This is a genomic window from Ruegeria sp. BHSB064 (assembly GCF_059613205.1).
Genome location: NZ_JBXWSB010000003.1, coordinates 1 through 57,368, shown reverse-complemented (window position 1 = coordinate 57,368; position 57,368 = coordinate 1). Strand labels below are relative to the sequence as shown.

General features: G+C 57.7%; 55 protein-coding genes (1 of these 55 running past the window's edge). 29 read left to right on the top strand and 26 right to left on the bottom strand.

The annotated features are described in order from the left end of the window. Positions 1-1,711: the 3' portion of an efflux RND transporter permease subunit gene (locus AC2FNU_RS01340; protein ID WP_496784360.1), read on the top strand. 1,427 nt of this gene lie to the left of the window's left edge; 1,711 of the gene's 3,138 nt are visible here — the last part of the coding sequence; its start codon lies off the left edge, out of view; it ends in the stop codon at positions 1,709-1,711. 39 nt (positions 1,712-1,750) lie between these two features. Here AC2FNU_RS01340 and AC2FNU_RS01335 read toward each other — a convergent pair whose 3' ends face one another. Next, positions 1,751-2,296 carry a DUF2087 domain-containing protein gene (locus AC2FNU_RS01335; protein WP_496784359.1) on the bottom strand — a complete coding sequence of 182 codons (546 nt, stop codon included), beginning with the start codon at positions 2,294-2,296 and terminating at the stop codon, positions 1,751-1,753. 197 nt (positions 2,297-2,493) lie between these two features. After that, the gene (glpD, locus tag AC2FNU_RS01330; RefSeq protein WP_496784358.1) at positions 2,494-4,071 is read right to left on the bottom strand and encodes a glycerol-3-phosphate dehydrogenase; all 1,578 of its coding nucleotides are present in this window, start codon (positions 4,069-4,071) and stop codon (positions 2,494-2,496) included. Positions 4,072-4,250: 179 nt separating this feature from the next. Between glpD and AC2FNU_RS01325 the strand changes: the two genes are divergently transcribed. The 4 genes from AC2FNU_RS01325 to AC2FNU_RS01310 all read left to right on the top strand — a co-directional run bounded on the left by AC2FNU_RS01325 (position 4,251) and on the right by AC2FNU_RS01310 (position 8,311). Further along, complete coding sequence (locus AC2FNU_RS01325) at positions 4,251-5,012, top strand: DeoR/GlpR family DNA-binding transcription regulator (RefSeq protein WP_496784357.1); 762 nt, start codon at positions 4,251-4,253, stop codon at positions 5,010-5,012. A gap of 207 nt (positions 5,013-5,219) precedes the next feature. Next, positions 5,220-5,582 carry a DUF3302 domain-containing protein gene (locus tag AC2FNU_RS01320; protein WP_496784356.1) on the top strand — a complete coding sequence of 121 codons (363 nt, stop codon included), beginning with the start codon at positions 5,220-5,222 and terminating at the stop codon, positions 5,580-5,582. A gap of 21 nt (positions 5,583-5,603) precedes the next feature. After that, positions 5,604-6,749 carry an HlyD family secretion protein gene (locus AC2FNU_RS01315; protein WP_496784355.1) on the top strand — a complete coding sequence of 382 codons (1,146 nt, stop codon included), beginning with the start codon at positions 5,604-5,606 and terminating at the stop codon, positions 6,747-6,749. 11 nt (positions 6,750-6,760) lie between these two features. After that, on the top strand, positions 6,761-8,311 hold the full coding sequence (locus tag AC2FNU_RS01310; RefSeq protein WP_496784354.1) for an efflux transporter outer membrane subunit: 1,551 nt from the start codon (positions 6,761-6,763) through the stop codon (positions 8,309-8,311). A 2-nt stretch (positions 8,312-8,313) separates the two neighbouring features. On the opposite strand, the gene mprF is transcribed toward AC2FNU_RS01310, so the two are convergent. Beyond that, positions 8,314-10,923 carry a bifunctional lysylphosphatidylglycerol flippase/synthetase MprF gene (mprF, locus tag AC2FNU_RS01305; RefSeq protein WP_496784353.1) on the bottom strand — a complete coding sequence of 870 codons (2,610 nt, stop codon included), beginning with the start codon at positions 10,921-10,923 and terminating at the stop codon, positions 8,314-8,316. 100 nt (positions 10,924-11,023) lie between these two features. Further along, complete coding sequence (locus tag AC2FNU_RS01300; RefSeq protein ID WP_171089554.1) at positions 11,024-11,452, bottom strand: Lrp/AsnC family transcriptional regulator; 429 nt, start codon at positions 11,450-11,452, stop codon at positions 11,024-11,026. Between the two features lie 86 nt (positions 11,453-11,538). Between AC2FNU_RS01300 and rocF the strand changes: the two genes are divergently transcribed. From rocF to ocd, 3 genes are read left to right on the top strand one after another with little or no spacing between them, the layout of a single operon-like run. Next, entirely contained in the window at positions 11,539-12,459 is a 921-nt protein-coding gene (gene rocF / locus AC2FNU_RS01295) for an arginase (RefSeq protein ID WP_496784352.1), read from the top strand. Further along, positions 12,459-13,379, top strand: a complete 921-nt coding sequence (ctlX, locus tag AC2FNU_RS01290) for a citrulline utilization hydrolase CtlX (protein WP_496784351.1) — start codon at positions 12,459-12,461, stop codon at positions 13,377-13,379. The genes rocF and ctlX overlap by 1 nt, the downstream gene beginning before the upstream one ends. 11 nt (positions 13,380-13,390) lie before the next feature. After that, on the top strand, positions 13,391-14,431 hold the full coding sequence (ocd, locus tag AC2FNU_RS01285; RefSeq protein WP_496784350.1) for an ornithine cyclodeaminase: 1,041 nt from the start codon (positions 13,391-13,393) through the stop codon (positions 14,429-14,431). 137 nt (positions 14,432-14,568) lie between these two features. On the opposite strand, the gene AC2FNU_RS01280 is transcribed toward ocd, so the two are convergent. The 3 genes from AC2FNU_RS01280 to dctP form a co-directional block, all read right to left on the bottom strand. Next, the gene (locus tag AC2FNU_RS01280) at positions 14,569-15,972 is read right to left on the bottom strand and encodes a TRAP transporter large permease (protein WP_496784349.1); all 1,404 of its coding nucleotides are present in this window, start codon (positions 15,970-15,972) and stop codon (positions 14,569-14,571) included. Between the two features lie 3 nt (positions 15,973-15,975). Continuing rightward, complete coding sequence (locus AC2FNU_RS01275; protein ID WP_496784348.1) at positions 15,976-16,605, bottom strand: TRAP transporter small permease; 630 nt, start codon at positions 16,603-16,605, stop codon at positions 15,976-15,978. A gap of 63 nt (positions 16,606-16,668) precedes the next feature. Beyond that, positions 16,669-17,685, bottom strand: a complete 1,017-nt coding sequence (gene dctP, locus AC2FNU_RS01270; protein ID WP_496784347.1) for a TRAP transporter substrate-binding protein DctP — start codon at positions 17,683-17,685, stop codon at positions 16,669-16,671. A gap of 406 nt (positions 17,686-18,091) precedes the next feature. Between dctP and acs the strand changes: the two genes are divergently transcribed. From acs to AC2FNU_RS01230, 8 genes are all read left to right on the top strand, one after another. Beyond that, a complete protein-coding gene (gene acs, locus AC2FNU_RS01265) occupies positions 18,092-20,056 on the top strand; it encodes an acetate--CoA ligase (RefSeq protein WP_496784346.1) in 1,965 nt (654 codons plus the stop codon). A gap of 7 nt (positions 20,057-20,063) precedes the next feature. Continuing rightward, entirely contained in the window at positions 20,064-20,747 is a 684-nt protein-coding gene (locus tag AC2FNU_RS01260) for an adenylate kinase (protein WP_496784345.1), read from the top strand. Between the two features lie 179 nt (positions 20,748-20,926). Further along, positions 20,927-21,211 (top strand): DUF4212 domain-containing protein, encoded by a 285-nt coding sequence (locus AC2FNU_RS01255; RefSeq protein WP_171174533.1) that lies wholly within the window; start codon positions 20,927-20,929, stop codon positions 21,209-21,211. Positions 21,212-21,226: 15 nt separating this feature from the next. Continuing rightward, positions 21,227-23,011 (top strand): sodium:solute symporter family protein, encoded by a 1,785-nt coding sequence (locus AC2FNU_RS01250; protein WP_171089537.1) that lies wholly within the window; start codon positions 21,227-21,229, stop codon positions 23,009-23,011. A 108-nt stretch (positions 23,012-23,119) separates the two neighbouring features. Further along, positions 23,120-24,943 (top strand): putative nucleotidyltransferase substrate binding domain-containing protein, encoded by a 1,824-nt coding sequence (locus tag AC2FNU_RS01245; RefSeq protein ID WP_496784344.1) that lies wholly within the window; start codon positions 23,120-23,122, stop codon positions 24,941-24,943. 24 nt (positions 24,944-24,967) lie between these two features. Next, positions 24,968-25,486: a hypothetical protein gene (locus AC2FNU_RS01240; protein ID WP_496784343.1), complete on the top strand. Its 519-nt coding sequence runs from the start codon at positions 24,968-24,970 to the stop codon at positions 25,484-25,486. A gap of 2 nt (positions 25,487-25,488) precedes the next feature. Beyond that, positions 25,489-26,901, top strand: coding sequence for a 3'-5' exonuclease (locus AC2FNU_RS01235; protein WP_496784342.1), 1,413 nt, complete (start codon positions 25,489-25,491; stop codon positions 26,899-26,901). Between the two features lie 88 nt (positions 26,902-26,989). Further along, a complete protein-coding gene (locus tag AC2FNU_RS01230) occupies positions 26,990-27,490 on the top strand; it encodes a flavin reductase family protein (RefSeq protein ID WP_496784341.1) in 501 nt (166 codons plus the stop codon). Here AC2FNU_RS01230 and AC2FNU_RS01225 read toward each other — a convergent pair. Genes AC2FNU_RS01225 through AC2FNU_RS01210 form a run of 4 tightly spaced genes read right to left on the bottom strand, consistent with a single transcriptional unit; the run spans position 27,487 to position 29,853 of the window. After that, entirely contained in the window at positions 27,487-27,966 is a 480-nt protein-coding gene (locus tag AC2FNU_RS01225) for a DUF6505 family protein (RefSeq protein ID WP_496784340.1), read from the bottom strand. The two genes, AC2FNU_RS01230 and AC2FNU_RS01225, sit on opposite strands and share 4 nt — an antisense overlap. Beyond that, positions 27,966-28,661, bottom strand: coding sequence for a biotin/lipoate--protein ligase family protein (locus AC2FNU_RS01220; RefSeq protein ID WP_496784339.1), 696 nt, complete (start codon positions 28,659-28,661; stop codon positions 27,966-27,968). The genes AC2FNU_RS01225 and AC2FNU_RS01220 overlap by 1 nt, the downstream gene beginning before the upstream one ends. Further along, positions 28,658-29,719, bottom strand: coding sequence for an Mrp/NBP35 family ATP-binding protein (locus AC2FNU_RS01215; protein WP_171089523.1), 1,062 nt, complete (start codon positions 29,717-29,719; stop codon positions 28,658-28,660). The genes AC2FNU_RS01220 and AC2FNU_RS01215 overlap by 4 nt, the downstream gene beginning before the upstream one ends. Further along, positions 29,716-29,853 carry a hypothetical protein gene (locus tag AC2FNU_RS01210; protein ID WP_171182819.1) on the bottom strand — a complete coding sequence of 46 codons (138 nt, stop codon included), beginning with the start codon at positions 29,851-29,853 and terminating at the stop codon, positions 29,716-29,718. The genes AC2FNU_RS01215 and AC2FNU_RS01210 overlap by 4 nt, the downstream gene beginning before the upstream one ends. Between AC2FNU_RS01210 and AC2FNU_RS01205 the strand changes: the two genes are divergently transcribed. Continuing rightward, positions 29,852-30,580 carry a hypothetical protein gene (locus AC2FNU_RS01205; protein ID WP_496784338.1) on the top strand — a complete coding sequence of 243 codons (729 nt, stop codon included), beginning with the start codon at positions 29,852-29,854 and terminating at the stop codon, positions 30,578-30,580. The two genes, AC2FNU_RS01210 and AC2FNU_RS01205, sit on opposite strands and share 2 nt — an antisense overlap. On the opposite strand, the gene AC2FNU_RS01200 is transcribed toward AC2FNU_RS01205, so the two are convergent. Then, positions 30,574-32,526: a 4Fe-4S binding protein gene (locus AC2FNU_RS01200; protein WP_496784337.1), complete on the bottom strand. Its 1,953-nt coding sequence runs from the start codon at positions 32,524-32,526 to the stop codon at positions 30,574-30,576. The two genes, AC2FNU_RS01205 and AC2FNU_RS01200, sit on opposite strands and share 7 nt — an antisense overlap. A gap of 263 nt (positions 32,527-32,789) precedes the next feature. Here AC2FNU_RS01200 and AC2FNU_RS01195 point away from each other — a divergent pair, with 263 nt between their 5' ends. The 10 genes from AC2FNU_RS01195 to AC2FNU_RS01150 all read left to right on the top strand — a co-directional run bounded on the left by AC2FNU_RS01195 (position 32,790) and on the right by AC2FNU_RS01150 (position 41,971). Continuing rightward, complete coding sequence (locus tag AC2FNU_RS01195; protein ID WP_496784336.1) at positions 32,790-33,344, top strand: DUF3305 domain-containing protein; 555 nt, start codon at positions 32,790-32,792, stop codon at positions 33,342-33,344. Further along, entirely contained in the window at positions 33,341-33,937 is a 597-nt protein-coding gene (locus AC2FNU_RS01190) for a DUF3306 domain-containing protein (RefSeq protein WP_496784335.1), read from the top strand. Before AC2FNU_RS01195 ends, AC2FNU_RS01190 begins: the two co-directional genes overlap by 4 nt. Before the next feature lie 3 nt (positions 33,938-33,940). Beyond that, entirely contained in the window at positions 33,941-34,552 is a 612-nt protein-coding gene (locus tag AC2FNU_RS01185) for a TorD/DmsD family molecular chaperone (RefSeq protein ID WP_496784334.1), read from the top strand. A gap of 58 nt (positions 34,553-34,610) precedes the next feature. Next, a complete protein-coding gene (locus AC2FNU_RS01180) occupies positions 34,611-34,799 on the top strand; it encodes a ubiquinol-cytochrome c reductase iron-sulfur subunit N-terminal domain-containing protein (protein ID WP_496784333.1) in 189 nt (62 codons plus the stop codon). A gap of 104 nt (positions 34,800-34,903) precedes the next feature. After that, positions 34,904-37,798 carry a formate dehydrogenase subunit alpha gene (locus tag AC2FNU_RS01175; protein WP_496784332.1) on the top strand — a complete coding sequence of 965 codons (2,895 nt, stop codon included), beginning with the start codon at positions 34,904-34,906 and terminating at the stop codon, positions 37,796-37,798. A 17-nt stretch (positions 37,799-37,815) separates the two neighbouring features. Further along, positions 37,816-38,412 carry a formate dehydrogenase FDH3 subunit beta gene (gene fdh3B / locus AC2FNU_RS01170; RefSeq protein ID WP_039530246.1) on the top strand — a complete coding sequence of 199 codons (597 nt, stop codon included), beginning with the start codon at positions 37,816-37,818 and terminating at the stop codon, positions 38,410-38,412. A gap of 75 nt (positions 38,413-38,487) precedes the next feature. Next, positions 38,488-39,696: a formate dehydrogenase subunit gamma gene (locus AC2FNU_RS01165; RefSeq protein ID WP_496784331.1), complete on the top strand. Its 1,209-nt coding sequence runs from the start codon at positions 38,488-38,490 to the stop codon at positions 39,694-39,696. After that, the gene (locus AC2FNU_RS01160) at positions 39,697-40,959 is read left to right on the top strand and encodes a c-type cytochrome (protein WP_496784330.1); all 1,263 of its coding nucleotides are present in this window, start codon (positions 39,697-39,699) and stop codon (positions 40,957-40,959) included. Between the two features lie 13 nt (positions 40,960-40,972). Then, positions 40,973-41,098, top strand: coding sequence for a hypothetical protein (locus AC2FNU_RS01155; RefSeq protein ID WP_256367925.1), 126 nt, complete (start codon positions 40,973-40,975; stop codon positions 41,096-41,098). Next, complete coding sequence (locus tag AC2FNU_RS01150) at positions 41,099-41,971, top strand: substrate-binding domain-containing protein (RefSeq protein WP_496784329.1); 873 nt, start codon at positions 41,099-41,101, stop codon at positions 41,969-41,971. It abuts the gene before it with no gap. A 64-nt stretch (positions 41,972-42,035) separates the two neighbouring features. Here AC2FNU_RS01150 and AC2FNU_RS01145 read toward each other — a convergent pair whose 3' ends face one another. The 10 genes from AC2FNU_RS01145 to AC2FNU_RS01100 form a co-directional block, all read right to left on the bottom strand. Beyond that, positions 42,036-42,851 carry an ABC transporter substrate-binding protein gene (locus AC2FNU_RS01145; protein WP_496784328.1) on the bottom strand — a complete coding sequence of 272 codons (816 nt, stop codon included), beginning with the start codon at positions 42,849-42,851 and terminating at the stop codon, positions 42,036-42,038. A 21-nt stretch (positions 42,852-42,872) separates the two neighbouring features. Then, a complete protein-coding gene (locus AC2FNU_RS01140) occupies positions 42,873-43,607 on the bottom strand; it encodes an ATP-binding cassette domain-containing protein (RefSeq protein ID WP_496784327.1) in 735 nt (244 codons plus the stop codon). Continuing rightward, positions 43,600-44,313 carry an ABC transporter permease gene (locus AC2FNU_RS01135; RefSeq protein WP_171182801.1) on the bottom strand — a complete coding sequence of 238 codons (714 nt, stop codon included), beginning with the start codon at positions 44,311-44,313 and terminating at the stop codon, positions 43,600-43,602. Before AC2FNU_RS01135 ends, AC2FNU_RS01140 begins: the two co-directional genes overlap by 8 nt. Positions 44,314-44,470: 157 nt before the next feature. Then, positions 44,471-45,460 (bottom strand): ABC transporter substrate-binding protein, encoded by a 990-nt coding sequence (locus tag AC2FNU_RS01130; protein WP_496784326.1) that lies wholly within the window; start codon positions 45,458-45,460, stop codon positions 44,471-44,473. 54 nt (positions 45,461-45,514) lie between these two features. After that, complete coding sequence (locus AC2FNU_RS01125; protein ID WP_496784325.1) at positions 45,515-46,360, bottom strand: ABC transporter permease; 846 nt, start codon at positions 46,358-46,360, stop codon at positions 45,515-45,517. Beyond that, positions 46,357-47,289: an ABC transporter permease gene (locus AC2FNU_RS01120; RefSeq protein ID WP_496784324.1), complete on the bottom strand. Its 933-nt coding sequence runs from the start codon at positions 47,287-47,289 to the stop codon at positions 46,357-46,359. The genes AC2FNU_RS01125 and AC2FNU_RS01120 overlap by 4 nt, the downstream gene beginning before the upstream one ends. Continuing rightward, positions 47,286-47,729 carry a GNAT family N-acetyltransferase gene (locus AC2FNU_RS01115; RefSeq protein WP_496784323.1) on the bottom strand — a complete coding sequence of 148 codons (444 nt, stop codon included), beginning with the start codon at positions 47,727-47,729 and terminating at the stop codon, positions 47,286-47,288. The genes AC2FNU_RS01120 and AC2FNU_RS01115 overlap by 4 nt, the downstream gene beginning before the upstream one ends. Beyond that, a complete protein-coding gene (locus AC2FNU_RS01110) occupies positions 47,719-48,516 on the bottom strand; it encodes an ABC transporter ATP-binding protein (protein ID WP_496784322.1) in 798 nt (265 codons plus the stop codon). Before AC2FNU_RS01110 ends, AC2FNU_RS01115 begins: the two co-directional genes overlap by 11 nt. Positions 48,517-48,571: 55 nt before the next feature. Further along, the gene (gene hydA, locus AC2FNU_RS01105; RefSeq protein WP_496784321.1) at positions 48,572-50,026 is read right to left on the bottom strand and encodes a dihydropyrimidinase; all 1,455 of its coding nucleotides are present in this window, start codon (positions 50,024-50,026) and stop codon (positions 48,572-48,574) included. 92 nt (positions 50,027-50,118) lie between these two features. Further along, on the bottom strand, positions 50,119-51,369 hold the full coding sequence (locus AC2FNU_RS01100; protein ID WP_496784385.1) for a Zn-dependent hydrolase: 1,251 nt from the start codon (positions 51,367-51,369) through the stop codon (positions 50,119-50,121). A gap of 171 nt (positions 51,370-51,540) precedes the next feature. Here AC2FNU_RS01100 and AC2FNU_RS01095 point away from each other — a divergent pair, with 171 nt between their 5' ends. Continuing rightward, complete coding sequence (locus AC2FNU_RS01095; RefSeq protein ID WP_496784320.1) at positions 51,541-52,149, top strand: TetR family transcriptional regulator C-terminal domain-containing protein; 609 nt, start codon at positions 51,541-51,543, stop codon at positions 52,147-52,149. A 45-nt stretch (positions 52,150-52,194) separates the two neighbouring features. Here the strand turns inward: AC2FNU_RS01095 and preA are convergent, their stop codons facing one another. The 4 genes from preA to AC2FNU_RS01075 form a co-directional block, all read right to left on the bottom strand. Continuing rightward, the gene (gene preA / locus AC2FNU_RS01090) at positions 52,195-53,499 is read right to left on the bottom strand and encodes an NAD-dependent dihydropyrimidine dehydrogenase subunit PreA (RefSeq protein WP_496784319.1); all 1,305 of its coding nucleotides are present in this window, start codon (positions 53,497-53,499) and stop codon (positions 52,195-52,197) included. Positions 53,500-53,517: 18 nt separating this feature from the next. Beyond that, a complete protein-coding gene (locus AC2FNU_RS01085) occupies positions 53,518-54,354 on the bottom strand; it encodes a methyltransferase domain-containing protein (RefSeq protein ID WP_496784318.1) in 837 nt (278 codons plus the stop codon). A gap of 46 nt (positions 54,355-54,400) precedes the next feature. Continuing rightward, entirely contained in the window at positions 54,401-55,735 is a 1,335-nt protein-coding gene (locus AC2FNU_RS01080) for an NAD(P)-dependent oxidoreductase (protein WP_496784317.1), read from the bottom strand. Positions 55,736-55,891: 156 nt separating this feature from the next. Beyond that, positions 55,892-56,524, bottom strand: a complete 633-nt coding sequence (locus tag AC2FNU_RS01075) for a cupin domain-containing protein (protein ID WP_496784316.1) — start codon at positions 56,522-56,524, stop codon at positions 55,892-55,894. A 143-nt stretch (positions 56,525-56,667) separates the two neighbouring features. On the opposite strand from AC2FNU_RS01075, the gene AC2FNU_RS01070 reads away from it, so the two are divergent. After that, a partial coding sequence (locus AC2FNU_RS01070) for a GT-B fold glycosyltransferase domain-containing protein (protein WP_496784315.1) occupies positions 56,668-57,368 on the top strand: 701 nt, incomplete at its 3' end.

Genomic DNA, 57,368 nt, shown 5'->3' with positions numbered 1-57,368 from the left:
TTCGACCGCAGTTGTGATTTCGTCCATCAACGCGCTGACGCTATCGCCTGCCCTGTGCGGTCTGGTTCTGCGGGAACGTTCAGGCCCGCCCAAAGGGCTGCTGGCGGTGTTCGAAGGGTTTATCGGTACGATGCGAAACGGCTATGTCGCAATTGTGCGTAAGCTGCTGGTGTTTCCTGCCATCGCGCTGGCCATCGTCGTCGGTCTGGGTCTGGGCACCGGCACGATCATGTCGAACACATCGGCCGGGTTCATCCCGCTTGAAGACAACGGCTATCTCTTTGTTGACGTTCAACTGCCCGACGCCGCCACTCTGGAACGGACGGAAACCGTGACGGCGCGTCTGGACGATCAGATACGTGAAATCCCCGGAGTCGCCAGCACAGTTCTGGTCAACGGGTTCTCGCTTCTGAACGGCACAACCACCAACGGTGCCGCGATCTTTGTGAACCTCGATAACTGGGCGGAACGTCAGGAAGAAGACCTGAGCGCCGATGCGATTTTGGCCAAAGTTCTAGCCATCGCCAACGCCGAGTCCGCGGCCTCGATCGTGGCCTTCAATCCCCCGCCCATTCAAGGTTTGGGCATGTCGGCTGGTGTTGAAATGGAAGTGCAGCAGACAGGCGGCGGCTCGCCACAGGATCTGGCCTCGGCCGTGGGATCATTCGTATACGCTGCGAACCAGCGACCCGAGATTGCGCAGGCCTACACCACGTTCCGCGCCAACGTACCGCAACTTTTTGTCGATCTTGATCGAGAAAAAGCCAAGACGCTAGACGTTTCAGTGGCCGAGGTTTTCCAGACGATGCAGGCACAGCTGGGGTCCTACTATGTCAACGACTTCAACCTGTTTGGTCGCGTCTATCGTGTGATGATTCAGGCAGATGGTTCTTATCGGGACAATGTCGAAGACATTGCAAACCTGTATGTCCGGTCGCAAAAAGGCGATATGGTTCCGCTGGGTACGCTGATTGATGTGGAAAACGTGCTTGGTCCGGTTCTGCTGAAACGCCACAACCTGTTCCGCTCGGCCACGGTAACGGCAGTGCCCGCGCCGGGTCTGTCCAGCGGTGACGCCATCACGGTGATGACGGAAGAATCTGCAACCGCCCTTCCCCCCGGCTATGCGTTCGAATGGACCGGCACGGCGCAGCAACAGCTGGCCTCGGGCAGTTTGGTGATCATCATCCTTGGGCTTGCGATCCTGTTTGGATACCTGTTCCTGGTCGGGCAATACGAAAGCTGGTCGATGCCTGTTTCGATCCTTCTTTCCGTTGTTGTGGCCCTGTTCGGGGCCGTGGCAGCCGTGGCGATCGTTGGCAGTGACATCAACCTCTACACGCAGATCGGGATGATCATGCTTGTGGGGCTAGCATCGAAAAACGGCATTCTGATCGTCGAGTTTGCGATGGAGCAACGCGCCAAAGGTTTGTCGATCAAAGATGCCGCGGCAGAGGCTGCTTTCCAGCGGTTCCGCGCTGTGATGATGACAGCCTTGTCCTTCCTGTTGGGTGTTGTTCCCCTTTTGGCTGCAAACGGCGCGGGTGCCGCCAGCCAGAAGGCGATTGGTGTTGCCGTGTTTGGCGGCATGCTGGCTGCAACCGTGATCGGTGTCATCGTGGTGCCAGTGCTCTACGCGTTGATGCAAAGCACGCGAGAATGGTTGAAAGGCAGCAAGAACGATCCCGGCCCGTCCGAAACCGCCGCATGATCCCTAAAAAAGCCCCGCAGCAACAGCGGGGCTTTTTTCTTAATGCGATCTTTCGCGCCGACGTCTGGCGATGTCGTGAATCACCTGTTTTGCGTCGACGGGTGGTTCTTGTTCGACCCTGCGATACTCCGACCCGTCCTTGCGCCGCGTGAGCAACCCGCAGGAAATCATCGTGCGGCGCAAAGTTGCAGGATCGTCAAAACAATGTTCGGCATTGAGGCACGCGTTGACCTCGGCCTCATGCAAGGTCCTGCCTGACGGGACTGCGGCCCAGAGCGCCCAAAGCGAAAGGGTTTGCACAGAACGCTTCGATGGCCACTGCGTCAACCTGCCCTCTGTGTCGAACAGATGAAGTGTGCGTTCAACCAAGCGGGCATTCGGCGCTGGTGGATCGGACCGGTTCTGCAGTCTGCGGCTGGCGGCACTGTCGGCCCGCATATGTTGCACGTTCTGAAACCCGGCTGCGCGCGCGACCATGTTCATCAACGTCAGGTGCGAGGGGCTCGCGTCTCCCAGCTGGTTGGACAAGGTCCGAACGAAGGGGGTCAGATCATCAATATGTAAGGGGACTGGCGTTTTGCTCATGACACATCCACATTGGGCGTTCTGCGCATTCGTTGGCCGCTGACCTGACGAAGCAACGCCCTGCGTGTTGCAATGTCAATCATGTCTCTCAGGCAGGTTTAGCACTCTGAACCAGAGCAGCGGCGCCTCGGTGTCTGCCGACCGTGACCATGGGCTAACACAACAGGAGTCCACCGCCAAGGGTCTTGCGACCCCTGTCACGCGACGTTGCGCTCGGCCATCCAGGCATCGATCCGCGCGATCTGATCCTTGTTCAGACGAAGACCCAGCTTGTTGCGCCGCCAGACAATGTCATCAGCGGTTCGGGCATATTCCTTGTCGATCAGCCAAGCGACCTCTTGCGCCGTCAGGGTAGCGCCAAAGTCTTCGCCCAGATCAGCGGCCTGTTTTGAGCCGCCCAGAACATCACGCGCCTCAGTGCCATATGCGCGGATCAAGCGTGCGGCCCAGGCGTCGGCGAGGAACGGATATTCTGCAAGAAGGTCGCTTTTCAGGGTGCCGACGGCATTTACTGGAAAGTCGCCTCCGGGCAAAGCGACACCTGCTGTCCAGGGACCGGGCAGGTCCGGAAAGAACTCGGCCACCTTCTCCAGCGCGCTTTCAGCAAGCCTGCGGTAGGTGGTGATCTTGCCGCCAAACACGTTCAAAACGGGTGCCCCACCCTGCGCATCGACTTTCAGGGTATAGTCGCGCGTCGCCGCAGTGGCGCTGCTGGCCCCATCGTCATACAGCGGACGCACACCGGAATAGGTCCATACAACATCATCGCGGGTCACGGCGCGTTTGAAGTATTTCGACGCGAAGGCGCAGAGATACTCCTGCTCAGCCTCGGTACAAACTGGCTTGGTTGACGGGTCCGAATGATCCTGATCGGTCGTGCCGATCAAAGTGAAGTCCTGTTCATAGGGAATGGCAAAGATGATGCGGCCATCTTCGCCCTGAAAGAAGTAACACTTGTCGTGATCGTACAATTTCGGAGTCACGATATGGCTGCCACGTACCAACCGAACACCCTCGCGCGAGTTCACGCGGATCTTGGTCTGGATGATGTCGCCAACCCACGGACCGCCCGCGTTGATCAGCATTTTCGCCTTTATCACACGGGTCTGGTCGCTGTCGCGATCCCGCACGGTCACTTCCCACAGATCGCCCACCCGCTCGGCGGATATCACCTCGGTCCGCACCATGATCTGTGCACCACGCGCCTCAGCATCCCGCGCGTTCAGAACCACCAGCCGGGAATCCTCGATCCAACAATCTGAATACTCATAGGCTGTCTCGAACTTATCCTGCAGAGGCTCCCCTTCCGACGTCGAGCGCAAGTTCAGAGACGTGGTTCCGGGCAGAATTTTGCGCCCGCCCAGATTGTCGTACAGGAACAAACCCAACCGGATCAGCCATGCCGGACGCCGCCCCCGCATCCACGGCATCACTGTGCTGAGCAAGCGCGATGTTGGCGTCTCGGAGTCAAACCGCATATCCTTGTGATACGGCAAGACAAAGCGCATCGGCCAGCTGATATGCGGCATGGCCCGCAGCAGAGTTTCACGCTCGATCAACGCTTCGCGCACCAGACGGATTTCAAAGTATTCCAGATACCGCAACCCGCCGTGAAATAGCTTGGTCGAGGCCGAAGACGTCGCCGATGCCAGATCATTCATTTCCGCCAGCGCCACCGAAAGGCCCCGCCCAGCGGCATCTCGGGCAATGCCGCAGCCATTGATGCCACCGCCAATGATGAAAAGGTCGTTGATCTGGTCTTCTGTCGACTGCATGTCCAATGATTCCCCGCCAGGCATGATCAGGCGCATTAGCCAGAATGTTCTTCGTATGGTCAATGTTTATGTTCGTTTATTTTCTTTTTGCAACGCTGGTATGAAAACTTCGCAGCGCTTCTTGCCAAATTCACCTAAAAGAACAAAAACGAAAGGGCGCATTACCTTGGACCCACCCCATGTCTCTTTCCTTTCGCCAATCCGACATTCTGGATATCGCCAGCTCTGAGGGGCGCGTCACGGTTGAGGGGCTGGCCGAACGTTTTGGCGTTACCGTACAAACGATCCGGCGCGATCTGACGGAACTTGCGGATGCAGGCAAGCTTGACCGGGTCCATGGCGGCGCGGTTTTGCGGTCTGGTGTCTCTAACATCGGCTATGAAGATCGCCGTGCCCTGAATGCAGATGCCAAAACCCGCATCGCAAAAGCCTGCGCCGAAGATATTCCGGATGGTGCGTCGATCTTCATGAATATCGGCACCTCAACCGAGGCTGTGGCCCGGCAATTGCTGAACCACAAGAACCTGATGGTTGTGACGAACAATATGAACGTCGCCAGCATCCTGATCGAAAACCCGGACTGCGAAATCGTGATGGCCGGTGGCGTGCTTCGGCGGGCTGACGGCGGGCTGATCGGAAACTTGACTGTGTCGACGATCCGGCAATTCAAGTTCGATTTGGCCATTATTGGATGCTCGGCCCTTGATGGTGACGGTGATCTGCTGGATTTCGATTTTCAGGAAGTTCAGGTCAGCCAAACCATTATCGCTCAGGCGCGACGCACCTATTTGGTCGCAGATCAATCGAAATTCCAACGCTCTGCTCCGGCTCGGATTGCCTCGCTCAGCGAGATCGACAGTTTCTACACCGACAAGCACCCACCCGGCGAGCTGGGCCAAAAATGCGCAGACTGGAATACGGCGCTGCACATTGCCAATTGACGTAATTTATCCGTGTCTTTTTCCTGCCTGTTCTTGCCAGACGAGTATTGGCCTGACAGTATCGTCCCAAAGTGATCATTGCAGGGATGGGGAACCTGGGCGGTGATGCACCCGAGTCAGGTTTTTCTGCCAAGCCCGGTGACAAAAAACGCGCCGACCAATCCCCAGAAAACAACCAGCGGGACCCGCACCCCGGCAGGAGGCAAAATGGGACTATTGGGCCAGCCCTTGGGCTATTACGACTACCTGACATTTGTAGCATTGATCCTGCTGCTTGCAGCGGTGATGGCTGTATTTTTGTTCCTCATGGGGCTTCCGGGACGGATCGCGATCAAACGCAATCATCCCCACGCCGAAGCCGTCAAGATCATGGGATGGATGGGATTTCTGGCCGTTGTGCCCTGGGTCCACGCCTTTATGTGGGCGTTCCACGATGGTGTCACCATCGACATGCGCCGTGGCCCGGACGAAGAGAAAGACGCCATTCGCGACGAAATCAAACGTCTGGGTGGCAAGGTAAAGCCGGAATATCAGGATCGTCTGGACACAGACGACACCAAGCAAGGCTAAGGCCGAAGGAAAGCAAGACCCATGTTCGTCGCCCTTGGCATCACTCTTTTTTACATCATTTTTGTCTGGCTCATTTTCTTCAAGCTGGAATTGCTGAAATTCAACATTGCCTGGGGCATCGTCTCGTTCTGGGTGGGTGCACACCTGCTGCTGATCTTTCTGGTGGCGTTGCGCTTCTTTCAGCCCTTTTCGGCAGACAGCCATGTGGTGCGCTCAACGATACAGATCGTGCCCAAACTGACGCAGCCCACGATTTTGACCGAGGTACTGGTTGAGCCGAACACTCAAGTGACCAAGGGTGACCCGCTTTATCGCTTCGATGACACTGTGTTTTCTCTGGCAGTTGACAATGCCAAGGCGCAACTGGTCGCGGCCGAGCAGAACGCGAAAATTCTGGAACAGGATGTCATCGCCAAAACCGAAGCTGTTGAGCGGGCAAATGCCCAACTGGCCTATGCCATAACGGAACAAGCCCGGTACGAAAACCTGGTCCCTGCCGGCGGCGCACGACAGGACGAGCTGGACCGTTGGAACGAGCAGGTGGCCGAAGATCAAGCCGGCGTGAAACAGGCCGAGGCCAATCTGAACAAGGCACAGCTGGCGCTGGAGTCGCAGATTGACGGTGTGAACACCGGCATTCTCCAAGCGCAGGCGCAACTTTCCGAGGCTGAGTATTTTCTGGAAAACACCACCATCTATGCGCCTGAAAACGGGATGATCGTCTCGCAACAGGCGCGTCCCGGCCTGGTTGTCGGTGACGTCCGCCTGGGCGCGATTGCCAGTTTCGTGACCGAGGACAACCCCTATATCCTTGCAACATTCCGCCAGCAGAACCTCAAATTTGTCGAGCCGGGTCAAGAAGTTGAGGTGGCACTGGATCTTTATCCCGGTGAAATTCTGACCGGCAAGGTCGAGGCAATCTGGTGGGCGACCCGGCAAGGGCAATACCTTCCTTCGGGACGTCTGCCCGGTTTTGAATTGCCCAAACTGCCGGGTCGAATTGCGGTGCAGATCACTGTCGACTTACCCGAGGGGCACACTTTCCCAGCGGGCGGCCATGCCGCTGTTGCGATCTATACCGGCCAGGGAAAGAGCTTTGAGTTCCTGAGGCGTATCAACATTCGCCTCTATTCCTTTGCCAACTTCATCCGACCGCTGGATATCTGAGGATGCGCGCCATGACACTCCGCCGGTTTCTGGGAACTGCCGTTTGCGCTGCTACTCTGGTGGCTTGTGCACCAGTGGGACCGGATTTCGTGCGCCCGAACTCTCCGGTCGTAAAGCAATGGATCGAGGTGAATAACCCCAGCACCGGCCAAAGCGGCCTGACATCACGCAGCGCACCCGTGGTGAAGTGGTGGGAGACGTTCAATGACCCGACCCTCAACAGGCTGATTGCGGAAGCTTACGCGCAAAACCTGACCCTTCAGGTTGCCGGTGCGCGTGTGTTGCAGGCCCGTGCGCAGTTAGGCATCGCGTTTGGTGAGCTTTACCCGCAATCGCAGGCCATAGGCGGGTCGTTGCAGCGCCGACAAATCAGCGACAATCTTGGACCCATTGCCGATATCAACCAAATCATCCCGCTGGATACGGAATTTTCGACTTCGCAAGTCGGCTTCGATGCCCAGTGGGAGCTGGACGTCTGGGGCGCACAGCGGCGCGGTGTTCAGGCCGCACGATCCAATCTGGCACTTCAGGTGGCCAATTACGACGACGCGTTGGTGACGTTGACCGGGGACGTGGCTGCTTTGTACGTCAATATCCGCGCGTTACAGGAATCTTTGGCGGTCGCCCGCGAAAACATCAAGTTGCAGCAAGACTCTGCGGACCTGACCCAATTGCGTTTCAACAACGGTATCACTACCGAGTTGGACGTGCAGGAATCCACCGCCCTTCTCAACAACACCAAAGCTTTAGTGCCCGAGCTGGAAAGTGACCTGCAACAGACCAAAAACGCCCTGGCCGTGCTGCTGGGTGTCACGCCATCCCGAATGACAAGCTTGTTGGGGAATTCCGGCCGTATCCCTTCCGCGCGGACAAATGTCGCCGTGGGCGTGCCCGCCGAACTTTTGCGCCGCCGCCCGGATGTGCGGGCCGCGGAACTGGCCGCAGCAACGCAATCGGCGCAGGTGGGCATCGCGATGGCGGATCTGTATCCGCAATTCGTGCTGTCGGGATCGATTGGCTTGCAGGCTTCGGGCGGGCGCGACCTGTTCAGCGGCAACAGCACCACCGGTCTGGCCAGCGCTGGTGTGGTCTGGAACGTGCTGAACTATGGCCGTATCAAGAACAACGTCCGCGCGCAGGATGCCGCCTATCAGGCGCTGATCGCCAATTACCAGAACACCGTTTTGACCGCGTATTCCGAGGTTGAAAGCGCCATGGTCGCTTATGCACAGGCGCGCAAACAGGTTGGGTTCTATCAGCAAAGCGTCGACGCCTCGCGCAAGGCGGCTGAGATTGCGGTCAGCCAGTACACGGACGGCATTGCCAGCTATTCGCGAATTCTGAACACGCAAACGGCCCTGCTGCGTTCGCAAGCCAATCTGATCGAAGCGCGCCAGCAAGTGTCCAGCAATCTGGTCGCGGTGTACAAGGGGTTGGGCGGCGGATGGCAGATCCGTCAAAATCAGGAGTTTCTGCCTGAGACCGTATTGGCCGAAATGGCCTATCGTACCGACTGGGGCGATCTGCTGCAAAAAACCCCAACCGGTGCCAGTCTGAACTGATCCTACTTTGTCAGCCCGCGCAGCCCGCCCGAGATCAGAATGTTGACCTCATACAGAATGCGCGGCGCGGCCAACCCGCCGGGGCTGGCCAGATAATTCGGGCTCCATTCCGGGTCAAACTTCTGTTTGAAGCTGCGCAAGCCTTCGAAATGGTAAAACTGTTCGCCATGCTCATAGACGAACCCGCCTATCCGGTTCCAAAGCGAGGCATGTTGCCGGTTTTCGATGCCTGAAAACGGCGCGGCCCCCAACGAGAACCAGTGAAAGCCCTGTTCCGCGCCCCAAACCATCATCTCGGCAAACAAAGCGTCCATGACAAAGCTGGGGCTGTCCGGCTCATACCGCATCAGATCCAGCGACAGTTCGGATTTGCTACCGCCCTGGAACAGGTTGGCAAACGCCTTGATCTTACCTGTGTTTCCATCGCGCAATACCGCATGGTCGAAATACGACAGGTACTGATCGTCAAATCCCCCTAGCGCAAACCCCTTCTCGGCCCCGGCCTTTTGCTCCAGCCAATGATCTGAAATCTCGCGCAGCTCAGGTAATACCGGCGCCAGTTTTTCCTTTGGAATAATCTCGAACACATAACCTTCCCGCTCGGCCCTGTTCTTGGCCTGCCGGAACCGTTTGCGGGACTTTCCGTCCAGCGAGAAATCTTGCAAGGGCACCCGGGCGACCTCGCCGATTTTCAGGATCGACAAACCCAGATCCAGGAAGGTCGGCAGGTATTTGGTCGACACGCTGTAGAACGCACACAGCTTTCCTTCACGATCCGCCATTTCCCGAAGCTGCCAGATCAATTGGCGGCCTGCGGCCTCATCCCCCACCGGTTCCCCTTTTGAGATCACCGCGTTGCCGGTGTCGGCATAGGCGATAAAGGCCGTTTTATCCGGTGAGATCAGGAACTGCTTGTCGCCGGTCAACGAGATCTGGGACTCGGTATCCTCACTTTCCATCACAAGCCGTTCGACGACCTCGGGGATTTCGGTGCGTTGCGGTGTTGGAACCTCGCGCCCGAACAGAGAGTTCACGGCCACAACGCCAACGATCACAGCCACAACAAGGCTCGATCGCAAAAAGCGTGAGGCGTCGCCGTTCCAGGCAAATTCCCACCACAGTGCGTTTTGGTATTCGACGTGGGAATACGCGAACAGACCAATCCAGAAGATCACGGCCAGCAACACAACAACACTGATCAGCCAAGGGATGTTCAGACGGAAAATCGATGCCCCGCTAACCCTGTAAAACGCCCCCCGAAACAGGGCCAAAAGGCCAATCGTTCCCAACATCGAAACTGCTTCGTGCGTGTCCAGGCCTTTGGCAAGTGAGGCAAAGAACCCAGCCACCATCAAAAGCATCGCGACCACCCAGGCGCGATAGAGCTTGCGAAACAAGCCGCGCGACACCAGCAACAGTAAAACACCAATGGCACTTCCGGCCAGGTGCGATGCCTCGACGAAGGACAGCGGCAGAACATCCTTCAGAACGCCAAGATTCTGCGATCCCGCAGGCAGCGCGCCCGAGACCAGCAGGATCACCCCAGCCACCGCCGCAACTCCAGCGGCAACAATAGGTACCAAGGGGCGAATGGCCCGGTACACCCAGGTCGCCGCACCGCTGATCCGGTGGCGTTGTGTCAGTGCCGAGGCCACGGCAATGGACAGGCTGGCAATGGCGAATGGCAGAAAAGTATAAACCACACGATACAGTAAAAGCGCGGCAATAACGTCGGATCGTCCCGATGCCCCCAGCCCGGCAATCAGTGTCGCCTCGAACACGCCAATCCCACCCGGTGCATGGCTGAGGATACCTACAGCAATAGCGGCGATAAAGATCGTGAAGAAATACGGGTAGCCAACCCCCAGATCGTCCGGCATCAGGACGTACAGCACCATGGATGCGCCGAACAGATCACCGATCGCGGCCAGCGTCAGAAGGCTGGCGAGTTTTCCGCCCGGCAGGTTGAACCCCACACCGGCCAATGAAAACCGCCGTCCACCGGTGGACAACCAGATGAAGAGGACAAGCAGCCCACCCAGCAGGCACAGCCCGATGGCGGTTTCCACTGTTGCGCTGACCGGTACCACCTTCGAGATGCCGTCGGGATGAAAGGTCAACAACAGACCCACTATCAGAACCAGACCCATCCAGAACGCGACCCAAGAGGTCGCAATCACCCCGGCCACGCGCCCCAGATCCAGACCAAGCGATGCATAGATCCGATACCGGATCGCCGTTCCGGTGATGTAAGAGAAACCGAGGCAATTTGATACAGCATAACCGCTGGCTCCTGCCATTCCGGCCACCGGCAAGGGCACTTTGCCATCAGCCACGCTCTGCACAGCAAACACGTCGTAAAGTGACAAGGAAAAGAAACTGAACGCTGTCCAGCACAGCGCAATGAACATCAGTTTCCAAGACGTCCCAGCGATGTCGTTCTGCACATCTGACCATTTCACATGGGCCGACAACTCGTGCAAAACCGTCAGGGCAATGCCTGTTACGACAATCGGTATCGCGATGCGCAGCCAGGGCTTTTCCAAAATCGCCGTAATACGTTCTGCCCATTGCAAGGCGAGCGGTTCGTCAGATTTCTGCGAAGTGGTCATGCTGCACGTCCCTGCCTGTTTGCAAATCCAATCGATCCAGCGATTGCTTTGTCATCTTTTGCCCAGAAACACTGGCACAAATTGTTTTCATCTCAAAGCGCTAGAGCCGCCCTTTTCGTGTGGACAGCAGCAGATTCGTCTCGGACCGAGTGATGCCGTCAAAGCGGCGGATCTGAAACAGAACTTCATCCAGTTCGGCCAGGGTTTCGGCAGAGATCTCGGCGATCAGATCCCAACTGCCATTGGTCGAATGCACCGCCGTAACTTGCCGCAGCGCCGCGATCCGCGCCATGACACGCTCTGTCCCGCGCCCTTCAATCTCAAGCATCATCAAACCACGCACCGGGCTTTGCGCCAGATCCCTTCGGGTCAGAACAGTGAAGCCGACAATTTCACCGGACTGTTTCAGCCGTTGCAACCTGCTGCGCACCGTGGTGCGCGTGACGCCCAGCGTTTCTGAAAGCTCAGACAGGCTGGCGCGCGCATCACGTTGCAACGCATTGAGCAATCGATTGTCCAAATCGTCCATATCGTTTTCTCATAAAGGACTTTCCTGACCCATTTTGAGCATTTTGCTGCCTTCACGCAAGACACTCTGCCAGCCTAAATGAGCATATGGACATGAAGACTATCATATTGGTGGGCGTCCCCATGGACGCCGGAAAACGTCGTCAGGGATGCCGGATGGGCCCGGACGCTTATCGTGTGGCCGGGCTGCAAGAGGCTTTGACCGATCTTGGCCATACTGTTCAGGATCAGGGCGATGTGAGCCCGGAAGAGACCGGCCTGCCCGACCACCCCCATCTCTATTCTTTGCCGGAATGTGTGGGCTGGACCCGCGCCCTCAGCACGGCGGCGCAGGCCGCAGCGTGTCAGGGCATACCTATTTTCATGGGCGGCGATCATGCGTTGTCCATGGGTACCGTCGCCGGGATGGCCGCATATGCGGCACAGGTCGAACGGCCTCTGTTTGTGCTGTGGTTGGACGCCCATAGCGACTTTCACACACCAGACAGCACAGGCAGTGGCAACCTGCACGGAACACCGGTGGCCTATTTTACGGGCAGACCCGGTTTTGACGCTTTTCCCCCCCTGTCCGCCACGGTTCCAACGGACCGCGTTGGCATGATCGGCCTGCGGTCCGTCGATCCTGCTGAACGTTCAGCACTCGAACAGGACCACGCCATGCTGGCCGACATGCGCAGTATTGATGAGCATGGGATAAAGGCACCTCTGTTGGCTTTTCTGGACCGCGTGCGCGCCGAAAATGCCTTGCTGCATGTCTCGCTGGATGTTGACTTCCTTGATCCCGCCGTTGCGCCCGCCGTTGGCACAACGGTGCCCGGCGGGGCGACCGAGCGCGAAGCCCATCTGGTGATGGAATTGCTGCATGAAAGCGGGCTGGTCAGTTCCTTGGATCTTGTTGAATTGAACCCGTTTCTGGATGAACGCGGTCGCACCGCCAAACTGATGGTTGATCTGGCCGCTTCGCTTATGGGCCGCCGCATCTTTGACCGCCCCACCCGGAGTTTCTGATGCTGTCGCTGCAAGCACCTTCTGCTGCTGTCATGATCCGGCCCCATGCTTTTGCTTCTAACCCGGAAACACGTGATGACAATGCGTTTCAAACACTTAGCGGCACATCCGCCAAGGCTACCTCTGCAGCTGCCAGGGATGAGCATGATCAGGCCGTACGGCGGTTACGGGACGCAGGCGTTACCGTACATGTATTTGACGATTTCGGCGACCTGAACACGCCCGACAGCGTATTTCCAAACAACTGGTTTTCAACGCATCCCGGCGGTCATGTCGCGATATACCCAATGTTTGTGCCATCACGCCGTCGCGAACGCCGAACCGATGTCATTGAACTGCTCAAACAAAAGTACCGCGTTCAGGACGTCATAGATTATTCCGGACTGGAGCAAGACAACCTTGCGCTGGAAGGGACAGGTGCGATGGTGTTGGATCACGTTGGGCGTATCGCCTACACAGTCACGTCCAACCGCGCTGACCCAGTCTTGTTGGAACGGTTTTGCACACATTTCAACTATGAGCCCATTGCATTCGAAGCCCGCGACGCCGCAGGCCGGGACGTTTATCACACCAATGTATTGATGGGCATCGGTACCCAGTATGCTTTGATCTGCCTCGACATGATTCCTGACCCTGATCGGCGCGCAACTGTTCGTGGCCGGTTAGAGGAATCTGGGCGAACCGTGATTGACCTGACACACGAACAAATTGCTGAATTTGCAGGCAACGCGATTGAATTGACGGGGCGCGACGGATTGGTGCTCGCGTTGTCGAGCAGAGCGCTTGCTGCCCTTACCCCGGATCAAGTCGCTACAATTCGGGAAAGCGCAACACCCTTGCCACTTTCCGTTCCAACAATCGAAACAGCCGGTGGTTCGGTTCGCTGCATGATCGCAGGCGTCCACCTTTCCCGCCGATAGGAGAAAGCACTATGCAACCATCCGACAAAGCCCTTGTGCCGTTTGTGTCCGTCGACAACATGATGCGATTGGTTCATCACATCGGCGTCGAGCAGATGATCACGCAAATCGCCGCACAGATCGAAGCCGATTTCAAACGGTGGGAGAGCTTTGACAAAACCCCGCGCATTCCGGCGCATTCACCGCATGGTGTGATCGAGTTGATGCCGACCTCGGATGGTGAGGCTTACGGCTTCAAATACGTGAATGGCCATCCCAAGAATACCTCGGAAGGTTTGCAAACCGTCACGGCCTTTGGTCTGTTGGCGGATGTCTATACCGGCTATCCTACCCTGCTGACCGAAATGACACTGCTGACCGCACTACGTACAGCGGCAACCTCGGCACTGGTCGGACACTATCTTGCCCCGACAAACGCCACCACCATGGCGATGATCGGCAATGGCGCGCAGTCTGAATTCCAATGCCTGGCCTTCAAGGCCATGTGCAGGATTAGTACCGTTCGGCTCTACGACACTGACCCAAACGCTACTGCAAAATGTGCGAAAAACCTGCAGGGCAAGGGTTTGACTGTTGTTCCTTGCACGACGCCGGAAGAAGCCATCGAGGGCGCCCAGATCATCACCACCTGCACCGCGGACAAGAAATACGCGACGATCCTCACCGATAACATGGTTGGTCCCGGAGTTCACATCAACGCCATCGGTGGCGACTGTCCGGGTAAAACGGAACTTCATCGCGACATCCTGCTCCGCTCGGATATTTTCGTCGAATACCCCGAACAGACACGGGTCGAGGGTGAAATTCAGGCGCTGGACGCGGATCACCCGGTAACCGAGATGTGGCAGGTCATCACCGGTGCCGCCAAAGGCCGCGTTGACAATCGCCAGATTACGTTGTTCGACAGCGTCGGTTTTGCGATCGAAGATTTCTCAGCCCTGCGTTATGTGAAGCAAGCGATTGAAGGCACAGATTTCTTCGAGCCGTTGGACATGCTGGCCGATCCCGATGATCCGCGCGATCTGTTCGGAATGCTGATGCGCGCCGGGTAAGGCGCTGTCATGGGGGCTCTGCCCCCGCCGCGCTGCGCGCGCCTCCCCCGAGGTATTTATAGCCAGATGAAGATCGGATCCCTTGCTTCATCTGGCTGAAAGTACCTCGGTGCGCGAGGCAGAGCCTCGCTTCCCTGCTATCCCGCAAGCGACGGCAGGTAGAGCACTATCCCCGGGAATGCCACAAGCATAGCGATGGTCATCGCATCGGCGATGAAAAACGGTGTCACGCCTTTGAACACGTCCTGAACGCTCAGGTCCGGCCGCACCCCGGCCACAACAAAGCAATTCAGCCCAATGGGCGGCGTGATTAGGCAGAACTCGGCCATTTTTACCACCAATATACCAAACCAGATGGCGCACATCGGGCCGGACATGCCAAACGCGCTGTCGGCTGCGCTGACGGTCTCACCTCCGTTCAGGGCCATGACGGCAGGGTAGACAACCGGCAAGGTCAAAAGCAGCATCCCAATTGCATCCATGAACATGCCCAGCACCGCATAAGCCAGAAGGATGCAGATCAGGATCATCATCGGGGACATTTCAAGCCCGGTGATCCAATCTGAAAACGCGCCGGGAAGGTCTGCGAAGCCAAGAAAGCGCACATAGATCAAAACACCCCAGATGATCGAGAAGATCATCGCCGTCAGCTTGGCGGTTTCCAGAAGCGCGGATTTGAATTCCTTCCAGCGCATTCCGTGAAACAGGGCAAAACAGAACACAATGAAGGCCCCGATTGCGCCACCTTCCGTAGGGGTGCCCCAGGCTTTGTCTCCGAACGGGTTGTAGACAAAGCAAATGATGATCAGGATCACGGCCACAATCGGAATGGCACCGGGTAAAGCGGTAAAGCGCTCTTTCCAGGTAAAGCCTGTGACAGGCGGGCCGACGGTTTTGAAGACCACTGCAATCCCGACAATTAGCAGGCCATAGATGATTGCGGAAAACGCACCCGGTATGAACCCGGCCAACAGCAACTTGCCGACATCCTGTTCAACGATGATGGCATAGATCACCAATATGGCCGATGGCGGGATGAGAGAGGCCAGCGTGCCACCTGCAGCGACAACACCCGCTGCAAAGCGTTTGTTGTAGCCCACTTTCAACATCTCAGGGATTGCGATGCGGGCAAAAACGGCCGACGTAGCGACCGACGCTCCGGACACAGCCGCAAAACCAGCCGTTGCGAAAATCGTAGACACGGCAAGCCCACCCGGAACCCAGGCCACCCAACGTTTGGCGGCTTCGAACAAGGCGCGCGTCAGGCCCGCGTAGTAAGCCAGGTAGCCAATAAGGATGAAGGTTGGGATCAGGCTGAGCGTATGCGCTGCAACCTTGGAATGCGGAACCTGCCCTGCGGTTTTGACCGCAACCGTCAAGGCTTTGCCGAAGCGGTCCGGGTCATATCCAAACTTGGCCCAGAAAATCCAGACGAGCCCAACCAAACCTGCAAGCCCCGCTGCAAAAGCCACGCGCATACCGGCGACGACCAGAACCAGCAGACCACCTGTGACCCACAGGCCAATATCAATCGTGTCCATGCTCTAGTCCTGCCCTTCGAACTGCTCGGCCTCTGCCGCCGCTTGGGCCGCAGCGTCCTGAAGAAGCGGCACCGCCACAGGGGTTTCGAGCCCCAGCACAAATGCGCGCCCATAGCCCCAGACCTGAAGCATCAACCGCACACACAGAACCGAAAAGGCGACAGGTGCCAGCAGCTTGGCAGGCCACAGTGGAATACCGATGTCGATGGAACTGTCCCTGCTCCAGAGCGGTGCGCCAAAGTCGAAGGATCTGTCGAAATGGGACCAGCTGCCCCAAACCAAAGCCAGCATCAGAACGAGGATCAGAAGGACCGAGATCAGCTCGAACAGCCACAAGGCCCGACCGTGAAGCCGCGAGATGACAATATCCATGCGGATATGTCCGCCGTCGCGCTGCACAAATGAAATGCCCAGAAAAGCAATCAGCGGCATCGCCTGTTCGATCCAGTCGACATAACCGGGCAATGGCGCGTTCATCGCGTTGCGTCCGCTGACGGAAACCACGGCCAGTACCATCAGGCCAAAAACCGCCAGACCGCTGATCAATGCAAGAAAGCGCTCAAGCTTCAACAAATGCCGGTCCAGCTGGCTCAGACGGCTTCCGTCTTCCAGCACCGTGGCCTGTCCTGCCATTCCGGTCGTTCCTTGTTATTTGAGAGAGAACCGGGCACCCGGCGGGGCACCCGGTCTGAAGGATCAGTTACCGCCCCGCCGCTGCTGCAGCGTGGATTGAACCAAATCATACAGATCTTGAGCCGGCAGCCCCTGATCCGTCATATCTGCAATCCATTTCTCGCGGATCGGATCTGCGGCTTTGGTGCGGAACTCTTCAATCACGGCGTCGTCGATCATGACCTTCTGCACGCCCTTTTCTTCAAGCACGCTGTCCCACTGTTCAAGCAGGCCGCCGTAATTTGCAAGGTAGTGATCGATCGCCTCGTCAATCGAGCTATCCAGCGCTTCGCGATGCTCGGCAGGCAGTGCTTCGTAGGCGTCGATGTTCACAACCACAGGACAATTCACCGTGCCAGGGTTCAGGTTGGCCGTCCACCAATCGGCCTCATTGATCGTGCCAAAAGACAGATGCGCGTGCTGGGCGAAGGCCACTGTGTCCACAACACCCGATTCCATCGCGTTAAAGGCTTCGGTTGCAGGAACCGAAGTCGGCACACCGCCCACAGCCTCAAAGGCTTGCCCCAAACCACCGGTTGCACGAACCCGCATTCCATCGAATTCCGCCAACTGATCACGGGGTTCGCCCGTACCCACGATATTATACTGCGGCATAGGTGAGGTCATGATGATGCGGGCATTCCACTGCGCCATCTCATCCTTGACCGCTGGATGGTCGTAAACCGCATGGCTGACGGCAACCTCTTCTTCAAGGTTGTTCACACCAAGGAACGGCAATTCCAGCACGGTGATCGCGCGGTTTTTGTCACGATGATAGCCAGCACAGAACTGAGCCATCTCAAACGCCCCGATTTCAATACCATCCAGGTTTTCGCGCGGCTTGGACAAGCCACCATAGCTGACGTTGATCGTGAAATCGCCACCGGTCTTCTCACTGACGAGTTCGGCAAGCTTTTCGACATGTTCTGTGAAGGCGCGGCGCTTGCCCCAGACAGAAGCGTTCCACTCGGTCGCGGCGGCCTCACTTACAAACGCAATGCTCAGGGCGGCGACAGCAGCACCGCTCAACATCTTTTTCATGATTTTCTCTCCCTTTGGCGCGCCTCTTCCCGAAGCGCTTGCGAAAGAAGCTAGCGCCAACATTCAGATGTGCCAACCCTAAGGATCGTGCTGATACACTGTGCGGACATCGAGAATAAGTTGAAGCCAGGTCGGACTTCCCTGTGTCAGCATAAAACAACCGAAGGTAGTTGTTACAAGCAACACTCTGTTTCACATATATTTTTACAAACTTCAGCTTGTATATTTACAAATATGAAGAGTTGGTAAAAATTTCTTTACAAACAAATTCAAAGATTACGGCAATTTATTTATTTATTTTCCGAACCCGGTAATACTTCGATTGGGGAGGAACGGGATCGACTTTGCTGAACTATCGGGCAAAAACGACCCAACGTAATCCAGTCCAGAGGGAGGAGCCTCAACGATGACTACCGCTGCCCAGGCAGATGCCAAGACATATCCGCCATCCGCAGAAACCGTCGCCCGTGCGCATGTCGATGCCGCAAAATATGCCGACATGTACGCAGCCTCGATCAGTGACCCAGACACGTTCTGGGGTGAACAAGGCAAGCGCGTCGACTGGATCAAACCCTTCTCAACGGTAAAGGACGTCAATTACGACTTTGGTTCGGTCAAGATCAACTGGTACGCCGATGGCACGTTGAACGTCTCGGCTAACTGCCTGGACCGTCACCTGAAGACCCGTGGCGATCAAACTGCGATCATTTGGGAACCGGATGATCCAAATGATCCGGCGCAGCATATTTCATATGCCGAACTGCACCGCCGCACCTGCCGGATGGCCAATATCCTGGAATCGCTCGGTGTGCGGAAGGGCGACCGCGTTGTCATCTATCTGCCGATGATCCCCGAGGCCGCCTATGCCATGCTGGCTTGCGCGCGGATCGGAGCCATTCATTCGATTGTTTTCGCAGGCTTCTCGCCCGATGCTCTGGCGGCACGGGTTAATGGCTGTGACGCGAAGGTTGTCATCACTGCTGATGAAGCGCCCCGCGGAGGTCGCAAGACTCCGCTGAAATCCAACGCGGATGCGGCCCTGCTGCACTGCAAGGACAGTGTGAAATGCCTGGTGGTCAAGCGCACCGGTGGTCAGACCACCTGGATCGACGGGCGCGATTATGACTATAACGAAATGGCGCTTGAGGCGGACGACTACTGCGCACCCGCCGAAATGAGCGCCGAAGACCCACTGTTCATCCTTTATACGTCCGGTTCTACCGGACAGCCCAAGGGCGTTGTGCACACCACTGGCGGCTATCTGGTCTATGCCTCAATGACGCATGAGATCACCTTCGACTATCACGAAGGCGATGTGTACTGGTGCACGGCGGACGTGGGCTGGGTCACGGGCCACAGCTATATCGTTTATGGCCCGCTGGCCAACGGTGCGACTACGCTAATGTTCGAAGGTGTTCCGACCTTCCCGGATGCTTCGCGCTTCTGGCAGGTTTGTGAAAAGCACAAGGTCAATCAGTTTTACACCGCACCCACCGCGATCCGTGCTCTGATGGGTCAGGGCAATGAGTTTGTCGAAAGATGCGACCTCAGCGATCTGCGTACTCTGGGCACCGTGGGTGAGCCGATCAACCCCGAAGCCTGGAACTGGTACAACGACGTTGTCGGCAAGGGTAAATGCCCGATCGTAGATACATGGTGGCAAACGGAAACCGGCGGTCATTTGATGACCCCCCTGCCCGGTGCTCACGCCATGAAGCCGGGTTCGGCCATGAAGCCGTTCTTTGGAATTGAGCCCGTAGTTCTGGACCCGCAATCGGGTGTTGAGATCGAAGGCAATGGCGTCGAAGGCGTTCTTTGCATCAAAGACAGCTGGCCCGGTCAGATGCGCACCGTCTGGGGCGATCATGAGCGGTTCGAGAAGACCTATTTCTCGGATTACAAAGGCTACTACTTTACAGGTGACGGCTGCCGTCGCGATGAAGACGGCGATTACTGGATCACAGGGCGCGTGGATGACGTGATCAACGTGTCAGGCCACCGTATGGGCACGGCCGAAGTGGAAAGCGCACTGGTGGCTCACGCTGCTGTCGCTGAGGCTGCTGTTGTCGGCTATCCTCATGAAATCAAAGGACAAGGCATCTATTGCTACGTCACCTTGATGAATGACCGCGAGCCTTCTGACGAGCTGTTGAAAGAGCTGCGCACCTGGGTCCGGACCGAGATTGGCCCGATTGCTTCGCCGGATGTGATCCAGTGGGCCCCTGGCCTGCCCAAGACCCGTTCGGGCAAGATCATGCGCCGTATTCTGCGCAAGATTGCCGAGAATGACTTTGGCAGCTTGGGTGACACGTCGACACTCGCCGATCCGTCGGTTGTCGAAGACCTGATCGAAAACCGCGCGAACAAGTGAGGATGTGATGGACGCTGCCACGATCACCACACCCGCCGTTCTGATCCTTCTCGGCCCTCCGGGTGCCGGGAAGGGCACACAGGCGCGAATGCTGGAAGAAAAGTTCGGGCTGGTTCAACTCAGCACCGGCGACCTGTTGCGCGAAGCCGTTGCGGCAGGCACAGAAGCCGGTCTTGCCGCCAAAGCCGTCATGGAAGCGGGCGATCTGGTCAGTGACGACATCGTCATTGCCATCCTGCGTGACCGCATGGCCCAGCCGGATTGCGCCAAGGGCGTCATTCTGGACGGATTCCCGCGCACAACGGTTCAGGCCGAAGCGCTGGACGAGCTGCTCGCGTCGAACAATCAGAAGATCAACGCCGCGATCAGTCTTGAGGTTGAAGACGCAGAAATGGTGATCCGCATCTCGGGTCGCTACACCTGCGCCGGCTGTGGCGAAGGCTATCACGACACGTTCAAGAAACCTGCCGAAGACGGCAAATGCGACAAGTGTGGTCACACTGAATTCAAGCGTCGCGCCGATGACAATGCTGAAACCGTGGCGTCACGGTTGGCGGCCTATCACGCGCAGACCGCACCGCTGATCACCTATTACGAAAGCCATGGCGTGCTGAAACGCACCAATGCCATGGGCAAGATTGAAGACATCGCCCGCGACCTGGAGGAGATCGTCAGCGGCGCGATGAAGTAAGGGGAGGAGATTGGCCGCAAGGCCTTGATCCTTAAAGGAATACTTCAATGAACCGCCTTGGCGGAACAGAGAAGTTACGCCGGACGTCACGGGGCGTTTGGCAATATCGAGAAGCGGTCCGCGTTACTGGAGGAGTTGGGCACGGGCCGCCCAACGAGGAAGCGAAGGAGGAACCCGCAATGGCGGATCATTCAACAAACTCCGCGCAGGCGTCCGAAGCCGATAAGGGCTATTGGCAAGCAAACCTGCGCCTCATTTACATCAGCCTCGCGATCTGGGCGCTGGTGTCGTTTGGATTCGGCATTCTGCTGCGTCCGTTGCTGTCGGGGATCGCCGTCGGCGGAACCGATCTGGGCTTTTGGTTCGCACAACAGGGATCGATCCTGGTCTTTCTGGTGCTGATCTTCAACTACGCCTGGCGCATGAACAAGCTGGACGCCGAATTCGGCGTAGACGAAGAATAAGGGAGAGCGGGGACAATGGATCAGTTTACCATCAACCTGCTGTTTGTTGGCGCGTCTTTTGCGCTATACATCGGCATCGCGATCTGGGCCCGAGCGGGTTCCACATCAGAATTCTACGCCGCCGGTCGCGGCGTTCACCCGGTCACCAACGGTATGGCGACAGCAGCGGACTGGATGTCTGCGGCCTCGTTCATCTCGATGGCGGGCCTGATTGCCTTTACCGGCTATGACAACTCGACCTTCCTGATGGGTTGGACCGGTGGCTACGTACTGCTGGCTCTGCTGCTTGCGCCTTACCTGCGTAAGTTCGGCAAATACACCGTCTCGGAGTTCATCGGTGATCGTTTCTACAGCCAGACCGCACGCGTTGTGGCGGTGATCTGTCTGATCGTTGCCTCGGTGACCTACGTGATCGGTCAGATGACCGGTGTGGGCGTGGCCTTTGGCCGCTTCCTCGAGGTATCCAACACGTCCGGTCTGCTGATCGGTGCATGTGTGGTCTTTGCCTACGCGGTGTTTGGCGGGATGAAGGGTGTGACCTACACCCAGGTTGCTCAGTACTGCGTGCTGATCACAGCCTACACCATCCCGGCGATCTTCATCTCGCTGCAGCTGACCGGTACGCCGATCCCTGCTCTGGGTCTGTTTGGTGACACCGCCAGCGGTGAGCCCCTGCTGACCAAGCTGGACGCGATCGTGACCGAGCTGGGCTTCAACGAGTACACAGCACACCACTCGAACACGCTGAACATGGTTCTGTTCACACTGTCGCTGATGATCGGTACCGCCGGTCTGCCGCACGTGATCATGCGCTTCTTCACCGTGCCGAAAGTGTCTGACGCACGTTGGTCGGCTGGCTGGACTCTGGTCTTCATCGCTCTGCTGTACCTGACCGCCCCTGCGGTTGGCGCAATGGCGCGTCTGAACATCACCGACATGATGTGGCCCAATGGTGGCATCGACGGTGGCGCTGTCTCGGTCGAGGAAATCGACACCGATCCGCGCTATGACTGGATGAAAACCTGGCAGAAAACCGGTCTTCTGGATTGGGAAGACAAGAACGGTGACGGCAAAATCCAGTACTACAACGACAAGTCCGAAGCCATGACCGCAATCGCGGAAGAAAAAGGCTGGGTTGGAAACGAGCTGACCAAGTTCAACCGTGACATCCTGGTTCTGGCCAACCCCGAAATCGCCAACCTGCCGGGTTGGGTGATCGGTCTGGTCGCTGCCGGTGGTCTTGCGGCTGCTCTGTCAACCGCTGCGGGCCTGTTGCTGGCGATCTCGTCAGCTGTGTCCCACGACCTTGTCAAAGGCGCGATCAACCCGCAAATCTCTGAAAAGGGTGAACTGCTGGCTGCACGTATCGCAATGGCCGTCGCCATCGTTGTTGCAACCTACCTGGGTCTGAACCCACCCGGATTTGCGGCGCAAACCGTGGCCCTGGCATTCGGTCTGGCGGCAGCCTCGATCTTCCCGGCGCTGATGATGGGGATCTTCTCGACCCGCATCAACAACACCGGCGCGGTTGCAGGTATGCTGGCTGGTCTGGTTGTGACCCTGGTCTACATCTTCCTGCACAAAGGCTGGTTGTTCATTCCGGGCACCAACTCGTTCACCGATGCTGACCCGCTGCTGGGTCCGATCAAGTCGACCTCGTTCGGCGCAATCGGTGCGATGATCAACTTTGCGACTGCCTACGTTGTTGCAGGCATGACCAAAGAGACTCCGCAGGAGATCAAGGATCTGGTCGAAAGCGTACGCATTCCCCGTGGTGCGGGCGCAGCTCAGAACAAATGAGCTTGATGCGGTCGTTGGTTCTTGCCTTCGACCGCGTCTTTCGATCCACTGTTCCCGCCCGGCACACCACTGGGCGGGATTTTTTAACCAGAACACCGGAGACAAAACATGCCCCTGTCCCATGATGAAATTGCCCGGTTTCTGAAATCCGTTCACCCTTATGACGCGTTGCCTGCTGACGCCCTGGATCAGATCGTAAAACAGATCGAGGTCTGGGAAGTTGAAGAAGACGCCTCAGTCTACGAGCTGGGCCACAAGTTGCCCGGGGTGTTCGTGATCTATGAAGGACAGGTTGAGATTACTGATGAGAACGGAGCCATCGTCTCTCATCTTGGATTGCGTAACTCTTTCGGCGAAAGGGGTCTGCTGAAAGATGGCAAAGCCGCCACCAAAGCCCGCGCGCATACGCCGTCGGTCCTGATGGTTCTGCCGCCGGATCTGGTGCGGAGTTTGATCGATAACCACGATGTTGTGGCAAAGTTCTTTGACCGCACACGTGGCGACCGCAGTGGTCCGCAAAGCCTGGCCACCAGCTCGATTGATGTACTGATGGCGCATAATCCGGCCACCTGCCCCGCTGACACGTCGGTTCAGGATGCCGCGCGGATCATGCGTGACAAACATATCTCGTCGCTTTGCATCACGGACGGAGACAGCTTGCAGGGCATTGCGACCCTGCGGGATATCTCAGGCAAATACGTTGCAGACGGCCTGCCCGCTTCGACGCCCATTTCTGAAATCATGACCGCGAACCCGGTTACATTGTCGCCCAGCGATATCGGGTCGGATGTGCTGCACATCATGATGGAGCGTGGCATTGGCCATATCCCGATTTCCGAAGGCGGTCGTTTGGTTGGGATCGTGACCCAGACCGATCTGACCCACTATCAGGCGGTGAACTCGGCAGAGCTGGTGCGCCGCATAGCGCAAGCTGACACCGCCGAGGAAATGGCGCGCGTGACCGAAGAGATCCCGCAGCTTCTTGTACAACTGGTTGCCGGCGGAAACCGACACGAAATTGTCACCCGTCTGATCACTGATATCGCGGATACAGTCACGCGCCGCCTGCTGGCACTCGCCGAAGCGAAACTGGGCCCGGCCCCGGCGCGCTACCTGTGGCTTGCTTGTGGGTCTCAGGGGCGGCAGGAACAAACGGGCGTGTCGGATCAGGACAATTGTCTGATGCTGGATGACAGCGTGACGGACGCAGACATGGCCTATTTCACGCAACTGGCCAAAATCGTCTCGGATGGGTTGGACGTTTGCGGGTATTTCTACTGTCCCGGCGATATGATGGCGACCAATCCGCGCTGGTGTCAGCCAGTGCGCGTCTGGCGCGACTATTTCAAAGGCTGGATCGCCAAGCCAAGCCCCGAAGCGCAAATGCTGGCCTCGGTCATGTTCGACCTGCGCCCTATTGGAGGGGCGTTTGAGTTGTTCTCGGACCTGCAGGCGGACACGTTGGCAGCGGCAAACGCAAACTCCATCTTCGTCGCGCATATGATTTCGAATTCTTTGAAACATACGCCTCCGCTGGGGCTGTTACGCGGATTTGCCACAATCCGCTCGGGCGAACATCGCAACACGCTGGACCTTAAACACAACGGCGTCGTCCCAATCGTTGATCTGGCACGGATCTACGCATTGCAGGGTGAGTTGACCGAAGCCAACACGCGCGCCCGCCTGAAAGCGGCTGAGGCCAGCGGTGTCCTTAGCCCGTCTGGCGCTCGGGATCTGCTGGACGCTTACGACCTGATCGCTGAAACCCGGCTGGAGCATCAGGTTCGGCTGGTCAAGTCAGGCGAAAAACCCGACAATTATCTTCCGCCGTCCGAACTCTCGGACTTTGAGCGAAGTCATCTACGCGATGCGTTTGTTGTGGTAAAAACGATGCAGTCGGCGGTTGGCCACGGTAAGGGTATGCTGGGCTAAGACCCCCAAGAACGGAGAGACCACATGTTTCTGGAATTGATCGGCACTATCTTTGCGGGCTTCGCGTTTGCGGGCGTCGTGCTTGTGCTGAACAAGCTGACCGGTGGGCGCTTGCCGAAATGGACCACTCCGGTTGCGGCAGGTCTGGGCATGATCGGCATGACCATTGCCAGCGAGTATTCGTGGTATGACCGCACTGTTGATACTCTTCCGGAAGGTATGGAAATTGTTCTAGAAGTTGAAAACAAGTCCTACTACCGGCCGTGGACTTTTCTTGTACCATTTGTCGAACGCTTCACTGCAATCAACAAAGGGTCTGTGCTAACCAACGAGAACGTTCCAGGACAACGATTGGTCTACGTCTATTATTATGGTCGCTGGGCACCGGTTTCGGAAGTGCCCGTCGCCGTAAACTGTGTCGAGAATAGCCGCGCCAATTTGGCGGACGGAGTCGAATTCGCTGATGACGGGCGTTTGATTAACGCGGACTGGATTTCAGCCGAGGCCAACGATCCAATTATCGAGACCACCTGCGGGGTCTGATCATGCTCACCAAATTGAGCCTGAGGCTCAGGATTTTTCTGTTTTTCTGCCTGCTGGCACTCGGAGGGATTGCGATCAGCGCAGTTGCCCTTTGGATCACCTATGCCCGAGCGGATGATCCCGGGCTTTTGAGCGACTTCATCTTTGCAGAAATCCTGATCGCGTTTGGTTTGCTGGCTTTGATTGCTGGCGTATGGCTGTTGTTCGACGACAATGTTGCCAAGCCGATCGAACGCCTCTCGGCTCAATTGCGGGCACGCGCACATGCAGGGGTCAGCACGGATCTGGACATGCAAGCGGCGCGTTATCTCGGCGATCTGGCCCCGGCAGCAGCGGGACTGGCGGAACAGGTGGCGTCAAATGCGATGCGAACTGCCGAAGCCGTAGCCTCGGAAACCGCCCATCTGGCGGCTGAGAAACAACGCCTTACCGCCCTGTTGACCGAGATTCCTGTCGCGATGTTGCTGGCCAGCCCAAAACACCAGATCGTGCTTTATGACGGTCAGGCCGCCGAGGTATTGGCCCAGATCGCACATCCCCGCCTGAATGCTTCGCTTTTTGAATACATTGAGACCACGGGCCTCACGGACGCCTATGCCAAACTGTGCAAAACCGGCAAGGACGTTTATTGCACCCTGTCCAGTGTTGATGGTCGTCAGACCTATTCCGCGCGGATGAAACCTCTTGGGGACGCGCCCGGCTATATGTTGGTCTTCGAAGACAGCGCTGCCCAAATATCACCTGATGAGGCGCGGCCGCTGGTTTATGATTTTGAACTTCTCGACACACCCGGGGACGACGCGTTCGAGAATCGTACCTTGTCTGACCTGTGTTTCGTGGTCTTCGATACGGAAACAACCGGGCTGCTACCGCACAAAGATGAAATCGTTCAGATCGGCGCAGTACGCGTACTGAATGGCAAGATCGTTCAGGGCGAGCACCTGGACATGTTGGTCAATCCGGGCATTCCGATTCCACCTGCTTCGACCAAGGTACATAAAGTCAGTGACCGTATGGTTCAGGGCGCCCCGGACATCACTGAGGCCGGGCGCGTGTTTCACCAGTTCGCCCGCGATGCCGTGATCGTGGCGCATAACGCACCTTTTGACATGGCGTTCCTACGTCGTCACGCTCAGCGCATGGAAGTCGAGTGGGATCATCCGATCCTAGACACTGTTCTACTGTCTGCCGTGCTGTTTGGTGCCAGCGACACGCACACGCTGGACGCGCTCTGCGAACGGCTGGAAATCACCATTCCGGAAGCCCTGCGTCACACGGCGCTTGGCGATGCGGTTGCTACGGCTGAGGCCCTGATCAAGATGCTGCCGATCCTACAGGCGCGCGGCATGACAACCTTTGGCGAAGTCATAATGGAAACCCGAAAACACGGTCGTCTTCTGGAAGACTTGAACTGACGGCTTAAATTGCAATCAGCAATCAGCTTTTCATGGACAATCCGAGCCACGCGTGGCACCTGATGCGCGGCCAAGGAAGACGCGCGCAATGACGGAAAAGACTTTCATACCGACCCCGGATCAAAGCCCCGCCTTTCGCGAGGCATTGGGATGCTTCGGCACCGGTGTCACCGTGATCACCACGCAAACCGAAGGTGGACCGCACGCGATCACCGTGAATTCTTTTGCCTCGGTCTCATTGGACCCGCCGCTGGTGTTGTGGTGTCTGGCCAAGGAATCGTTCCGTTTCGACGCTTTCAGCAGCTGCGAACACTATTCGATTCATGTGATGGCACAGGATCAACAAGAGCAGGCGCTGCGATTTGCGCGTGACGGTACGGACTTCTCACACGCAGACTGGACCGAGGACGAGACCGGTCGACCGCAGCTGGCGCAGTGCCTGGCGCGGTTTGACTGCCGTCTGCACGCGCGGCACGACGCTGGCGATCATTTGATTATTGTCGGCCAAGTGGAAAAGGTGATGTACCGCACCGGCAAGGGTTTGATCTTTAAACGCGGCCAATTCGGCGGGTTTGTCGACCTGATCTAGTCGTCCAACGACCCGTGCACGGCCAGCGCCTCAAGCTGGGCATCCTGGGGCGTAATGACACGATAGCTTTCGTGCACACCAGATTCGCTCAACTCACGGGCCACGGTCAGCAGCGTATTGGCAGCATGGTCTTGACACAGGTCAGACATGTGATCGACTTCGGATTGTGCGACGCCCATTGCCGCCTCGACTGAAGGCGCGCCGTAGAATTGCACGAAATGTTCGGCCAGATTGCGCGTGATCTGATCTTTCTCTGCCGGTTCGATCTGCGTCACGGCGACAAATGTCACACGCCCAAAGGTTTCCAGACCTAACCAGCCATTTGCGAAAGCCTGCCGTGCCTTGCCCTCTAGATCGGCGTCGCTCCAGTTCGAAAACTCGAACCCGCCAGACACACACCATTCGCCAGTTCGCGCCGGAGAATGAAACACATTCATATCGCTTTCGTCGAAATGGATTGCGCGGGCCAGTTTCATCATCCGTTCTCCAAAACCTCGGTAAGGGGACGTAGGCGCGTATCCGACCCATCCCGGATCAGCATTCCAAACCGCTCGTCAGTGCCCAGAAAAACTCCGCCATCGTCAAGTGGATCACCGACACCGCGCAGCAAGCCCATCCATTCGGCATGCAGTGGTGCGTTGCCGTCTTCCTGCCAGCGGTTCAGCCAAGTCAACGTATGACGCGACCAGCTTTCCACCAACTGCGTGGCGGAAACATCTGCACAGCCCTCTTCATAAAGCGCGGTGACATCCGGTGTTGCGCCCGGTGCTTCGCCGGTTTGCAAAAGCGCCAATTCCCATCCAACAATCAGCCAGTCAGGCTCCTGATCGGGCGTTGTGCTCGACGCCGCAACTCGAAACATCCCGCATTTCGCACCGTTCACACAAATCAATCCATCCCAGCCCAGATGCACAGCAACCTCTGGCGGGGCCAGAGCGCCCAGCGCATTCTGAAATCCCACAGCACACAACGGCAGCATCGCCATTGCGTCCTTCAGCGGCACTTCAGGCGCAAAGACGATGGCAACACGCAGGCGGTCGGCCTGAATGTTGTAGACGACGGTTCCTGCATCACACCCTAACGCGGCCATAGCCTGCGCGCGGTCGAACGGGTCTTCCCCACCCTGAACCGGGTGCCCCGTCAACAAAGGGGGAAAGACCGGCAGGGTCATGCGAAACCGTTCGAGATCAGGTCGCGTGCGATCTTGCGGAACGACTCGGCCTGTGGGCTGTCAGGTTTGCTGACCACGATGGGTGCACCACCGTCGGCGGCCACGCGGATGTCCAGATGCAGCGGGATTTCACCCAGCAGCGGCACTCCAAGCGATTCAGCCTCGGATGCAACACCGCCATGACCAAACACATGCTCTTCATGCCCACAGTTGGAACAAATATGGGTCGACATGTTTTCGATCATGCCCACGATCGGGGTTTTGAGTTGATTGAACATATCGATGCCCTTGCGGGCGTCGATCAGAGCCACGTCCTGCGGGGTCGAAACCACGATGGCCCCATCCACCTGAAACTTCTGGCTCAGCGTCAACTGCACATCGCCGGTGCCGGGCGGAAGGTCGACGATCAGAACGTCCAGAGCGCCCCACTGCACCTGCCCCATCATCTGTTGCAGCGCGCCCATCAACATCGGACCCCGCCAAACAACGGCCTGACCTTCGTTAGTCATAAGCCCCATGGACATCATGGTCACGCCATGATTGCGCAAGGGCAGGATGGTCTTGCCATCAGGGCTGGCCGGGCGACCGGACACACCCAGCATCCGGGGCTGCGATGGTCCGTAGACATCCGCGTCCAGCAAACCCACGCGCCGTCCTTCAGCCGCCAGCGCACAGGCAAGGTTTGCCGAGACAGTGGACTTACCAACGCCGCCCTTGCCCGAAGCAACAGCAATGATCCGGTCTACGCCGGGGACGGCCTGCGGCCCGGTTTGCGACGGTTTGGGTTTCGGTTTCAGATCCGGCGGCGCTTTGTCGGAATGCGCGGTCATCATGGCCGAAACATTGGCCACACCGTCAACCATTTGCGCGGCTTTCTCTGCCGTCGCGCGCACAGGCTCCATCTTTTCAGCGTGCTTCGGGTCGATCTCAAGCACAAAGCGCACTGTGTCGCCTTCAACGTTCAGCGCACGCACGATGCCTGCGCTGACAATATCCTGCCCCGAAACCGGGTCGGTGATCTTTTTCAGGTTCGCCAGAACCGCGTCACGAACACTCATGCCTTGTTTCCTTCGATGTGCCCTGCTGACAGGGGCGTGCGCATCACCATTGTCTGGTCGCCGCTCATTGCATGTGTCTCCGTCTCTTTCAGTTTATTTGACGCACCGCGCCCCGCCCCGTTAGGCTGAGCCATGCGCTTTGCCCTCTTGTGCCTGAGCCTGACGTTCTCTGCCACCCCCTCCTTGTCTCAGGAGGCGATTGGCCTTGCGGCCCCGGCCGAGGTGAAAGACTCGGGTCTGTTGCAACATATTCTTCCTCGCTTCTCTCTCAAGACCGGGATACGCGTTATTGCGGACGATGCGGGTGTTATGGTGCTTAATTCCGCGCCGCCGGGTGATCGCGTCTTTGCCCGTGACGGCGTGGTGTATCACCTGAGCATTGAAGACGAAAAGCGTCAGGCCCGGTTTCGCGACTGGCTGCTCTCGGATATCGGCAAACGCACTGTCGAGAGTTTTGCGCCCTCTCAGGGAGGCGCCTTTACCGTCAGCTTCGATCTGAAAGTCACTCAGGCAGACGAGGCCGTCGATGGCGACACCTTGCTTGGCGAAGAACTGTCGATGACGCATTGCGGACGGTGTCACGTGATCGGGCCAAAGAACCGAATGAACGGGCTGGGTTCGACCCCTTCCTTTGCCGTCTTGCGCGCCATGCCGGATTGGTCGGAACGGTTTGAGGCGTTTTTTGCGCTCAACCCCCACCCCTCGTTTACACAGATTGACGGTCTGACGCCGCCTTTTGACCCCGAACGCCCCTCTCCGATCTATCCTGTAGAAATGACCCTGGGCGATCTCGACGCAATCCTTGCGTTTGTCTCGCGGATGAAAGCCGCAGATTTGGGCGCTCCGCTGCAGCTTCAATGATCCTTTCTGTCTGAGTAATAGTCGTCGGTCGTGACAACCCGAGGCTTGGGCTTTGACTGGAACGGGTTATCCTGCTGTTGGAACTGCACTTTCACCCGGCAATTGTCACACATCTGGATCATCCGCGCCTGATCCGAGCTGGCAAACATCGGATGCGTGCCGGAAAGCTTCTCCATGATACGCTCGACCGTAGATTTCACCCCAAACAATGCGCCGCATTCGACACAAGCAAAGGGTTCTTCTTCGTTGAGCACCTGCTGGGACAGGGCCGCATCGCTCAGGTCAAGCTGTGGGACCAGAGTGATCGCATCCTCAGGGCAGATCGTCTTGCACATCCCACATTGTAGGCAGGCATCTTGCTGGAAGTTGAGTTGCGGTTTGTCCGGGTTGTCGATCAAAGCCCCCGACGGGCAGAGCGACACACAACTGAGGCACAGGGTACAACTGTCCGTGTTGACCGCCACCGCCCCGTAAGGCGCGTTTTCGGGCAGAGGCAATGGAGCCTCGGCCTGCGGATTTAGCGCCTGCGCTGCCAAGCGTGTGATCTGTCGACGGTTGCCCAGCGGAAGAACAGGATCGGCCAGTGGCAGCGGGACGTCCTGACCATAAAGCAGATCAGACATGGCGTCCGGATCAGCCTCATCAATCAGACCAATTCCACCGGGCCCGGCAATGGCTTGTGCCAACGCAATCTCACGGTCCAGTGCGTCCCGCTCTGTCGTCGGTGCAAGCAACACATCAACACGGGCAAATCCATGCGCCAAAGCAGCCAACATCTCGGCGTGGCCAAAACCTGATATTACATTTAGTTCCAGTGGGATAACGCCCGAAGGTAATCCACGCCCAAAACGCGCTGCCAGCCGGATCATCTCGGCCCCATGCGCATCATGGACAAGCAACCGGGGCGCGGCCCCACCCGCACGGCGATAGGTGCGCGCCAGGATGTGCATCCGGGACAGCAGCGCCGACACGGTCGGGTCCTCGTAGGTGATCGCAGTCGAAGGGCACAACGCGGCGCATGCACCACAACCAGCACACACCATCGGGTCAATGCTCACATGATCACCCGCCGGGTTTATTGCACCGGTTGGGCAGACATCCAGACAGTTTGAACAGCCCACCTGCTCCGCCCGCGAATGGGCGCAGAGGGTTTCTTCCAGCCGCACGTACAAGGGTTTTTCGAATGTTCCAACAAGCTGTGCGGCCTCAAAAGCCAAACGTTCTACCGCCACCGCGTCTTTTGGATCGGCTCGCAGGTACCCTTCGCGCTTGGCAGGGGCCTGAACAAACGGCGTGCCCCCCGAAAGGTCCAGAACGATGTCACAAGTGGATTGCGCCCCATCCTTCGGGTCAGTCCAGGTAAAAGCGCCTCGCCCACCTGGTTCAACCTGCTGCAATGCATCCAGCCGAAGTGAAAAACCGCCCAGCGCTCCGGATACTGATTTCACCTGCCCGCGTATCACGTCAAACGCGCGCGAGATTGGCTCTGCCTGATCTGTCGCCAGAACAGTCACGGCCAAGGTTCCGGCCAGCCTTTCTGCCAGATCAAAACTCACCGCGCCGGGGCCAATGATGAAACAGGTCCCTTCGCTTATGACATCAACGCTGGGCGTCACGGGTTGCGGTAACAGCGCCTCAGCGGCCAACGCAGCCATTTTGGGCGTCGCATCTGCGCCCTGCTCAGACCAGCCTGCACGGTCGCGCAGGTCAAAGAAGCCGGGCATTTCAATATTCAGATCTTCTGCCAGAGACTGGAACACCTCTTGTTCCTGCAGGCAGGCGATTATGGTTTCTCCCTCCTGCATCAGCTCGACGGCGGATTGCAGTTGGGTTGTGCAAAGCGCCGTGTGTATCTTGGAACAGCTGACACCACAGGCGCTTTCGATCCTGTCGGGATCCAAATTCTGAGTTCCAGCGCAGTCGCATAGCAGTATTTTGGTTCCCATTATTCCTCCCGCAGGACGCTCTCCTGATCCCATGAAGCTTAGGCTGTACGCAGGGCACGGCAACTTCAACCCCCTGTCGCGAACCGTTTGCCAGCCAGCATTCGGACCTAAAATCAAAGGAAACAAAAGTGTTTTTGGCCTCAATCACGCAGTTGCGACCCAAACCTACGACCAAAGTCTTAGGGCGCAGGCTTGGCACAAACACAAATTGTGTACCATAGTGTTCATGTAAAGGCAGGGGAGAGCCTTTCGGGGAGGAGCCAGTGGCCAAGGCCGCAAGCCAGATCGAAATGCCGGTTGGCGTCATCGTACGCAAAACGCCCGGGGTCACGCGTTGGGCCCGATGGAACTGGCGTGCAGTCGCTGTATTGCCCGGCGCCGGCCCTGCTGATTGGCAGGAATTGCGTCGTGAGGGCGACGCGGTGGAATACCACGCGGCCACCCTGCCCTTAACCCTTTGGGCGGATGAGACCGAGGCCTACATGGTGAACCTGTCCGACGGTCAACCCTCTCTCTATTTGGTGTTGCGCGACGAATTGCAGGGCGACGTGCCGCTGAACGCGGTTCTCATTACGGCCTCACCGTTCGAAGGGCAGGACTATGCCGATACCGGCGAGGAAATAGTCGAGAAAATCCCCATGACCGAAGGCTTGATTGCCTGGGTGCGGGATTTCACCCTTCAGCATCATAAGGACGAGGTGTTCATCAAGCGTCGGCGGGACAAGAAGCGTACCGATCTGGTTGAAGACGGCAAAGGCGACCCACGGATCAGGCAAGCCTCGGATGTGTACCGCGCGCCGCGGAGGGTTGTGCAATGACGCAGGCCCGCGACTTCTGGTCCCGACGCAAGGCAGCCGTTCAGGCTGAAGCCGAGGCAGAGGTCATCGCGGCTGAAGAACAGGCCATCGCGGCACAGCATGCGGAACTTGAGGAAAAAAGCGACGCTGAGCTGTTGGCAGAATTTGATCTTCCGGACCCCGAAACGTTGCAGCCGGGAGATGATGTATCGGGTTTCATGGCCAAAGCTGTGCCCGACCGTCTGCGCCGCCGTGCCTTGCGGCGTTTGTGGCGGCTGAACCCTGTTCTGGCCAACGTCGACGGACTGGTCGACTATGGCGAGGACTACACAGACGCGGCCTGTGTGATCGAAAACCTCCAGACAGCGTATCAGGTTGGCAAGGGTATGCTGGCCCATGTCGAAGCGCTGGCGGCGGCTGAAGAGCCCCCTGAGTACGAGTTCGCCCTTGAAGATGAGCCTACCCCTGATCCGGCGATAGATGCGCCTGCCCCGAATGACACTCCCCCTGCCCAAGACGTGTTGGTGGCTGAGACAGAATCAGTAACTGAGATTGAGGACGAAATTGAAATGCCTCCGGCCCCGCGCCGCATGAGATTTGAATTCGAAGGATAGCGAATGACCGCAAGTAACGCGCAAAACATGGAAATCTCAGCCGAGGATCGGCTGCGCGCGGATTTTTACAATTTTCTGGGCTTGCTTCTGGCTGGCCCGCCAGATCAGCTGCTTCTGGACCAGATGGCTGGCCTGAGCGGAGATGACACTGATCTGGGCCAGGCCATTCAGGCTATGGCACGTGTCGCCAAAGTCACCAAACCCGCCGCCGCAGAACGTGAGTTTAACGCGTTGTTCATCGGACTGGGGCGTGGTGAACTGCTGCCCTACGGAAGCTTCTACCTGACCGGGTTCCTGAACGAAAAACCTTTGGCGCAGTTGCGTAATGACATGGCTGTACGCGGGATCACCCGTGCGCAGAACGTATTTGAACCCGAAGACAACATTGCCTCGCTGATGGAGATGATGGCGGGCATGATCGTTGGCCGTTTCGGATCGCCGGCGACGTTAGAAGACCAGAAAACGTTCTGGAACAAACATATCGGCCCCTGGGCCGCACATTTCTACTCGGATTTGGAAGCCGCCGAAGCGTCGGTTCTCTATGCGTCGGTCGGTACTGCCGGTCGTGTGTTCATGGAGATCGAGCGCGAGGCGTTCCGAATGACGGCGGCCTAGCCCGCCATTCACCGGTGCCGTCACTGGCATCAAACCGCAATTGGGACAGGAGGAGCCCATGAGCAAGAAAAAGGAAGAAGGCGCAACCCGCCGCGACTTCCTCAAACTGGCCGGAACCGCAGCGCCTGCTGCCGTCGCCGCCGCCAGCCTGAGCGGTCAAGCCGAAGCAGCCGAGCTGCCGACGGACGAGACCCGGATGCAGGACACCGCGCACACCCGCGCATACCTCGACAGCGCCCGGTTCTAACCCGGACGACGTCACCCCCGACTGACGGTTGCGATTGGCCCTGACGTCGGACGTAGCAGTACCAAGCCAGCCGTGGCTGACACGGCGCGCAAGGGAGGAAAACAATGCTTAGGAAAAAGACCAACGGGGTTGCGAGACGCCCCCAGCGGACAAGTATCCTGTCCCAGGTCGGCGAAAAAACCGTCGATCGCCGCGCGTTTCTGCGTGGCTCGGGCCTGACGATCGGCGGCCTTGCCGCGATCAGCGCCACGGGTGGAACCGTGACGCCAGCCAGCGCCCAAACAGCGGCAAACACCGCCGTTGAGAATATCAAATCCGTATGCACCCACTGTTCGGTCGGTTGTACCGTCGTTGCCGAAGTGCAAAACGGTGTCTGGGTCGGGCAGGAACCCGGCTGGGACAGCCCGTTCAACCTGGGTGCACACTGCGCCAAGGGGGCTTCGGTCCGCGAGCATGCCCATGGCGAGCGTCGCCTCAAGTATCCAATGAAAAAGGAAGGCGGCGAGTGGAAGCGCATCAGCTGGGAACAGGCGATCAACGAGATCGGCGACGGCATGATGAACATCCGTCAGGAATCCGGGCCGGACAGCGTGTACTGGCTGGGCTCGGCCAAGCACAATAACGAACAGGCCTATCTGTTCCGCAAGTTCGCCGCCTACTGGGGCACGAACAACGTGGACCATCAGGCCCGTATCTGCCACTCGACTACGGTTGCGGGTGTTGCGAATACATGGGGCTACGGCGCCATGACCAATTCGTATAACGACATCCATAACTCTCGGGCCATCTTCATCATCGGCGGCAACCCGGCCGAGGCGCACCCCGTCTCGCTGCTGCATGTTCTGCGCGCGAAAGAGCAGAACAATGCCCCGCTGATCGTCTGCGACCCGCGCTTTACGCGCACCGCAGCGCATGCGGATGAATATGTCCGGTTCCGCCCCGGCACAGACGTTGCGCTGATCTGGGGTATCCTGTGGCACATCTTTGACAACGGTTGGGAGGACAAAGAGTTCATCCGCACCCGTGTCTGGGGTATGGATCAAATCCGTACCGAAGTTGCCAACTGGAACCCGGAGGAGACCGAGCGTGTGACCGGTGTGCCCGGCTCGCAACTCAAGCGCGTTGCCCGTACCATGGTCAACAACCGCCCCGGCACCGTGATCTGGTGTATGGGTGGTACGCAGCACACCAACGGCAACAACAACACCCGCGCCTACTGCGTGCTTCAGCTTGCTCTGGGCAACATGGGCACGTCGGGCGGTGGCACCAACATCTTCCGTGGTCATGACAACGTGCAAGGCGCGACGGACCTTGGTGTTCTGTCCCACACCCTGCCCGGCTATTACGGCCTGTCGAAGGGTGCATGGGGTCACTGGGCCCGTGTCTGGGGTGAAGATCCTGAATGGCTGGCAGGCCAGTTCGCCACAATCAAGGACAAGGAGGGCAAGGATAAACCGCTGCAGAATGAGCGCGGCATCCCGGTCTCTCGCTGGATCGATGGTGTTCTGGAAGATCCGGCCAACATGGATCAGGACAACAACGTCCGCGCCATGGTTCTGTGGGGCCACGCGCCCAACTCGCAGACCCGGATGACGGAAATGAAGACGGCGATGGAGAAGCTGGACATGCTGGTCGTGATCGACCCGTATCCAACCGTCTCGGCCGTTTTGCATGACCGCACCGATGGCGTCTACCTGTTGCCCGCCTGTACGCAGTTCGAAACCCGTGGCTCGGTCACGGCCTCGAACCGGTCGCTGCAATGGCGCGACAAGGTGGTTGATCCGCTGTTCGAAAGTCTGCCGGACGAGGTCATCATGGCCAAGTTCGCCAACAAATTCGGCTGGGCGGATCGGTTGTTCCGCAATATCGAGATGGACGATCCGGAAACCCCCAATGTTGAAAGCATTACACGTGAGTTCAACGCGGGTCTCTGGACCATCGGATATACCGGTCAATCTCCGGAACGTCTGAAAAGCCATATGGCAAACCAGCACACGTTCGACAGAACCACGCTGCAAGCCATTGGTGGACCAAACGACGGCGAATATTACGGCCTGCCCTGGCCCTGCTGGGGAACACCGGAGATGGGTCATACAGGTACTCCAAACCTCTATGACATGTCCAAACCGGTGGCCGAAGGTGGCCTGACCTTCCGCGCGCGTTTTGGCGTGGAACGCGATGGCGACAACCTGCTGGCCGAAGGGGTCTATAGCGTTGGATCGGAAATTCAGGATGGATACCCTGAATTCACGATGCAGATGCTGATGGATCTTGGCTGGGACGGAGATCTGACGGCTGAGGAACGTGCAGCCATTGACGCCGTTGCAGGGCCAGAGACCAACTGGAAAACCGACCTGTCAGGCGGTATCCAGCGGGTTGCGATCAAGCATGGCTGTGCGCCCTTCGGGAACGCCAAAGCCCGCGCGGTTGTCTGGACCTTCCCGGATCCGATCCCACTGCATCGCGAGCCGCTCTATACCAACCGGCGCGATCTGGTAGAGGACTATCCGACCTACGAGGACCGGCATGCCTATCGCCTGCCCACCCTTTATGCTTCGATCCAGAAGAACGACTTTTCAAAGGATTACCCGATAATCCTCACGTCTGGTCGTCTGGTCGAATATGAAGGCGGCGGCGATGAGACACGGTCCAACCCGTGGCTGGCCGAGCTTCAACAGGACATGTTCGTCGAGATCAATCCGCGCGATGCCAACAACCTTGGTATTCGTGACGGATCACAGGTCTGGGTCGAAGGTCCTGAAGGTGGCAAGGTCAAGGTGATGGCGATGCTGACCAACAGGGTCGGTGCCGGCGTGGCCTTCATGCCGTTCCACTTTGGTGGCCATTTCCAGGGTGAAGACCTGAGGGAGAAATACCCGAAAGGTGCCGATCCCTATGTGCTGGGTGAAAGTACCAACACCGCCCAGACCTATGGCTATGATTCCGTGACCCAGATGCAGGAGACCAAAGCGACTCTCTGCAAAATCTGGTCAGCGTAAGGGAGGAGAAGAGAAAAATGGCAGCAAGAGCAAAGTTTCTCTGCGACGCCGAACGCTGCATCGAGTGCAATGCCTGCGTCACCGCGTGTAAGAACGAACACGAGGTGCCGTGGGGCGTGAACCGCCGCAGGGTGGTGACGATCAATGACGGTGACCCGGGTGAACGCTCGATCTCGGTGGCCTGTATGCATTGCTCGGATGCGCCCTGCATGGCGGTGTGCCCGGTCGACTGCTTCTATCAGAACGAAGAAGGGGTTGTCCTGCACTCCAAGGACCTGTGCATTGGCTGCGGTTATTGCTTCTACGCGTGCCCGTTTGGCGCACCGCAATACCCGCAGGCGGGCAACTTCGGATCGCGCGGCAAGATGGACAAATGTACCTTCTGCGCCGGTGGTCCCGAAGAAACGCACTCGACCGCAGAGTTCGCCAAATATGGTCGCAACCGGATCGCCGAGGGCAAACTGCCCATCTGCGCCGAAATGTGCTCCACCAAAGCCCTGCTCGCCGGTGACGGCGACGTGGTCTCGGCCATCTACCGCGAACGCGTCGTCGCGCGCGGGTTTGGCTCGGGCGCCTGGGGTTGGGGCACCGCCTACGACCAGAAAGACGGCTAAGGCCGCTTTTCCATGAACCAAACAGGCGACCCGCATCCGTGGGTCGCCTGATCAGGGATTTTGACCGAGGTTCAGATGTTCCGCTTACTCATCGCATTGCTGTTTACACTTGGGCTGGCACAGGCCACCGTTGCGCAAACCAACGAGGCTGAGGCACCCACCGCCACAAACGAGCGCGCCTCAACAGGTGGCGCGACAACGCTTGAGGACATCCTCGCACGACAGCGTGGAGAGAAAGTGGATAACGCCTATCGCTCGGAAAACACCGGCCAGGGCAATGTCGAAGGTCTGCTGGGTCAGTTTGGGCCCAGCGGCGTATCGTCGGACAGCGACGTGTATCGCGCGCTGCGCTTTGGGTCGGCGGATGTGACCGTATCCTCGCGTGGGCCCGCTGACAGTGTTCTTATTCAGGACGGAGGCATGTGGTGGTGGGAATTCCGCACCGGTCCGCTGCGCGAATATGGAAGCTATATCCTGATTGGAATGGCTGGCGTCATTTTGCTGTTCTTCCTGCTGCGCGGGAAAATCCGCATCGACGGAGAAAAAACCGGACGCACCGTCCTGCGTTTCAACGGGTTCGAACGCTTTGGCCATTGGTTGTTCGCCGGATCTTTCATCGTTCTCGCCATTACCGGATTGCTGACGCTCTATGGCCGCGACTTCCTGATCCCGATCTTTGGCAAGGAAGGTTTCGCGACCATCGCGCAAGGCTGCAAATGGCTGCACAACAATCTGGCATGGGCCTTCATCTTGGGGCTGATCATTATCACCGTGAACTGGATTGCCCATAACATCCCCAACCGCACCGACCTGAAATGGCTGGCTGCCGGAGGCGGATTGTTCAGCAAAAACAGCCACCCGCCCGCCAAGAAATTCAACGCTGGACAAAAGATCATCTTCTGGGCCTGCATATTGCTGGGCGTCTCGATCAGCCTGTCCGGCCTGTCGCTTCTGTTTCCGTTTGAATTGCCGATGTTCGCCAAAACCTTCTCGGTTGCCAATTCCACCGGCATTCCACAGGCGCTTGGTCTGAACCTGCCCGTGCAAATGTCCCCTCAGGAAGAGATGCAATATGCCCAAGTCTGGCACGTGATGGTCGCCTACGTCTTCATCGCCATTATCATCGCGCATATCTACCTCGGATCCGTCGGGATGGAGGGCGCGTTTGACGCCATGGGCACTGGCGAGGTTGAAGAACAATGGGCGCGCGAACACCACTCGTTGTGGCTGGAAGAGGTGCAGGAAAAAGAGGCTGGCAAGGCAGCGGCCTCACCCGCCGAATAGATGCGCTGGCTGATCCTTGCCCTTGCGGTGATCCCCCTGCCCGCTTGGTCAGAGTTCTTCACGCTCAAAGGCCATGGCGGACCAATCATGGGGATCGCAACGGCCCCCGATGGTCGGATCGCAACAGCCAGTTTCGATAATTCTGTCGGGCTATGGTCGGACCAGACACCCGAATGGCTGGAAGGCCACGAAGCCGCCGTGAACGCGGTCGTCTTCAACGGTACAGCCATCTATTCCGCCGGAGATGACTTCACCCTGCGCCGTTGGCCGGGCGGAGAGATCGTCGGCCAGCACAAAGGCAAAATCGTCTCTGTGGCCGCGTCCAAAACGCATGTGGCAACGGCCAGTTGGGATGGCACCATCGGTATTTGGCCGATCGACGGCACCGCCTCCGCCCTGTTCGGCCCCACGGGCAGCGGCGTGAATGCGGTCACTTTTTCACCGGATGGGTCACAGCTTTTTTCTGCTGGCGTCGATGGGTCCTTACGCGTGTGGGATGTCGCAACCGGCGAAGAAACGGACCGGCTGGTTGAACACGGCTTTGGCATCAACGAATTGATCTTCAATGCGCAGGACAACTGGATCGCATATGGCGCGGTGGACGGGGTGACACGCATCCTCGATCTGACAACCGGTGAGGAACGCGATTTCACTCTGGACCGCCGCCCGATCCTGGCCCTTGCGCTCAGCCCGGACCGAAGTCTTTTGGCCGTCGGCGACGGTGAAGGCTATATCATGATGATCAACACAACCGAATGGCGCATCACACAGGATTTTCGCGCCACCCTGCGCGGACCGGTCTGGGCGCTGTCATTCTCGGATGATGGTCACAATATCCACGCCGGAGGCATAGATGCAGCCATGTACAGCTGGCCCGTGGGTGCCCTGTCAGATCAACAACAAATGGCGTCGATCGAGCCCAGTTTTCTCAAAGATCCCGACGAAATGGAGAACGGAGAACGTCAGTTCGCCCGCAAATGCTCGATCTGCCATAGCCTGACACCCGACAGCGAACGCCGAGCTGGGCCGACGCTGCACGGTATCTTTGGGCGACCTGCCGGATCGCTGCCTGGATATTTGTACTCGGATACGCTGCAAGACTCTGATATTGTTTGGAATGAACAAACGATAAATGCCCTTTTCGATGAGGGGCCGGATCATTACATTCCGGGGTCGAAGATGCCGATGCAGCGGATTACAGAACGGCAGGACCGGGACGACCTGATCGCCTTCCTGCGCCGCGTAACGGACGACCAGAACTGAACCGGAGGAGACTATGAAAGCCTTTTTTGCCGCGGTCGCCGCGATGGTCGTGATTACAGTCGCAGCCCCTTCCACTCTGGATCGGTTCGGGTTCAGTGCCGCAGATACCACGTCTGGCCCCGCAGTACGCCTCGACTGAATGTCTCAATACCTGACCACCCGTGAACTGGCCGATCTGCTGCGCATTGGCGAGCGGAAAGCATATGACCTTGCCTCTTCGGGCGAGGTGCCCTGCGTGCGCGCCATGGGCAAGCTGCTGTTCCCAAGAACTGAGATCATCGCCTGGCTCAATGCGTCACGGTCTGGGCCCCAAGTGGCGGAACCACCCCTGCCCCCAATTGTTGCAGGCAGCCATGATCCTTTGCTGGACTGGGCATTGCGCGAAAGCGGATCGGGGTTAGCAACCTATTATGACGGCTCTTTTGATGGATTGGCGCGTCTGAGCGACCGCAGCGCGCAAGCGGCTGTGCTGCATATCCACGAAGACGTTGGGTTCAACACCAATTCCCTGCACGATGCTTTGGGCGAAGCCCCGGTCGTTCTATGTGAAATCGCCCGACGGGAACGGGGACTACTTCTTGCTCCGGGCATATCGGACATCAAATCGTTCCAAGACCTCAGATCCAGACGTGTCATCCTGCGTCAGGACAGTGCAGCCAGCCAGCGCCTGTTTGACACTCAACTTGAGGCACATGGGCTCAATCGCGACGACCTGGACATTTTCCCCGGTTGCGCCCGCACCGAAGAAGAACTGGCCATCGCTCTGCACGATCAAAAGGCCGAGGCTGGCTTTGGCCTTGGGGCCTTGGCCGGGCTTTACAACCTTGGGTTTGCGCCCACCCATTCCGAGCGGCTGGATCTGGCTATCTGGCGCAGATCGTTTTTCGATCCACCGATACAAAAACTGATGACGCTGCTGCGCTCGGATCATTTCACACAACGGGCCCGCGAGTTCGGCGGATATGACCTGTCGGGCCTCGGTACGATTCACCACAATGGAGCCAGCGGCTGATCCTCCGCCCACCGCTTCATCTTTTCAAAAATACTCGCCCCGCAGGGATTGGCCGCAGGCCAACTTATTGGGCATTGGGAAAAAACACCTGTTGTCCCTCCAGCCGGAAGGACGCAATGGCCTCCTGCCCGTCCGGCCCCGTCAGCCAGTCAATGAATCGCTGCCCAGAAGCGGCCCGCACATGCTGGTGCTTTTCCGGGTTCACAAGGATGACACCGTACTGATTGAACAAGCGCGGGTCGCCCTCGACCAATACTTCAAGATTGCCTTTGTTGCCAAAGGACAGCCACGTGGCCCGGTCTGTCAGAGTATAGGCATCCATTCCGCTGGCCACGCTCAGGGTTGCGCCCATGCCCGACCCGGTTTCGCGATACCACGTTCCCGAAGCGCCCGTAGGATCAACACCAGCATTCGACCAATGGCCCATCTCAGCCTTGTGCGTCCCACTGTCGTCTCCACGCGATGCAAAAGGGGCTTCGGCCTCTGCAATTGCGGTCAAAGCGGTCAGAATGTCGGTTTCGCCGCGAATTCCGGCCGGATCAGACTTCGGTCCCACCACAACAAAATCATTATACATCAGGTCTTTGCGCTCAACACCCCAACCATCGGCAACAAATTTCTCTTCCGCTGGCTTGGCATGTACAAGAAGAACATCACCGTCACCGTTGATTGCATTGCGGATGGCCTGACCAGTTCCCACCGCGACGACACGGACGTCTATGCCGGATTCAGCCTCGAACCACGGCAAAATATGCTCCAACAGTCCTGAGTTTTGCGTCGAGGTCGTCGATTGCACCACTATGAACGGTGTTTCCGCCGAAACCGATCCCGCCGTTAAGCCAAGTGCTACTACTGCTGCCCGAATAACTGCCCGGAACATCATATTCTCCGATTTTTCTTTTTAAGTAACCAACCCGCCTGCCAGATAGCGGCGCGATGCGTCGCTTTCCGGGGCGTCCAATACCTGTTTTGCAGCGCCATGCTCTACAACATGTCCACCCTGCATCATGACCACATCCGACGCCAACCGTCGCGCCTGCCCGATATCATGTGTCACCATCACGATCCGCACCCCACGCGCCGAGGCGCGCAGCACCATCCGCTCGATCATTTGCGTTGCAGCCGGATCAAGCGCGCTGGTGGGCTCGTCCAGAAACAACGTGTCGGGTTCCAACGCCAACGCACGCAGGACCGCAAGCCTTTGTGCCTCGCCCCCCGACAACGACCGCGCAGGTTGGCGCGCCTTTCCGTCAAGCCCGCCTTCGACCAGCAATTCAGCGATACGGGTCTTTCGGACCGCCCGCCCCAGGCCCTGACGTTTTAGAACAAAGTCCAGATTGCCAGAGACAGAACGGCGCAGCAAAACCGGGTGCTGGAACACCATAGCCTGACGCGCCTTTTGTGCAGCGCTCAGCAGTTGTCCATCCTGCACCACACGGCCATGGTCGGGTGCGATCAAACCATGCAGACAGCGCAGCAAAAGGCTTTTCCCCGCGCCGTTTGGGCCAAGAATTAGGGTTGGGCCCGGGCCATCCAGAACCAACGAAGGAACATCCAGCAACGCGCGTCCCTTGTTGCGGATCTGAAGGTCTTCAACCTCAATGCGGTTCACCATTTCGCAGATAACATCACGCATGGCGTAACCCCTCCTGCTCGGCCCGCAGGCTAACAGCGCTGACCATTGCATTCACGGCCACAGCAATCCCGATCAGGATTGCGCCCAATGCCAACGCAAGCGCCAGATTTCCTTTCGAGGTTTCCAGCGCGATGGTCGTTGTCATCACGCGTGTCACATGATTGATGTTGCCACCGACGATGATCACCGCTCCGACCTCGGCAATGGCGCGTCCAAACCCGGCAAGCAAAGCTGTGACCAAGGCCAGTCGTGCATCCCACAACAACACCGGAACGGATGCCAGTCGTGACACACCAAGGGATCGAAGCTGCTCGGAATATTCTTCAGCCAGCATCTCGATCACCTGTCGCGTCAAAGCGGCAACGATCGGAGTAACCAGAACCACCTGAGCGATGATCATCGCAGTTGGTGTATACAGAAGTTCCAGAACACCCAGAGGCCCTGAACGCGACAGCATAAGGTAAACCAGCAGCCCCACGACCACCGGCGGAAACCCCATCAGAGCATTCATCAAAACGATCAGAACCCGCCGTCCGGGAAACCGGGCCACGGCCAGGGCAGCCCCAACCGGCATACCGATCAGTGCTGAAATCAGTACCGCAAACATGGACACTTTCAGGGACAGAAGCACAATTGCCCAAAGCTCTGAGTCTCCTTGAAAGATCAGAGCGATGGCTGAACTGAATTCTGATGCAAATCCCTGCATTTTCTTCCTGGTGGCATGTATTTCGTATGAAATGCGTTCATTTACAGGTAAATACTACTCTGTTTTTCCGTCGAGTACAGACACAAATCCGGCACCTGAAACGAGAAACGCGGCCCCAGTTGGGACCGCGCCGAAAGTCTCGGACTGCAGGCTTGTGTTAGTTCAACGCTGCGTCGGTGATCTGATGCGTCCAGGCCCCGTCAGGCTGTTTGGTGATGACCGGATCCGATCCGCCCGCCAGCAGTGTATTTACGGTGCGTTCGAAATCCGCCGGGTCCAACGCGCCATTCGATCCGGCCGTCAGTTTCGCGATTTCACCCATCATACGCTGCTGATGTTCTTCGGTCTGTGCGCCGGTGGCGTCGTTTTCCAACACAATATCGGCCGCTTCATCCGGGTTTTCCTCGGCGTATTTCCAACCCTTCATCGAGGCACGAACAAAGCGTTCCATCTTGTCCACAAAGGCTGCGTCGCTCAGGTTTTCTTCCAGAACATACAGGCCATCTTCCAGTGTCGCGACGCCCTGATCTTCGTATTTGAACGTCACCAGTTCATCCGGGCTGACGCCAGCGTCAATCACCTGCCAGTATTCGTTATAGGTCATGGTGCTGATGCAATCGGCCTGACGCTGTAGCAGCGGGTCGACGTTGAAGCCCTGTTTCAGGACCTCGACACCGTTCTCGCTTTTGCCGCCGGTATCGATGCCCAAGCTGCTCATCCAGCTCATGAACGGGAACTCATTGCCAAAGAACCAAACACCCAGAGTGCGGTTCTTCAGATCTTCGGGCGAGGCGATCCCGGCATCTTTCCAGCAAGTCAGCATCATCCCCGAACTTTTGAACGGTTGGGCAATATTGACCAGCGGCAGGCCCTTTTCACGCGCGGCAAGCGCGGCTGGCATCCACTCGACTGTGACATCGGCCCCACCGCCGGCGATCACCTGAGTGGGCGCGATGTCAGGACCACCCGGCAGAATGGTGACATCCAGGCCCTCTTCCTCATAAAACCCCTTGTCCTTCGCCACATAGTAGCCTGCGAACTGCGCCTGTGTGACCCATTTGAGTTGCAAGGTCACCTCATCGGCGGCCAGCGCTGCACTGGCGGTCAGGCTAAAGGCGGCAACCGCCCCGCTGAGTAGCTTTTTCATCTTCAAGTCTCCTAGTTGCGTGTTTGCCCCGTTTTCGGGGTCTGTTGAATTTTATTATCCGCGTTGGGAAGGGTGCCAGAAGGTTACCACCTTTTCGAGCCCTGCCACGATGGAATAGAACACGGTTCCGGCCAATGCCGCCACCGCGATTTCTGCCCAGACGAGGTCAATCGACAAGCTGCCCACGCCGGTCGAGATTCTGAACCCCATACCGCGTGTAGGCGATCCGAAATACTCGGCCACGATAGCCCCGATGAGCGCCAGCGTCGTGGCGATCTTGAGGCCGTTGAATATAAAAGGCATCGCTGCTGGCAGGCGTAGTTTGATAAGTGTCTGAGTGTAGCTGGCCGCATAGGTGCGCATCAGGTCGCGCTGCATGGCATCTGCTTCGCGCAGGCCCTGCACGGTGTTCACAAGGATCGGGAAGAACACCATCACAACGACAACTGCCGCCTTGGATTGCCAATCGAACCCGAACCAGCTGACCAAAATGGGGGCGATGCCCACAATGGGCAGGGCGGCCACGAAATTGCCGATGGGCAACAACCCCCGGGTCAAGAAGACGGATCGGTCAATCAAGACGGCAGTCAGGAACGCGGCAACACTGCCGATGGCAAAACCGGTAAAGGCACCTTTGAACACGGTCTGCTTGAAGTCCTGCCACAGAATATCCGTTGAATTCGCAAAGGTTTGCGCCACCATCGAAGGCGGAGGCAGGATGACAGGCGAGACATTCAGGCCACGTACTGCCCCTTCCCACAAGATCAGCAGCGTTACACCAAACAATACGGGCACAAAGACACGCACACCTTTGGAGTCGCGATAGATCGAACGCGCCAACCAAGCATTCAGCGCCCAGGCTCCTGCCCAGAAGATCAGTGCAAAGATAAGCCAGCTCATACGCTCATCCCCATGCGTTTAAGTGTGACCCTTTGAAGAACATCCAGCAAAGTCACCAAGATGCCCGCCAGAATGGCCGCCGCAAACAACGCCGCCCAAATGGCCAGTGGTGTGCCAAACTGATCCCCGATCAGTATCCGGGCTCCCAGCCCCGAGATCGCACCTGTTGGCAGCTCACCCACAATTGTTCCAACCAGTGCTGCTGCTATGCCGACCTTCAGCGAGGTAAAGAGATACGGCACCGAAGATGGCAGGCGCAGCTTCAGAAACGCCTGCAGCCCGGTCGCGTTGTAGGTCTTGAGCAGATCGAGCTGCGACACAGCTGGAGACCGCAGACCTTTGACCATCCCAACCAGCACTGGGAAGTAGCACAGATAAGCCGAGATAATCGCCTTCGGCACGCCACGCCCTTCGATCCCCAACTGCGAGCTTAGCACAATGATCATGGGGGCCAGCGCCACGATTGGTACGGTCTGGCTGATGATCGCCCAGGGCATCAAGCTCATATCCACCACGCGGGAATACACGATCGCCACAGCCCCCAGAATGCCAACCGCCGTGCCCAGGACAAAGCCCCAGAGCGTGGATTGCAACGTGATCCACCCATGATAAATCAACGACCGTTTCGACATAGCCCGGCCCTTCATCACCATCTCGCCGGTTGTCTTCCACAACTCCTGCCCCACCTGCACCGGCGTTGGCAAGCGTGGGCGATCCAGATCATAGCCGCGCTGGATTTGCGACGGGTTTTGCGCCATCAGAACCCAGACCGAGACCTGCTGACGATCCCGAGAGGCTTCGGGAGTTACCGTTTCTCCGGCACGTTCTGCCTGATCCAGCGAAACACGGATGTTCATCGGTGCTACCGCCAAGTACCAAAGCAAGGCGATGGCAAGCAACACAGTCATGACAGATAAGAACTGCTTCATGCGTGCCACTCCATCCGAAAGACAGGCACGGTATCCGGAGGCACAGGAGGTTCTTCCGCAGTTACCTCAAACCCTTCGCGGCGGTAAAAGCGTTGTGCAGCGATGTTGGGTCTGTGCGTTGTAAGCCAGAGAAAATCTCTGCCCTCTTTTGCTTTGTCGACAAAGCGCTTGCCAATGCCTAGTCCTGTCCGACCACAATACAACGCTCCGATTTTATTGAGCGCGGGATCCACCGACATGTAGCAATCAACCGGATCACCAGCGACCCAGATTTCACGGTTGTCGAATGCATCACCGATCATGGTCGAGAGTTCTTCCACAGACAGTTCCTCGGGCATCCAATCTGTTTGCCTTGCCCAGTTGTGGACGACCGTGGCGCAGGCTGTCACGTCATCTGGCACAGCGCGCCGGATCTGATCTGTGTTCAACTCAGTCGTCATAAGAATGCCCTGCCCTCAAGCCATCGCGCACGCGGTGGGCAACTTCGATGAACTCCGGCGTATCACGAATGTCCAAGGGCCGTTCCTTGGGCAGCGGGCTGTCAATCACATCGGTGATCCGGCCCGGTCTTGGGCTCATCACTACGATTTTGGTGCTCAGGTATACGGCTTCAGGGATCGAGTGCGTCACGAACCCAATCGTCTTCTCGGTCCGCGCCCAAAGCGCCAAAAGCTGTTCGTTCAGGTGATCGCGTACGATCTCGTCCAAGGCGCCAAAAGGTTCATCCATCAGCAAAATATCGGCATCAAAGGCAAGGGCCCGTGCAATGCTGGCCCGCTGTTGCATACCGCCTGAAAGTTGCCAAGGGAACTTGCCACCAAACCCTTCAAGATCAACAAGTTTCAGAACGTTCTTAACCTGCTCTTCCTGCTCAGCCGCCGAATACCCCATGATCTCAAGCGGCAGCTTGATGTTCTTTGCAATGGTCCGCCAGGGATACAGACCCGCCGCCTGAAACACATACCCATAGGCCCGGTTCCGTCGCGCCTCATCCGGGGCCATCCCGTTCACCGTCAGCGTTCCACCCGTCGGGGTTTCCAACGCCGCGATACAGCGCAGAAATGTGGTCTTGCCACAGCCCGAAGGACCAATGAAGCTGACGAAATCGCCTTTGTCGATGGCCAGGTTCACATCCTTGAGCGCGTGAACGGGCCCATCGTTGGTCTGGAACGTCAGGTCCAGCTGCCTTGCCTCGATGACGGGCTGGGTCGTGCTTGCAGTATTCATTCTATTGCCTTGAAAAGAGTGGTGTCAGGGCTGCCCGCACAGCAGCCCACACTGATCAAACCCCGGTTGCCGGGATACCCGTCCGTTCGACCGGTCTTGGCGCAGTGAGTTCTTTCCAGGTACTCAGCGCCTTGTGTACATGCGTGTTCGCCTCACGCGCCACAAACTTCCCGTGCCCTTCCTGAGTTCTGATCTCGCCGTCATGCACCGCAACCGCGCCACGGGTCAGCGTGAACCGCGGCAACCCGCGCACTTCCTTGCCCTCAAATACGTTGTAGTCGATTGATGACTGCTGCGTCTCAGCCGAAATCACCTTGGCTTTATTTGGATCCCAAACCACCAGATCGGCATCAGCGCCGACCAGCACTGCACCTTTTTTAGGATAGCAGTTCAATATCTTGGCGATGTTTGTTGATGTAACAGCGACAAACTCGTTCGGTGTCAGGCGACCCGTATTCACACCATAGGTCCACAGCATGGGCATCCGGTCTTCTAACCCTCCGGTCCCGTTCGGGATCTTGGTGAAATCCCCAACGCCATAGCGCTTTTGCTCGGTGGTAAACGCACAATGATCCGTCGCCACAACACTCAGCGTTCCGGATTGCAGACCGTTCCACAGGCTGTCCTGATGCTGCTTGTTCCGGAACGGAGGACTCATGACCCGCCGGGCCGCATGCTCCCAGTCGTGATGGAAATACTCGCTCTCATCTAGTGTCAGATGCTGGATCAAGGGCTCGCCCCACACCCGCTTGCCCTGCATCTTGGCGCGTCGAATGGCTTCATGCGCCTCTTCGCAAGACGTATGCACCACATAAAGCGGAACGCCCGCCATGTCTGCAATCATGATGGCCCGATTGGTCGCCTCACCTTCAACCTGCGGCGGACGGGAATAAGCATGGGCTTCGGGCCCTGTATTGCCCTCAGCCAGCAGCTTGGCGCTCAACTCTGCCACGACGTCGCCGTTTTCGGCATGAACCATTGCGGTTCCACCCAATTCGGCCAGACGTTTGAACGACGCAAACAGCTCATCATCATTCACCATCAGCGCGCCTTTATAGGCCATGAAATGCTTGAACGTATTGATGCCGCGTGTCTCGATGACAGTCTTGATGTCGTCAAACACCTGCTCACCCCACCACGTGACCGCCATGTGGAACGAATAGTCACAATTGGCCCGCGTCGACTTGTTGTCCCAGCGCTTCAACGCGTCCAACAGACTTTCCCCCGGATTGGGCAGCGCAAAATCCACAACCATCGTAGTACCACCGGCCAAAGCCGCGCGCGTGCCGCTTTCGAAATCGTCGCTGGAGTACGTGCCCATAAAGGGCATCTCCAAGTGAGTATGAGGATCGATCCCGCCCGGCATGACATAACAGCCGGTGGCGTCCAGCTCCTTGTCGCCCTTCAGATCCATTCCGATTTCAGTGATCACGCCACCTTCGACCAGCACGTCTGCTTTGTACGACAAATCTGCAGTGACGACGGTTCCGTTCTTGATAACAGTGCTCATTTCAAACTCCCTGATGCGGTCTGCGCCGCTTGCTTCATCTGGCTATAAATACCTCGGGGGAGTCGCCCATCGGGCGACGGGGGCAGAGCCCCCTATTCCACGATCTCAGCCGTCTCGACGACCGCATGCAACAGAACATCCGCCCCGGCTGCCGCCCAGTCCTTGCTGATTTCTTCAGCCTCGTTGTGGCTCAATCCATCCACGCATGGACACATGATCATCGCCGTCGGTGCCACACGGTTGATCCAACAGGCATCATGCCCCGCGCCCGAAATGATATCCGTATGAGAATACCCCAACCGCTCGGCCGCGTTGCGTACGGCAGACACACAGCCATCATCGAATTTCACCGGATCGAACCCGCCGACTTTTTCGAATTCGATCTGCAGGCCCATGTCTTCAACGATATCCTCAGCCACCACCTTCAGGCGGTTTTCCATATCAGTAATGACGTCCAGTTCGGGCGAGCGGAAATCGACCGTGAATACCACCTTGCCCGGGATCACATTGCGTGAGTTCGGATACACATCGATATGCCCAGCAGCTCCCACCGCATGAGGCGCATGTGACCAGGCAATCTCGTCCACTTTCTCCAGAATACGCGCCATCGCCAAACCAGCATTCTTTCGCATCGGCATCGGGGTTGATCCGGTGTGGGCATCCTTGCCGGTCACGGTAATCTGTGTCCAGCTCAGCCCCTGCCCGTGTGTGACAACGCCAATATCCTTACCTTCAGCCTCCAATATCGGGCCCTGTTCGATATGCAGCTCAAAGAACGCGTGCATTTTCCGTGCGCCAACTTCTTCATCGCCACGCCAGCCGATGCGGTTCAGTTCATCCCCGAACTTCTTGCCCTCGGTATCCTCGCGCTCATACGCCCAATCCTGCGTGTGCATTCCCGCGAACACCCCCGAAGACAGCATGGCGGGCGCATATCGCGTGCCCTCTTCATTGGTCCAGTTGGTCGCCACGATCGGGTGCTTTGTTTTGATCCCAAGATCGTTGAGGGTCCGGATGATTTCCAGCCCCCCCAGAACACCCAGAACACCATCATACTTCCCGCCCGTCGGCTGCGTATCCAGATGCGAACCGACATAGACCGGCAGTGCGTCAGGATCCGTCCCTTCGCGGTGGGCGAACATGTTTCCCATCTGGTCCAAGCCCATGGAACAGCCAGCTTCCTCGCACCATTTCTGGAACAGCGCGCGGCCTTCTGCGTCCTCGTCGGTCAGGGTTTGCCGGTTGTTGCCACCGGCCACACCGGGGCCGATCTTGGCCATCTCCATCAGGCTGTCCCACAACCTGTCGCCATTGATCCTGAGATTCTGCGCCGGAGCTGCCATGTTCATCTTCCCTGTTTGCATGCGATTTAGCTCGCTTTTGGTGTCTTGATTTGACCATCTGGTCAAACTCACGCTATCACGGGTTCGAGATCAGTCAAGAAATTGCGCGGCACAGCTTGAATTTTCACTGAATTCCGCGCCTATAGTCGAAAAAAGAGACACGCTGAAAACATGCCGAAAGACCGCGCACCGACTCGCATTCAGAAAAAGAACCGTGCTGCGATCCTCGAGGCCGCCCTGAACGTGTTTTCAGCCCACGGGTTTCGTGGATCGACCGTGGATCAGATTGCCGCCGAGGCCGGACTGAGCAAACCAAACCTGCTGTACTATTTCCCGTCGAAAGAGGCGATTCACACCGAACTGCTGTCCGGCCTTCTGGAAACCTGGCTGGCCCCCTTGCACGATCTGGACGAGGATGGCGATCCGATGGAGGAAATCCTGGCCTACATTCGCCGCAAGTTGCAAATGAGTCAGGAGTTACCACGCGAAAGCCGCCTTTTTGCCAATGAACTGGTGCAAGGCGCGCCGCGTATCCACGAAGCTTTGTCCAAGGATCTGAAAGAACTGGTCGACGAAAAAACCGTGATCCTGACGCGCTGGATGGATCAGGGTAAAATTGCGCGGCTGCACCCCTATCACCTGATGTTTTCGATCTGGGCGCTGACGCAGCATTACGCCGATTTCGACGTCCAGGTGCGTGCCATTTTGGGCCAAGAGGATCCGTTTGAAGGGGCTGCCCCCTTTGTGGACACCCTGTATCGAAAGCTTCTGACCCCTTGAAAAAGGGGCCGCAAAACGGCCCCTTGATGATCTTCAATACCCGGTTCATTCGGCCGCTTTGGCCATCGGGTTATTCGGATGCGTGGTCCAGTTCGCATAGGTCGGCTGCACCTCTTTACCCGTCCGGGGATCAACCTCGCCCGGTGCCATGGGCACCATCGAGATACAGTCTTCAACCGGGCAAACATCAACGCAGAGATTGCACGCCACGCATTCCTCGTCGATCACTTCGAACACGCGGTCGTCAGACATCGAAATCGCCTGGTGGCTGGTGTCTTCACACGCCGCATAGCAGCGGCCACATTTGATGCACTGGTCCTGATCGATCTTTGCCTTGGCGATGTAGTTCAGGTTCAGATACTGCCAGTCGGTGACGTTGGGCACGGCACGACCGATCACCTCGTCAATGCTGGTGTATCCTTTCTCATCCATCCATTCGGACAGACCGGCAGTCAACTCGTCGATAATCTTGAATCCATAGGTCATTGCAGCGGTGCAAACCTGTACAGTACCACAACCCAAAGAGATGAACTCAGCCGCATCGCGCCATGTGGTGACGCCGCCTATGCCGGAAATCGGCAGGCCATGCGTGGCCTCGGCCCGCGCGATCTCGGACACCATCGACAGGGCAATCGGCTTAACCGCAGGGCCACAATAGCCACCATGGCTGCCTTTGCCGTCGATTGAGGGTTCGGGGCTGAACGTATCCAGATTGACGCTTGTGATCGAGTTGATTGTGTTGATCAGCGAGACCGCATCCGCGCCACCGTTCTTAGCCGCAGCTGCAGGTTTGCGGATATCGGTGATGTTGGGCGTCAATTTCACGATGACCGGGCGGTCGTAGTACTGCTTACACCACCGCGTCACCATTTCGATGTATTCCGGCACCTGCCCAACGGCCGAGCCCATGCCGCGCTCGCTCATCCCGTGTGGGCAGCCGAAGTTCAGTTCGATCCCATCTGCGCCAGTTTCGGCAACGCGCGGCAGGATGGCCTTCCAAGCCGCTTCCTCGCACGGCACCATGATCGAAGCGATCAGAGCGCGATCCGGGTAATCCGCTTTGACCCGCGCCATTTCCTCGAGGTTCACTTCCAGTGGCCGGTCCGTGATCAACTCGATATTGTTCAGGCCAAGCAACCGCCGATCCGCGCCATATATCGCGCCATATCGCGGGCCGTTCACGTTCACCACCGGAGGGCCCTCGGATCCCAGCGTTTTCCAGACCACACCGCCCCACCCGGCCTCAAACGCGCGGCGGACGTTGTATTCCTTGTCAGTGGGTGGCGCAGAGGCCAGCCAATAGGGATTGGGGCTGGAAATGCCCAGAAAGTTTGTCGTCAGATCGGCCATGGCTTCTCCCTTCCCGGCTCAGCCGGATTTCTTGAATATCATTTCAGTCGGGCGAATGCGCCCGGCCTTTAGGTTTGTGACGTAGTTTTGGAATTTCTCGGGCGCCGTCTCGCCCATCATCAGGTGAATCCCCAACGGCGCGGGGCCGCTCTCAGCGATCTTGGCAAAGACATCTTTGAAGAACTGGATCGCAAAATCGGTGCGGTCCGTTTCGGTCTCAAGCTCCAGCCCTGCCGCTGCCGCGGCATCTTTGTACACATCCGGTGCGTGCACGAACGAAGTCTCCGGCAAAGTGGACCATGGAAGAGGGAACGCCAAAGGCTCATCCACGTCTCCGCCCATGACATCGAACAGGGCAAAGGTTCCGCCCGTGGCCAGCGCCCGCGACACTTCCGCAAACAGTCCGGCTTTGTCTTCAATGTTCATGCCCACATGCATCATGACCGCAAGGTCAAATCCCGCATCCGGCACGGGCATGTCCAAAGCACTGCCCACATGAAAGGTGGCCTTTTCCGAATGCCCGACCAGATCGCTTAACGCGGTGGCTGTTTCCACAAATTCAGGCGTCAGATCGACCCCGGTTACCGACGAGTCATAACGATCCACGATATAGCGCGAGGTGCCGCCTATACCGCACCCCACATCCAGAACGCGGGTTGCATGGGTCGGCGAAAGTTGCGCAAACAGGTTGTCGGTTGCCAAAACGCCGCCGGTGTGGAACTCGTCCCCAGCTTTCAGATCGGCAACTGTGGCCGCGTCCGGGTCAATGCCACTGGCCTCAAGCGCCGCGCGGACGCGTTCGGTCAGGGCACCGGTGGTATAGTGTTGAGCTACAGCTTGTTCGATCTGGGACATGGGAATACCTCAGCAGCGAAAGGAATGGGGTGAATACCCCACCCTATCACGAAACGAGCGTCGCGTGGATGTCCATCGCCGCATCCCGGCCTTCGGCTACTGCGGTTACGGTCAGGTCTTCACCGCCTGCCGCGCAGTCTCCACCAGCCCAGACACCCGACATTGAGGTGCGCCCGGTCCCGGTGACAGCAATCTTATTGCCGTCAAGCGAAAGCCCTTCGGGTGCGCCATCCAGCGTCTGACCGATGGCTTTGAGCACCTGATCTGCTGGTAAACGGATCGTCTCTCCGGTGCCCGTAAGCTGACCGTTCTGGCTGGAGGTATATTCCAGTTCGATCTCGGCAGCAGTTCCGTTTCCATGCACAGCCACCGGCTGCACATTGGTCAGAATCCGAACGCCGTGCGAGGCCGCAAGGTCCTGTTCATAGCGGCTTGCCCCCATGGCGTCGCGGCCGCGACGGTACGCAATTGTGACATGTTCAGCGCCAAGCAGCTTGGATTTCACAGCAGCATCCACAGCCGTCATGCCGCCGCCAATGACGACGACGTTCCGCCCAACAGGCAGGTCAGAAAGATCGCTGACCTGCCGCACGTCCGAGATGAAATCGACAGCGGCGCGCACGCCATCCTTATCGACACCGCCTGCGCGCAGAGCATTCACCCCAGCCAGGCCGATGGACAGGAATACGGCGTCGTAATTTTCAAGAAGGCCATCCAGTGAGATGCCGTCGCCCAGCACCGACCCGGTCTCGATCGCGATCCCGCCGATTTTCAGCAGCCAGTCTACCTCGGCCTGTGCAAAATCGTTGGTCGATTTATAAGCGGCGATCCCATATTCGTTCAGGCCGCCCGGCTTGGGCTTGCTTTCATGGATCACAACGTCATGGCCCAGCATGGCCAGACGGTGTGCGCAGGCCAGACCGGCAGGCCCTGCCCCAACAACAGCAACAGTCTTACCCGTCGGCGCCGCCCGTTCGAACGGATGCGTCCCCGACGCCATGATGTTGTCCGTCGCAAAACGTTGAAGACGACCAATCTCAACCGGCTTACCTTCGGCAGCTTCGCGCACACAGGCTTCTTCGCAAAGGGTTTCGGTCGGACAGACCCGAGCGCACATGCCGCCCAGAATATTCTGTTCCAGAATGGTCCGCCCTGCCGATTGTGGCTGTCCGGCCTGTATCTGGCGTATGAACAGCGGAATATCGATATCCGTCGGACACGCGGTCACGCATGGTGCGTCATAGCAGAAATAGCAACGGTCTGCAGCAACGGCGGCCTCATGCGGGGCCAGTGGCGGATGCAGATCGGTGAAATTCGAGGTCAGCTCATCGCTGGAAAGCCGCCCAGCAACGATGCCGGGTGCCATCTGGCCCTGTGCCATCACTCTACTCCCTGTAGATATGTTTGTTATGACCTCAGCTTGCCACAAAAAAATATTTTATCAATTGGTAAAATTTATCAAATGGTCAAAAAATTGAAAAACCGGGCCAAAAGACTCGGTTTCGTCTGGTTTTGCGTAATTTTGAGGCGAAAAACCTTAGATCATTTTGCCAAGATGGCCGGATTTGACCCAAACCCGTGCGCCATCCGGCCCTGCAATCGCCTGCGTGCGCGTACCCGGCGGCAGGCGCAACCAGTCCCATTTGGCAAAGTTTTCGCCGTTCTCGGAAAAGCCACCGGCGATGACAAAGACCTCCATCCCCTCGCCTGCATCCAGTTCAATCTTGTCCCCGGCAGCCCAGCTTTGCACGTGAACATCTTCATGATCGTCTTTGAACAGATGCAGATCAGCCTCACCGTTCACAGACTTGTGCACCTCGGTCCGATCTTGTGGATCGAATTGGTGGAGCTTGACCAGAATGGTCGCCCCTTCGGCTGCCGACGGGGTATGAGACGACGTTGGCGGATTGCGCACGTAGCTTCCAACTGGAAAATCCCCTGTTTCATCCTGAAAGACACCGTCAAGAACCAGATATTCCTCTCCACCATCATGCGTATGTGCAGAAAACGCACTGCCGGGTGCAAAGCGGACGATTGTTGTGGCGCGGGCAACCTCGTCGCCGATGCGATCCAGCATTTTCCGCTCGACCCCTGCGGCCGGGGACGCAACCCAGTCTGTTTCGTCGAAATGAACCGCAACCCGTTTCGTGAAATCCGCGTTGATCCGCATGTTCGCCCCTTTCATCTAACGACCGTGATAGAAATGGGATCTTATGCCGGAATTGCAAATTTTCGGCTTTTGACGGCTCGGGTCAGGTGTTGTACTCCGGGACGAAGGGTGCAGGGTCGTGTACCCATCGGGAACAGGCGCAGATGCAGGCAAATCCACAGAAATTCAACATCGCGGTGGTCGGGCAAAACAATCGCCTGCAATACGAGGCCCTGCTGTTTGCCGCATCATTGCGTCACAGCTCACCTCAATTTGAAGGCAAGCTGTTTGTGGCCACGCCCAACCCGGGGCCGCGTTGGAGTCAAAACCCCAGCATTCAGGACGAAGATGTTCTAAAGGCGTTGCAACAACTGAACGTCGAAATCCTACCTTTCGACTCGCATGTCTTTGGTGAAAGCTATCCCTACGGCAACAAGATCGAGGCCCTGCTGGCATTGCCAGAGGACGAACCCTTTGTGTTCTTTGACACCGACACACTGATCACCGGAGACATCGCACGCGTACCTTTTGATTTCGACCGCCCCGGCGCGTCGCTGAAGGTTGAAGGCACTTGGCCAAAGCCAACGCTTTACGGCCCCGGTTTTGATGGCATATGGCGCGCGCTGTATCAGCGGTTCGGGTTGGATTTCGAAAGCTCGCTGGACACCAGCCAACCGCATGATTATTGGCGGCGATATCTGTATTTCAACGCAGGCTATTTCTTTTACAAATGCCCCAGGGTTTTTGGCGAACGCTATCTGGACTATGCCAGAACGATCCGAGACGCACACATTCCCGAACTGACAGGTCAGAACCTTGATCCGTGGCTGGATCAAGCCGCCCTTCCGCTTGTGGTACATTCGTT

Coding starts and splice junctions, on each gene's coding strand:
- AC2FNU_RS01310 (WP_496784354.1), top strand. CDS start 6,761: ATGACACTCCGCCGGTTTCTGGGAACTGCCGTTTGCGCTGCTACTCTG.
- preA (WP_496784319.1), bottom strand. CDS start 53,499: ATGGCCGATCTGACGACAAACTTTCTGGGCATTTCCAGCCCCAATCCC.
- AC2FNU_RS01240 (WP_496784343.1), top strand. CDS start 24,968: ATGTTTCTGGAATTGATCGGCACTATCTTTGCGGGCTTCGCGTTTGCG.
- AC2FNU_RS01210 (WP_171182819.1), bottom strand. CDS start 29,853: ATGGCTCAGCCTAACGGGGCGGGGCGCGGTGCGTCAAATAAACTGAAA.
- AC2FNU_RS01190 (WP_496784335.1), top strand. CDS start 33,341: ATGACGCAGGCCCGCGACTTCTGGTCCCGACGCAAGGCAGCCGTTCAG.
- AC2FNU_RS01230 (WP_496784341.1), top strand. CDS start 26,990: ATGACGGAAAAGACTTTCATACCGACCCCGGATCAAAGCCCCGCCTTT.
- AC2FNU_RS01245 (WP_496784344.1), top strand. CDS start 23,120: ATGCCCCTGTCCCATGATGAAATTGCCCGGTTTCTGAAATCCGTTCAC.
- AC2FNU_RS01275 (WP_496784348.1), bottom strand. CDS start 16,605: ATGGCAGGACAGGCCACGGTGCTGGAAGACGGAAGCCGTCTGAGCCAG.
- AC2FNU_RS01325 (WP_496784357.1), top strand. CDS start 4,251: ATGTCTCTTTCCTTTCGCCAATCCGACATTCTGGATATCGCCAGCTCT.
- AC2FNU_RS01140 (WP_496784327.1), bottom strand. CDS start 43,607: ATGCGTGATGTTATCTGCGAAATGGTGAACCGCATTGAGGTTGAAGAC.
- AC2FNU_RS01080 (WP_496784317.1), bottom strand. CDS start 55,735: ATGGCACAGGGCCAGATGGCACCCGGCATCGTTGCTGGGCGGCTTTCC.
- AC2FNU_RS01225 (WP_496784340.1), bottom strand. CDS start 27,966: ATGAAACTGGCCCGCGCAATCCATTTCGACGAAAGCGATATGAATGTG.
- AC2FNU_RS01315 (WP_496784355.1), top strand. CDS start 5,604: ATGTTCGTCGCCCTTGGCATCACTCTTTTTTACATCATTTTTGTCTGG.
- AC2FNU_RS01130 (WP_496784326.1), bottom strand. CDS start 45,460: ATGAAAAAGCTACTCAGCGGGGCGGTTGCCGCCTTTAGCCTGACCGCC.
- AC2FNU_RS01145 (WP_496784328.1), bottom strand. CDS start 42,851: ATGTTCCGGGCAGTTATTCGGGCAGCAGTAGTAGCACTTGGCTTAACG.
- AC2FNU_RS01205 (WP_496784338.1), top strand. CDS start 29,852: ATGCGCTTTGCCCTCTTGTGCCTGAGCCTGACGTTCTCTGCCACCCCC.
- AC2FNU_RS01125 (WP_496784325.1), bottom strand. CDS start 46,360: ATGAGCTGGCTTATCTTTGCACTGATCTTCTGGGCAGGAGCCTGGGCG.
- AC2FNU_RS01100 (WP_496784385.1), bottom strand. CDS start 51,369: ATGGCAGCTCCGGCGCAGAATCTCAGGATCAATGGCGACAGGTTGTGG.
- ctlX (WP_496784351.1), top strand. CDS start 12,459: ATGCTGTCGCTGCAAGCACCTTCTGCTGCTGTCATGATCCGGCCCCAT.
- AC2FNU_RS01075 (WP_496784316.1), bottom strand. CDS start 56,524: ATGCGGATCAACGCGGATTTCACGAAACGGGTTGCGGTTCATTTCGAC.
- AC2FNU_RS01335 (WP_496784359.1), bottom strand. CDS start 2,296: ATGAGCAAAACGCCAGTCCCCTTACATATTGATGATCTGACCCCCTTC.
- glpD (WP_496784358.1), bottom strand. CDS start 4,071: ATGCAGTCGACAGAAGACCAGATCAACGACCTTTTCATCATTGGCGGT.
- AC2FNU_RS01260 (WP_496784345.1), top strand. CDS start 20,064: ATGGACGCTGCCACGATCACCACACCCGCCGTTCTGATCCTTCTCGGC.
- AC2FNU_RS01150 (WP_496784329.1), top strand. CDS start 41,099: ATGTCTCAATACCTGACCACCCGTGAACTGGCCGATCTGCTGCGCATT.
- AC2FNU_RS01200 (WP_496784337.1), bottom strand. CDS start 32,526: ATGGGAACCAAAATACTGCTATGCGACTGCGCTGGAACTCAGAATTTG.
- AC2FNU_RS01120 (WP_496784324.1), bottom strand. CDS start 47,289: ATGAAGCAGTTCTTATCTGTCATGACTGTGTTGCTTGCCATCGCCTTG.
- AC2FNU_RS01115 (WP_496784323.1), bottom strand. CDS start 47,729: ATGACGACTGAGTTGAACACAGATCAGATCCGGCGCGCTGTGCCAGAT.
- AC2FNU_RS01165 (WP_496784331.1), top strand. CDS start 38,488: ATGTTCCGCTTACTCATCGCATTGCTGTTTACACTTGGGCTGGCACAG.
- AC2FNU_RS01250 (WP_171089537.1), top strand. CDS start 21,227: ATGGATCAGTTTACCATCAACCTGCTGTTTGTTGGCGCGTCTTTTGCG.
- mprF (WP_496784353.1), bottom strand. CDS start 10,923: ATGACCACTTCGCAGAAATCTGACGAACCGCTCGCCTTGCAATGGGCA.
- AC2FNU_RS01095 (WP_496784320.1), top strand. CDS start 51,541: ATGCCGAAAGACCGCGCACCGACTCGCATTCAGAAAAAGAACCGTGCT.
- fdh3B (WP_039530246.1), top strand. CDS start 37,816: ATGGCAGCAAGAGCAAAGTTTCTCTGCGACGCCGAACGCTGCATCGAG.
- AC2FNU_RS01155 (WP_256367925.1), top strand. CDS start 40,973: ATGAAAGCCTTTTTTGCCGCGGTCGCCGCGATGGTCGTGATTACAGTC.
- rocF (WP_496784352.1), top strand. CDS start 11,539: ATGGACATGAAGACTATCATATTGGTGGGCGTCCCCATGGACGCCGGA.
- AC2FNU_RS01185 (WP_496784334.1), top strand. CDS start 33,941: ATGACCGCAAGTAACGCGCAAAACATGGAAATCTCAGCCGAGGATCGG.
- AC2FNU_RS01180 (WP_496784333.1), top strand. CDS start 34,611: ATGAGCAAGAAAAAGGAAGAAGGCGCAACCCGCCGCGACTTCCTCAAA.
- dctP (WP_496784347.1), bottom strand. CDS start 17,685: ATGAAAAAGATGTTGAGCGGTGCTGCTGTCGCCGCCCTGAGCATTGCG.
- AC2FNU_RS01220 (WP_496784339.1), bottom strand. CDS start 28,661: ATGACCCTGCCGGTCTTTCCCCCTTTGTTGACGGGGCACCCGGTTCAG.
- AC2FNU_RS01175 (WP_496784332.1), top strand. CDS start 34,904: ATGCTTAGGAAAAAGACCAACGGGGTTGCGAGACGCCCCCAGCGGACA.
- AC2FNU_RS01110 (WP_496784322.1), bottom strand. CDS start 48,516: ATGAATACTGCAAGCACGACCCAGCCCGTCATCGAGGCAAGGCAGCTG.
- AC2FNU_RS01135 (WP_171182801.1), bottom strand. CDS start 44,313: ATGCAGGGATTTGCATCAGAATTCAGTTCAGCCATCGCTCTGATCTTT.
- AC2FNU_RS01160 (WP_496784330.1), top strand. CDS start 39,697: ATGCGCTGGCTGATCCTTGCCCTTGCGGTGATCCCCCTGCCCGCTTGG.
- hydA (WP_496784321.1), bottom strand. CDS start 50,026: ATGAGCACTGTTATCAAGAACGGAACCGTCGTCACTGCAGATTTGTCG.
- acs (WP_496784346.1), top strand. CDS start 18,092: ATGACTACCGCTGCCCAGGCAGATGCCAAGACATATCCGCCATCCGCA.
- AC2FNU_RS01215 (WP_171089523.1), bottom strand. CDS start 29,719: ATGAGTGTTCGTGACGCGGTTCTGGCGAACCTGAAAAAGATCACCGAC.
- AC2FNU_RS01300 (WP_171089554.1), bottom strand. CDS start 11,452: ATGGACGATTTGGACAATCGATTGCTCAATGCGTTGCAACGTGATGCG.
- ocd (WP_496784350.1), top strand. CDS start 13,391: ATGCAACCATCCGACAAAGCCCTTGTGCCGTTTGTGTCCGTCGACAAC.
- AC2FNU_RS01085 (WP_496784318.1), bottom strand. CDS start 54,354: ATGTCCCAGATCGAACAAGCTGTAGCTCAACACTATACCACCGGTGCC.
- AC2FNU_RS01280 (WP_496784349.1), bottom strand. CDS start 15,972: ATGGACACGATTGATATTGGCCTGTGGGTCACAGGTGGTCTGCTGGTT.
- AC2FNU_RS01320 (WP_496784356.1), top strand. CDS start 5,220: ATGGGACTATTGGGCCAGCCCTTGGGCTATTACGACTACCTGACATTT.
- AC2FNU_RS01255 (WP_171174533.1), top strand. CDS start 20,927: ATGGCGGATCATTCAACAAACTCCGCGCAGGCGTCCGAAGCCGATAAG.
- AC2FNU_RS01235 (WP_496784342.1), top strand. CDS start 25,489: ATGCTCACCAAATTGAGCCTGAGGCTCAGGATTTTTCTGTTTTTCTGC.